Origin of the sequence: Nostoc sp. (assembly GCF_036916985.1) — a bacterium.
Lineage (GTDB): Bacteria > Cyanobacteriota > Cyanobacteriia > Cyanobacteriales > Nostocaceae > Nostoc.
In genome coordinates this window covers 57,672-115,342 of sequence record NZ_JBALFD010000067.1, presented here as the reverse complement: position 1 = coordinate 115,342, position 57,671 = coordinate 57,672, and the positions used below count along the sequence as shown (strand labels likewise).

The following is a 57,671-nucleotide window of genomic DNA, read 5'->3' as shown; positions in this document are numbered from 1 at the left end:
TGTACCTCACGCGTTGTCGGGAAACAATTATCTATAATCTTGACTTTGAATACTCCCTAAACGAGCAGCATCACGAATGTTATACTCAGGTCGAGTAAAGCGATTTAACTGCATTTCAAAAAAATCTCGATTGGCTTGCAAATGTTTGGGATTTTGGTCATCTAAAGGATATAAAAGTGCCGTTCGCAAGGCTTGAATTACCGCAGAAGTGACACAGTACATCGACCGTTGAAAACTAACTCCCAACTGAATCAACATATCTTCTTCACCCCGGCAATGTTGGCTGTAGTAATCAACAAGATATGGTGGCAAAAAATGCAACATATCTTGCATTAATAATGTGGGAGGAATGCCAGCAGTACCTACTGGAAATACATCAGCGTAAAGAATACCATAGTGAAAGTCTTTCTGGTCTTCTGGTACTTGACGTGCTTGAGCATTATAAGATTTTGTCCCTCGGAAGGGTGCGGTGCGGTAGAAAACTGCTTCGACATAAGGTAATGCGGCTTCATATAGCCACATAAAACCCTTGGATTTAGGGACAATTTCGTAGCATTCGCCACGAATATAAACGTGATGGTAAATCGGACGACCTGCGATCGCAAATATACCATTAACTATGAAGCTCATCGCCTCTGGGACACTGCTAATCGTACCTTCGTCATAGCGGTCGGACATTTCAAAGAATACTGGGGCCATGATTTCCCAGAACAAGCCCAGATTAGCGTAGTATGACATCTGGCGGCACTGTTCCAAAAACATATCTGGGAACAGCTTGTAAAGTCCCAGCATGACAGGGTTCCCTTGGAAGTAAGCTTTAATTGCCCTGTCGGCGTTGGCTTTGTATTCGTCTGAATCTAGGTAAGGGTCAAATTGTCCACCCATCCCTCTGTGCCACAACATCGCCCGCATACAAGCTTCTGCAAATTCCATGTTAATGCGATCGTGGAACAAGTGATGCAACAACTTTGGCATTTTGAAAGTTTCACCCTTCTCAATAAATGCCAAAAGTTCGGGATGTGCAGTAGCTTCGCCGCGCCAAATTCGTAAATCGGCATCATCACCAGCGTAATGATTATGCAGTTCTAAATACTCTTTGGGCAAGAAGTATTTAAAGAATGGTAACGGGTTTAAAAATTCGCGTTCGGCAATATAAAGTAGGTCACGCCAGTAAAAATCCATCGGTACAGCATAAGCTTTATACAAACCGATGATTTGCATTAAATTTTCTGGGGTATCGGGTAACATTGCGCCGCCTGCTTCTAAACGGTGAATTACTTCGGCAAATTCGTGATTAGAAGGAGGTAATTTAATTGCTGTTTTAATTGCTGTCATGTTATTTGGTAATTGGTGTTAGTAATTATTGACGAATATTCCGGGCATGAAAAATGCTCAAAACATCATGTGTCCAAACTGGTAATATTAGCGTCATGGCAATTTCTTCGATGCTGTGAATTGTGCCAGCAATACAAGTCAGCCATAAGGTAACTCCAGCGTAATCAAAGCCAAAAAGGGCAATAATGGCAATAAAAAGAGTGATTCCCCAAAATTTTGCTGAGTAGGTGTGGTAGCTAGCGGGTTTACCATATTTCACTAAATTCACCACCCACCACAACAATTGAGCAAAAACAATCATTAGCAAAGGTACGCTATAAGTAACGAGAATATCTTGATAAACTATCCACGCACTTACGAAAATACAACTAAAAAAGCAGACATCAGCCCAACTGTCAGCTTGGCGCAGTTGGGCACTGCTGACATTTAGTCGTCGCGCAATTATGCCATCAAAAATATCTGAGAGGAAGGCTGCAACAAAACCGACGATGAACCAAACACTAGTTTTGCCATCCAAAGCATCTAACAGGAGGAATGGAGATATCAAAAAGCGAAATAGAACAAGACCACTGGGAATTAATGTCACATTCATCCTTCCTCCTTTATCGATGCGTAACTCTCTTATTTATTACTTCAGCGCTACTTCAGAGATTACGGTTTTTTCTAAGGAGGGAATTGCAGCCACCATTGTTGTAGTTGTAGATTCACTCCAACGGACTAACCATGTGGGTTGTACTCCTAAAAAGATGATAAAAGATGCCAAAATTAAAGCTGGAATTTTCTCAGACCAAAGGACTTTGGGATAGTAGGCTAAGTTATCGAGTCTGCCAAAACAGGTGCGGTTAAGAAGGATGACAAAATAAACTGCTGTTAATCCACTAGCAACTACACACAAAATTGTCGGGATGGGAAAGATAGAGAAACTACCTTGAAAGACGATAAATTCAGCAATGAATCCTGTTAAACCGGGAATACCTGCGCTAGCCATCCCACTTAAAACTAGTAAAGCGCTAATTAGAGGTAAACCGCGTATGGGACTCATTAAACCATTGAGTTTATCTAACTCGCGTGTACCAACTTTGGCTTCTACAACTCCTACTAAGTGGAAGAGGATGGCTAAAATGATGCCGTGGCTAAACATTTGGGCGACTGCACCAACCAGTGCTAAGGGAGTACTAGCAGCACCAGCTAGCAAGATATAGCCCATGTGACCAACAGAACTGTATGCTACCATGCGCTTGATGTCTTTTTGAGCGATCGCAATTACTGCCCCATAGATGGCGCTAATTGCTCCCCAAATTGCGAGAGTCGGTGCAATAATACTCCAAGCATGGGGAAACATACCCAACCCAAATCGCAGCAATCCATAAGTTCCCAGTTTTGCTAACACGCCACCGAGAAGAATGGCAATTGGTGCTGAAGCTTCAACGTAAGCATCAGGTAGCCAAGTATGGAAGGGAATTAAGGGAATTTTAATGCCAAAACCTAATACTATTCCCGCGAGTAAAAGTATTTGTTTTGCTGTTGAAAGATTTTCTGTAGAAACTGCATCAAAAGCAAAATTGGTAGAACCACTCAGCCACACCATACCTAAGAATGTCGCCAGAATTAATGCTCCCGAAACAGCAGTGTAAATCAGGAATTTCATCCCAGCATAACTCCGTTTCGTTCCTCCCCAAATGGAAATTAGTAAGTAGAAGGGGATTAATTCTAGTTCGTAGAATAGGAAGAATAGCAGCAGGTTTTCAGCCAGGAAAGCACCTGCAACTCCTCCACTAACTAATAAAATCATCGAGTAGAACAGCCGGGGGCGTTCAGTTTCTTTACTACTGCTGTAAATAGCAATCCAGGTGAGGAGGCTATTTAACACCAACATCAAGATCGAGAGTCCATCAACACCTAATTGATAGCTCAATCCAAGGGTTTCATTCCAGGGCAAATACTCTTTAAATTGCATTCCTGGATTGCTGATATCAAATTTTAGCAGAATTAAAAGGTTCCAGAAGAGAACTATGCCTGAAAAAATTAATGCTGTTAAACGAATGCGTTTTTTCGGGATACTTACGGGTAATATTGCTATCAGGGCGGCAGCTAAAATTGGGAGCCAAATCAAAACACTTAACATGGTAATTTTGTCCTTTGTTCTTTGTTTTTTGTCCTTTATGACTCAATACGTTTGGGTTAAGGGTTGTTGGTCTTTGAAGAAGACGCGATAAATCGCCGTCTCTACATGAGGGTTTTGGGTTGATATGAATACTCTTAGGCAATGATCAAAGACAAAAGACAAAAATGCTAGGCTACTATACTGATTTTGCCAGTGTCTAAATCGTAATAAGCACCTGCTATCTTCAGTTTTTCTTCCTCTACTAACTTAGATAAAACTGGCGATGATTTCAATTTTTGAACTTGTGCCAAAATATTTGCTTTACAAGCATTTTCTAACTTATCTCCTGATTGTCCTTTTGAGCTTTCTACACTGGGTTTAATTGCCTCAAGTAAACTTCCAATTTGCCCTGGGACTTCAGCACCTTTGAGGGCAGCATCTACAGCACCACATCTTTCATGTCCCACTACCACTATGACTTTAGATCCTAATACTAAGCTGCCAAATTCTAGGCTACCTATTTCTTCTGTTGTGGCAATATTACCAGCTACACGACAGACAAATAAATCTCCAAGTCCTTGGTCAAAGACAATCTCGGAAGGGACTCGTGAATCTGCACAACCGAGAATAGAAGCAAAGGGTTTTTGACCTTTAGCAACTTCGACTAAACGCGAATGGGTTTGGTGAGGGTTTTTACGTTTTGTTTTGACAAATCTTTCGTTACCATCTAATAACTCTTGCAATGCTTTATCGGGGGTAATATCATCTTCTGCTGAGGCTTTTTCGGGTGCAAGTAAGTTTGAGCTAAGTCCTGCTGTCAATACACCTGTGCTGATCGCGCCTGCACCAAATTTGAATAAACTTCTTCTAGAAAGGTTTGTTTGGGGATGTTGTATGCTCATGGAATTATTCTCACAATATTAAACTGTTAACTTTGAGTAAGATAGTTAGTGCTACCCAATTGTCGAAATTTGAAAAACCAAATTTAAAAAGTGTATTCCCCAAAATGGCCAAGTTACCCACATTCCTAAAACGCTCACTCCTAGAAGAACGGTGAGTGCATAAAATTGGGTTTGTCCAGAGGTGCTGTATTTAAGACCCTCGCCACCTAATAGCGAAAATAAACCAACGAAATTAACGATGCCATCGACTACGAAGCGGTCAATCATATCGGCAAGTTGGGAAATTTTGGCAACGCTGAAAATAATCGTCATTCGATAGATATTGGGGGTATAAAAATCGTATGCGATTAAGTCTTGTAAACCTTTCCAAGGCAGGCGAATTGGTTTGGGAATATTGCTGAAATAAATTACACCAGTGATACTGCAACCGAAAATACTTGACCAATTTAAAAGTAGTGCGACATCTTTATTTAGGCTTGCCCAATCTGGTAAAAGTGATAAATTTTGCAAGATGAAAGGAAGATGTAGATTAAAGCCAAGTAGAATCATCATCGGCAGAATCATCGGCCAGTGAGCTTCAGGCGATCGCTGACTCATTTGTGTAGCTTTACCGCCAAAAAGTAAAGCGAATTCTCTGGTCAAACTCACGGCTGTCAAAGCATTTACCGCGATTATTACTCCCACTAACCAAGGTTGAGTTTCCCACAGCCCATCTGCTAATTCCATCAGTGCCCAAAAGCTACCCAGTGGTGGACAACCAATTAATCCCAAACTGCCGACAATAAAGGCGATCGCAGAAATTGGGCGACGTGTCCACAATCCGCCTAATTGGGTAACATCTTGGGTGATACTATTCCAGATAATTCCCCCAGTACTCATCACCAGTAGGGCTGCGGATATGGCATGGGTGAGTACTAACAATAGCGCTGCTTCATATTGTTGCACTCCCACGGCGATGAATACTAAACCCATGTATGCACTGACAGAATAGGATTGGCAGCGTTTCAGATCGATTTGAGCGATCGCTATTAGTGAAGCACCCAACGCTGTCACGACTCCAATTCCCACCATCGCCGAAGAAACTACGGGCGAAATGGTTAACACAGGTTGCAATTTAATCAGCACCCATGCACCACTGGCGACTACTACCGAATTCCGCAAAATTGTACTGGGAACCGGGCCTTCCATCGCTTCATCTAACCACAGATGCAGGGGGAACTGGGCACACTTACCCATCGGCCCAGCAATTAAGGCTAAACCTACCAGTGTCATTGTTGTCGGGTTGACGTTAGCAGTAGCCGCCCACTGGGCTAGTTCTGGATAATTCCAAGTGCCGGCGAGGGGCCACAATGCCAACACGCCGATCAGCAAGAATAAGTCTCCCACCCGCTTGGTTAAGAAAGCATCTCTCGCACCTGAGACTACCAACGGCTGGCTAAACCATAAGCCAACTAGTAGATAGGTTCCTAGCGTCAGGATTTCCAAAATTACATAGCTGAAGAACAAGTTATTACACAAAGCAAGGGCGCAAAGTCCCGCTTCAAATAATCCTAATAAAGAATAGAAGCGTCCCCAACCCCAATCCATCTCCATGTAACCGATGGCATAAATCTGCGCCAACAAATTCAAGCCTGTAATTACAACCAAAGCCCCAACACTCACTGAGGATATTTCCAAAGCAATTGTCAGGTTTAAACCAGCCGTAGATAACCAAGGAATAAATACTTCTTGGGCTGGGTGATTCCAAGTTGCTTGTAAGGCGATGCCACTATGCACAAACGCCAAAAATGTCATCACCAAGTTTAGATACCCCGCCGGTCTTGGCCCCGTTTTCCGAATGATTCCCGGCGACCAAGGCACGGCTAATAAGCCACCGATTAAGGCATAGCACGGAACTAGCCAAACAGTCTCTAGTAGAAACTGAGCCATTAACTCACCTCTATTATTGTCATCAAAAGTTAGGGGTTTTAAATCAACTAGCGTTGATCCCTGTTAAACCAGCGATTGCAGATAATGCAAATTTATCTTTATTTAATTTTGTTAGGAACAGCTTACCGTTATATCTGTCAAAATGGAATTACTTGATCTAATTAAATTTGAGATAATTACTCTAATTAATTCTTATATAATCAACCATTTGATTAATTAATAATAGCTATTAATATTTATCTATGTATTGAGTAAGGGATGAATCAATAGTTATCATTAGTTTTATAGATTGAGATTAAGCGGTTATAAACCGCGTCTACACGAGACAAAACCCACCTCCGTGGGTTTCAAATACTCCATTTTTCCTTAGTCCGCGGAGGCAGACTACCCTGCGGGAAGCCGCAAAGCGTCTATGTTTGTGTAGCCGTGAATTCTATTTGCCCTGGCTTTCATTTGACACTAAATGTAATTTGACACTTTTACACTTCGATAACTTTGTCAATCTGCCAACAAACAGAAATAATCGCAGGCGTTTGGTCAACTTGACTAATGGGGGCGGGTTTCATGTCGCGGTAGTCCAAGAGTTGGACTACGATGAGGTAAGCGATCGCTAAAATCACCGAAATCGCACCTGTAAGAATAGCAATTAATTTTGAACGTTCCATCATTAATTTCCTGTAATACAAGTAGAATAACTGTATTGAGTCATCGATGAGAACTGCGATGGCTACGCCCACGGAAGGCATCGCTATGACTGCAACCACAAAAAAATTTACTTTTGCAGAGTATCTTCAGTATAACGATGGCACGGATACCCAATATGAATTGGTAGATGGAGAATTGATTCCCATGAGCCTTGGCACTGGCAAGCACGGTGGCATCTCTAAGTTTTTAGAACGAAGCTTTGATGATGAAAGTGCCAAAATGGGCCAGAATTGGACAGCACAAAAGTTTTCTGTGGGAGTGCGATCGCCACGAGGGGGACGCTGGGACACCTCACGAATTCCAGATGTAGTAGTATTACCAACACAGCAATGGGAAGCACTTTCTAATCGAGAGGCTGTAATCGAACTCAACGAAACTCCCCCTATATTAGTGGTAGAAGTCGTCAGCGAATCTACACAAACTACAGACTATCGCAGCAAACGTTCTGAGTATGCTGTTTTGGAAATTCCCGAATATTGGATTGTTGACCCGATTCAAGAGATAAGTAGGTGGGTGGGAAAATTTATAAGTATGTAACAAAAATTTAACCTGAAGAATTGGAGTTAAATTTGACACGCTCTGTACTGTAGTTTCCTTTTTTTCCCCTAGCTTGAATACCATCAATTACAGCGTAAGCAATGGTGGTGCTCATCATCGAATATTTGCCCACATAGTTCATTTTTCTTAAGGTGTTGCCACTCCAATCATAAGGTGTTGCCCATTACGATACAGGTAGTATGAGCCGACTAATCCACCTAACGAGAGCAACATTCCTACGAAAGAAGTAGTGAAGATACTGAATAACAGTCCTGTCCCCATGAGAACAACCACTGCCAAAACATAACTTAGCATTGCATACTGGCGACGCTCCTTAAGCAATTTACGGATTTGCTCTCCTGGCTGTTTTGTTCGTGGTGGCAACTTTCTGGGGTTAATGGTGTTCTATAAAGACTGGAACTCTCAAAAGAGAGGATACCATGAGCTGATCGCAATTTGCAGAAATCACAAGCAGTTCTACATCGCAAATGCTTGTATATTGTGGAAGTATGTGAGAAACTGCCAAAAAGTGTAAAAACAAAATTTACCGACACATACATCAAAACTATTGTTAAAATCCAAATAATTTTAAGTTAATATTCATACCCAACTCCTATGAGAGAAACTGTCCTAGAGGTTCGCAATTTACAAGTTGAATTTCCCGGTGATGGCAACATTAACAGAGCTTTGGATGGTATTTCCTTTAGCCTACATCGAGGTGAAACTCTAGGAATAGTAGGAGAATCGGGGAGTGGTAAATCGGTGACAGCCCTAGCTGTAATGGGTTTGTTGCAAACTCCCGGTATCGTTACTGGCGGTGAAATCTGGTTTCGTCCGCAGGAGAATGGCAAAGCAATCGATTTGGTAAAATTGCCTCCTGAACAAATGCAGTTACACCGGGGTGGCGATATCGCCATGATTTTTCAAGAACCGATGAGTTCGCTTAATCCGGTTTATAATATTGGGTTTCAGCTAATAGAAGCGATTGTGCGACATCAAAATGTGTCAGCAGCCCAAGCAAGACAAATTGCGATCGCAGGTCTACAAGAGGTAAAACTTTTACCTAGCGATGAGGAGATCCAACAACAGTATACCGAAACTTCATGGAAACTAGAACCATCAAAGTTGGCACAGTTGGTTAAAGAACACAAAGAAGCCATGCTGGAACGCTACCCTCATGAACTTTCTGGGGGTCAGTTGCAACGGGTGATGATTGCAATGGCAATTTCTTGCAACCCATTAATCTTAATCGCTGATGAACCAACCACAGCCTTGGATGTGACGGTGCAAGCCACAATTTTGGACTTGTTGCAAGAATTACAGCAAAGCCGTGACATGGCAATGATTTTCATCACCCACGACTTGGGACTAATTTCAGAAATTGCTGACGAAGTAGCGGTGATGTATAGAGGCAAAGTCATCGAATCTGGTACTTCTCGGCAAATTTTCAGCAGTCCCCAGCATCCATATACTAAAGGTTTGATCGCTTGTCGCCCCTCACTCAACCGCCGTCCCCAAAAATTACTCACTGTTTCTGATTACATGAGTGCAGAAGAGACATCAACGGGACAAGTAGTAATTCAGGCGAAAGAACCCGCACAACCCATAGAAGTCACTACTGAAGAGATTGCTGCAAGATTAGCAAGCTTTAATCAAAAGGAACCTCTGCTGCAAATCCGCAACCTGAAAGTTGGTTTTCCAGTGCGCGGGGTGTTTGGTGGGACAAAACGCTACAATATGGCAGTTAATGGCGTTTCCTTTGATGTCAAACCAGGGGAAACACTAGGTTTGGTGGGAGAATCTGGTTGTGGTAAAACCACCCTTGGCAGAACCTTGCTGCGATTAATTGAGCCGATGAGTGGTCAGATTATCTTTGAGAACCAAGATATTACCAGCCTTAAAGGAGAACCGTTGCAAAAACTGCGGCGGGAAATGCAAATAGTCTTCCAAAATCCTTTTAGTTCCCTCGATCCCCGGATGAGGGTTGGCGATGCGGTGATGGAACCTTTGGTAATTCACGCCGTTGGGAAGACCAAGCAACAACGACGCCAGCGAGTAGTGGAACTTTTAGAACGGGTGGGATTGAGTGCAGATGCAGGTAACCGCTATCCGCATCAGTTTTCTGGCGGTCAACGCCAACGGATTTGCATAGCCCGTTCTTTGGCGTTAAAGCCTAAGTTTATCATCTGCGATGAATCAGTTTCAGCGCTGGATGTTTCTGTACAGGCGCAGGTATTAAATCTCCTCAAAGAGTTACAGTCAGACTTTCAGCTGACTTATATCTTTATTTCTCACGATTTAAGTGTAGTGAAATTTATGAGCGATCGCATTTTAGTGATGAATCGCGGTCAAATTGTTGAAGAAGGGACAGCCGAAAGCATTTACCAAGAACCCAAAGAGGAATACACGCAAAAATTAATTGCTGCGATTCCTACTGGTAGTGCTGAACGCGTGCGAAGTCGGCATCTGAGGGCTTTATAGAATCCCCAGAAAGTTAGAAACCGCGTCTACATGAGACTTTACCCACCTCCGTGGGTTTCAAACACTCAATTTTTCTTTAGTCCGCGCAGGCGGACTTGGTTTGTATAGCCGCGAATTCTATTTGCCCTGGTTCTAAATTCTCATTTGTTTAACAGATATTTGTGCAAACAAAGTTAATTACATCTGCAAGTCCAGACTGAGTTTTCAAATTAGTAAAAATAAAAGGTTTATCACCGCGCATTTTTTTAGCATCTCGTTCCATCACATTTAAATCTGCACCAACATAAGGCGCTAAATCAGTTTTATTAATCACCAACAAATCAGACTTAGTAATGCCAGGGCCACCTTTGCGGGGGATTTTATCACCTGCTGCAACATCAATGACGTAAATCGTTAAATCCACCAATTCGGGACTAAAAGTAGCAGCCAAATTATCACCGCCACTTTCCAAAAACACCAAATCTAAATTGAGAAAACGTTCTTCTAACTGTTCAATTGCCGCCAAATTCATCGAAGCATCTTCGCGGATAGCGGTGTGAGGACAACCACCAGTTTCTACACCCAAAATGCGATCGCTTGCCAACGCCTGAGAACGCACTAAAAACTGAGCATCCTCCTGAGTATAAATGTCATTTGTCACCACCGCAATCTGATACTGCTCACGCAATCCCTTACACAAACCATCAACTAAAGCCGTCTTCCCCGAACCCACCGGGCCAGCAACTCCCACTCTAAATGCATTCATAAGTCATACCATTTTGGATCTTAGATTTTAGATTTTAGATTGTTCAATCCAAAATCCAAAATCTAAAATTCTTCTGCCCTAACTCCTAAACAACCTTGTATACTGCGTTTCATGCTGCATACTTGCCAGCGACAAACCCCAACTACAACAGGCGAGTTGATCGTCCTCCAACGCGAGAATTTCCAATGCCGCAGCACCGAGTAATGGTTGCAAATCTAGCAATAACCGCTGTCCTGCTGTTTGTCCCAGGGGAATCAGTTTCACGCCAGCAGTAATCAAATTACTTGCCCAACTATGTAGATATCCCAGTAATGCGGCTTTGATATTAATCTGCCAATGGGCAACGGCAATGCCAAAAGCGATCGCATAATTGCAAGGATTACCGACAGTATTGGCAATAGGTATAATCTGCGGTTCTAGTTTACCAAGTAATTGGATTAGCGATCGCCCCATCTGCCAACTAGAGGCGCGTAATTCTTCTGTTTCTCTAGCGGCGGATAACCACAGATTCCAACGGCATAGGGACTCAACATCAGCAATTTTTGCGGCTTGCTGCGATCGTACCATCACCGCCGCCTCTAACCGAATTGCCCCGTAGAGCAACTCTGCTTTTAACCAATCTTTGAGATGTGTGTGGTTAGCGATCATACCATTCTCCACCAGCATTTCCAAACCTTCAGAATAACTATATGCTCCCACAGGTAAAGCGGGGCTAGCCAGTTGTAAAATACTCAAAAGATGACTATCAGCGAGCATGATGGTGTTGTCCATAAGCTCCTAATTCTGGCTGAAACGGTAAGATTTCTTCTTTAACTTCTAACCCCAGTTGTTCCAACATAGTGCGTAAAACCGAATCTGAAGACAAGCGTAAATAAGTCGGAGTAATTTCTACAGGTACATGGCGATTTCCCAGATGGTATGCTGCCCGTAATAATAAAAGTGGTGTTTGGGCAAAGGCAGTTAAAACTAGTTCTGGTTTGGCAGTAATTCTGATTAAATTGCTATGGGTTTCTTCTTGCAGAATATCACCATCGTGTAAGACAGTTCCTCTGGGTAAATGTAAAAACACAACCTTACCATCTTCAGTTTCAAAGCGATGACGACTGCGGGTGCGTTCTTCTGCTGTCAGCGCCAGAGTAAAAGTAACTGCGGTATCGCTATTAGGTGGTTTAAGTTGGGTAAATGTCACGTCGCTTCGCTCCGAATTCAAAATTCAAAATTCAAAATTCAAAATTAATGATCCCCATAAATAAATTTAGGGGCTTGTATCCTTTTCATTTTATGAGAAAAAGTATATGTATGAATGCAATAATACTTATAAGTATATTGACAACTTTTTCTACCATTCCTGCACTACTCAATATTAATGACCGGATACCTTTGCCTTTTCTAACTTATAGATGTAAGCTGTCTTTGTATCAGAATCTAAATCTACCCAATATGTTAGTATCTCTTGCAATATATGGAATATATCATAAGCCCTTTGAGCCACTTTTCTACTATAAACTTCGTTTTCATTCCCATACTTAAAGCTGAACTCAACCGCTACTGGTTTTTTTGGATCATCATTGCTATCATACCAAATAATCAAAGCACACTTAGAGTCTAGCCTGGGTTGATTTTTAATCTGGAATTTCGCTCCTTTAATTACTATTTCACGGATAATTAATCCTATTGTTCTGATCTTTTCGTCTGCTTTCAAAAGACTTACTTTATCTAGCAAATCTGGATATAATTGTGTAACATCTTGTATTTGGTTCAGTTTATTCTCTTTAGAGATTATTTGCGTATCTGAGAAGCTATACAATACTTCAAAAGGAGTCTTAATATCTTCCTCAAATTTCGCTTCTCCTCTATTCATATTGCGATCTTGAGCAATATACCGATCTCGATTGCGAAATTTTAGAGTAATTTCCCTCTCATTATTATTAACATCAAGCCTCTCACGAAGAATGTAATTGTTTTTGTAGATAATATAATCATCAGTATCATAAAATCTGATAGTTCGCTGGTCTGTAATCTGGTTTAAATCGCCATTGATCTCAATTACAAGATTATTAATAGCTTGTGAAAAGGCATGCCAAAAGTTTTTGGCAGATTCTAAAAGTTCTTGCTCACTACCAATAAACAATTCCTTTTTAAGCAGAACCTTATATTCTCTAGAAGTAACTTTCTCGCTCATTATTCTTCCAATATTTAAATCGTTTACATGTTAATTGCAATATCATCGAACAAGGCAAAAGGTAAAAGAAAGAAAAATAAAAATGGTTTGAATACCCTACATTCATCGTAAATTAAAGGGTTTAAGAACCTACATCTACATGTAGCACCCATTTCAGTCGGGGTTTGTCTTGAGAAATCGCTCCACTTGGGCAAAGCCCAAGACCGCGTTTCTCGCTAAATCCCCCGAAGTTGCCACAACGCGGGGAACCCGCGCAAGGCACTTCTCTTCTCTACGAGACGCTACGCGAACGTCTGAAATTTCTTTAATTTTGAATTTTGTTAGCGCAGCGTAAAGCCTGCGGCATGGCTTCTCTACGAGAGGCTGCGCCAACGCTTAGAGCGAGTCATCGAGCGTCACGAGCGTCATTTTGAATTTTGAATTGTTAATTATGGGGATTATCTTTTTACTTCTTACTGTGGTTTAATTCCAAACAGACCTTAGCAACTTTTGCTTTGCCTTAACTTAATCAAAACCCAAGTGCGATCACTCTGTCGGTGAGAAAAGGTAAGTAAAAGTAAGTAGCTAATGTAAATTTACGTAAACTTGCTTGTGTAAAGAGTTGTAAATTTCGCCATAATTTTTCCACGAAGAACAGACAAGTTTAAATACTTAAACGATACCTGGGTCTTGTTGAGCTATGACAGGAGAAGAGGCACTCAAAATAGTCGATGCTGTTCTACGCTCTACTATGTTGGATCAAGGGCTAAATGATGTTCACTCTGTAGTCTTTCTCGAAAGTTGGCTCGGACGCACTTATGGGGAAATTGCGGATAAGATAGGTTATGATTACGACTATGTGAAACAGGTCGGTTCGCAATTGTGGCGATCGCTTTCCCAAGTTATCGGTGAAGAAGTCTCTAAAAAAAATATCCAAGCTATTCTGCATCGCTATCAGCAATCCCAAAGCAGTATCCAAGATTGGGGAGAAGCTACCGATGTTTCCCGATTTTACGGCCGCCAAGCAGAACTGCAAACTTTAGCAACATGGATTGGCAAGGAGCATTGTCGTTTTGTTGGGATTTTTGGACTCGGTGGGATTGGCAAAACTACTCTCTCGGTGAAGCTTGCAGAGCAAATCCAGTCTCAGTTTCAATATGTGATTTGGCGTAGTTTACAGCAAGCACTACCGTTAAATACTCTACTGGGTGAGATTTTGCCGATTTTAATGGGTTCAGAGGCAACAATCGATAGTTCAATTAATCTTTTGATGGAACAATTGCAGCAAAAGCGTTGTTTATTAGTTCTTGATAATGTCGAGTCAATTTTACAAAGTGGCAACCGGGGAGGACAATACCAACAAGGGTTTGAAGCATATCAACAGCTATTTGAGCGAATCTGCGATGAACTCCACCAAAGTTGTTTGATAGTCACCGGACGAGAAAAACCGGCTAAAATTGCGGTGCGATCAGGTGAAAATTTACCAGTGCAATCGCTCTGTTTGTCAGGACTTTCAGCAATAGAGGGTCAGCAAATACTGACCGCCAAAGGGTTAGATAAGACACCTAAACATCAAACGTTGATCAATTATTTTGGTGGTAATCCACTCGCCCTGAAAATTGCCGCAACCGCTATTCAAGATATATTTTGCGGTGACACACAAGCATTCTTGGCACAAGGTAATACCCTTTTTAGCGATTTGTGGGACTTACTCAAGCAACAGTTAGAGCGTTTATCGCCTCTGCAACAGCAGATTATGTACTGGCTAGCGATTAACCGAGAAGGGGTAACACCAACGAAGTTACAAACCGAATTATTACCGCAAGTATTTTGGCGAGAACTCTTGGAAGCCTTAGAATCACTTAAGGGGCGTTCTCTCGTGGAAACAAGAACCACTGGGTTAACGCAACAACCCGTAATTATGGAATATGTTACAGAACAATTTATCCAAACTATTGAGCGGGAGATTATTACAGGCGAACTTAAGTTATTCATAACTCATGCCTTAATTGAAGCCCAAACTCAAGATTACGTGCGCGAAGCCCAAATTCAATTTATTCTGCACCCCTTAGTAGAGAGACTTTTAACCCACTTCGACACCCAAGCCCGACTTGAGCAGCACCTTTGCCAAATTTTAGCTAAATTGCGACACCAAACAGCAGTACAAATAGGCTATGCAGGAGGCAATTTGCTAAATCTATTCTCAATATTGCAAACCGATCTGAGTGGCTTTGATTTTTCTCATCTAGCTATTCGCCAAGCTTACTTAGCCAACGCTACATTGCACAACACTAATTTCACTGGCGTTAATATTAGCGAAACCGTCTTCGCAGAAACTTTTGGCGGTGTACTCAGTGCTGCTTTTAGTCCAGATGGAGAGTATTTAGCTACCGGCGATACCAAAGGTGAAATTCAAATTTGGGATAGTAGCACAGGCAAACAACTAATTCGTTGTCGGGGACACCAACATTGGACATGGGCTGTAACTTTTAGTCCAGACGGACGGTATCTGGCCAGCGCTGCTGATGATTATCTCGTGAAGTTATGGGATGTGGAAACTGGGCAATGTCTACACACATACAAAGGACATACATACTCAGTTAATGCCGTTGCTTTTAGTCCTGATGGTAATATCCTGGCGAGTTGCGGTCAAGATTTAACTATTCGTTTGTGGCAGGTTGGATCAGAAAAGTTTAACCCAGAAGTTCAGACTTTAGTTGGTCATGCAGGTCGAGTTTGGGCGATCGCTTTTCATCCTTATGGTCAAATTCTGGCCAGTTGTGGAGAAGATTGTACAATTCGTCTGTGGGATATAACTACTGGCACGAATCTTTGTGTTTGGCAAGCACACGATCGCTGGGTGCGATCGGTGGCATTTAGTCCAAATGGTGAATTGCTTGCAAGCAGTAGCTATGACAACACCATCAAACTTTGGGATGTTAAAACCCAAAGATGTCTTCAAACCTTACGCGGACATCGACAAACAGTCACAGCGATCGCATTTAGTCGCAAGGGTCAACAGTTAGCCAGCAGCAGTTTTGACCGCACAGTAAAATTATGGGATGTCGTCACCGGAAATTGTCTGAAAACTTTTCTCGGTCATAACAGCCGCGTTTGGACAGTTGCTTATCATCCCAACGAGCAACGATTGGTCAGTGGTGGCGATGACCACGCTACCAAACTATGGAATATTCAAATAGGACGCTGCACAAAAACATTCAAAGGACATACCAATAGTGTATTGTCCCTGGCTTTGAATCCAGATGGCAACTATCTGGCAAGTGGACACGAAGACCAGACAATTAAGCTATGGGACATCGAAAATGGTACTTTAGTGCAAACATTACGGGAACATACTAACCGCGTATGGTCAGTAGCGTTTCAACCTAATAGCCAGTATCCTTTACTCGCCAGTGGTAGTGCAGACCATAGCATCAAATTATGGGACTGGAAGTTAGGAACCTGTTTACAAACTTTGCATGGTCATACTAGTTGGGTTTGGACAGTAGTTTTTAGTCCAGATGGCAAACAATTAGCCAGTAGCAGCTATGACCAAACCGTGAAACTTTGGGATATTAGCACAGGTGAATGTCTGAAAACCTTCAAAGGACATACCAGTTCAGTTGTTTCAGTTGCCTTTAGTCCAGATAGTCAACAGCTTGCTAGTAGCGAGTTTGACGGGATAATTAAGCTGTGGGATGTTAATACTGGCGAATGCAGCCAAACTTTAACAGGACATACCAACAGTGTATGGTCAGTTACCTTTAACCCTAACGGAGAGTGGTTACTAAGTACAAGCTTTGACCAAACCCTAAAACTGTGGTTAGTTTCCACAGGAGAATGTTTGCAAACTTTTACAGGACACGAAGGCCCGGTGATGGTGGCACAGTTTAGTCCAGATGCTCAGTTTATTGTGAGTGGTAGTTTAGATCGCAATCTGAAGCTTTGGCATATCTCTACAGGAGAATGCTATGAAACTTTTGTCGGTCACTCAGAGCTTATTTATAGTTTAGTGGTAGCTTCTGTCCCAATTGGAGATGCAACTTCTGCCAGACTGATTGCTTTTAGTGGTAGCTTAGACGAAACTCTCAAAGTCTGGGATTTGCAAACTGGTAAATGTCAGCAAACTTGGAGAGCGCCTCGTCCCTACGAAGGTATGAAGCTTGAAAAAATTCAAGGGTTAACAGAAGCTCAATTAGCAACTTTGCAGGCATTAGGTGCTGCTTCTTAGGAACTTCCAAATAAAAAAACATCCCAAATTTTCTTGTGGGGTGGGCAACATGAGCGCCCTAAATCTGGGGCGGGTGGCAATACGGTTCGGTTAACAAATTTATCTGTTGAGGCAAGCAGAGGAGGCAGGTGGGGACACCCATCCCACAAGATGGATTGTCTCGTTCCCAATCTCCGACTGGGAATGCCCGTCGTTGAGGCTCCGCCTCTCTTACTGGCGACAGAGCCGCTTTTGAGTTGAATTTCCAGCCGGAGGCTAGAAACGAGGTTTTAAGTTTTCACGAATGATTTAAGACTGCTATATTTACATCAATACAATATTTTTTATACGCCAATGGCAGCAATTGTACTGTTGCCTTCGGTAAAACTTACATCTATTAACGAATAATTAAGGATGAATTATAAAATGACTAAATGTGCATCCTAATATTCAGTTTTTGAAAAAGCTTTTACTTGCACACGATGAATTAGAATAAATCTGAATATATCAGAATATTAAGAAAATTCAGATAAAAATTTTGTTTTATTAACAAAAACAATGCAGTTGAATCAAAGTAATTTCCTCAAGTTTCTGATTCAGTCAGAGCCAGGAAAACCAGCAATATCCAATGGCTTACGAGCTGTGTTAGGGTTGGGGGTTCCCATGCTAATTGGGCAACTGATCAACCAAAGGGAAAGCGGATTATTGGTTGGTTTAATGGCTTACTTTGTTAACTTAGCAAATGTTGGTGGCCCTTACCAAATCAAAGCTAAGGCGATGGCACAGGCGACTGTGGGAATAGCTGTTTCAGTATTTGTGGGGACTCTAGTCGCTAAAGTTCCAGTACTCGCTGTGGTGCTGACGTTTATTTGGGGACTTGCTTCAGGTTTTGCGTCGCTGTATGGTAATGCTGGTGCAAATGTCGGTCTGGTGGTAGGGATATCATTTATTACCACGATCGCACAACCAGGAGACTTAGAAACTGCACTGATGCGATCGCTATTATGTCTAATTGCAGGTGGATGGGCGATGCTACTTTCCTTAGTAATGTGGCCGTTTAGACCTTACGATCCACTACGGGTAGCTTTAGCTGATTGCTTAAATGCGATTGCTAACTACGTTCAAAAATTTGTAGATCAAAAATTTGTAGATAAAGTAGCAACACCTGAAAGTATTCTCGAAATTAGAAAGGCATTAGAGACAGCACGCACTACCTTAGGTACATTACGGATTGGAGAGCCGGCTCGGTGTTGGATAAATGAGCAGTTTTTGGTGCTAATTCAAGATGGCGATCGCTTGCTTGGTTCAGTAATTGCGTTAACAGAGTTACTAGAAACTCACTTCCAAAATCAGCGATATCACGCAGTCCAGCAATTAGTAGACGATGCACTCCAAGAAATATCAGTTATTCTTAAAGCCATAGCGAAAGTCATATCTCGCAAGTCTGCTAGCATCGATCTCGGAAATCTTCAGCGCATCTATGAGGCGCTGAAGGAACAAGAAAGTCTGCAAAGAAAAGCAATTGCGGGGAGTGAGACAGACTACACAAATCTCGTTGCTCTCACTAACCTGGTGCTAACGATCGAAAAGCTGATCAAGCAATTGCAATATACGGCTCAGACAGCTAAATCTCTGGAAGATCGCAGAAAAATTAGTCGCAGAGATGTAGATAGACTTCTTTTAGTTGAAGAGGAACAGCGATCACTCTTAAGTTTACTCAAAGAAAACCTCACCTTAGACTCAGCAATCTTTCGTCATGCTCTCCGCATTGGTGTGAGTCTATCTGTAGGCGTAATATTATACAGCGTTACCAATTTACCAATGGGGTATTGGGTAACACTGACAATCATGCTAGTCCTCAAACCAAACTTGGGTGCAACTTTCCAGAGGTTTTTTCAGCGAGTTGGCGGCACTATCTTGGGAGCTGTCTTAGCTGCTGTCATACTTGCAACTATCACCAGTAAGGTTGTATTAGACATAATCATTCTGCTGACAGTATTTTTTGGCATTTCCCTGATCCGTTTCAACTATGGGTATTCAGTAGTTTTCTTGTCAATATTTGTCTTACTGATTATCGATATTGGTCATCCCATTAGTTGGCAATTTGCAGGCTTTCGGGTATTAAATACATTAATTGGGGCGGGACTGGCTTTTGCAAGTCATTATTTTATCTGGCCAAACTGGGAACGCGATCGCTTACCCAGTCAACTCGCCACGGCGCTACGAGAATGTCACAAATACTTTAGCGATGTGATGGCTGTTTACCAGGGTACAAAGGAGCGTGACTCTACCATTATCAGTCAACGGCGACAAACTGGACTGGCAATTGGCAATGCTCAAGCCTCCTTTCAAGGATTGCTGCGCGAACCGAAAATGCACAAAGAATTAGTAGAACCAGTAATGACGCTGCTGCTGTACATGGGACGTTTTACTAACGCTGTGACAGTTTTGGCAGTACATCTTGAACATTTTCGAGCAACAGTACCACTCCCAGAATTAGAAACCTTTGTTCGCCAAGTTTCGATAATGTTAGAGCAGTTAGCTGATTCAATACAGCAGGAAATTCCCCCACCGCCCTTACCTGACTTGGAAGAAACGTTGCAAAAAATCCAACCGCACCTGCAAGCACTCCGTACAGCTCGGATAGAAGAGTTAGCTGTGAATCTAGCACATACACCGATTCGTCAGGCAGTCATTGATTACAGCATATTAGATTTGGAGATTGATCAGATTGTTCGGCGGTTAACTGCGATTCACTCGGCAATGGTACGGTTGATATCAAGTAAATAAAGCACATTTAGCTTATATAGGAAAGTTAAAAAATTCGAGAGTATTCGTTCACCAGAATCTATCCGACTGAATTTATCAGTTTAAGTCAGAGCAATTTGCAAAACCAATAAGTATTTATTGGAAATAAATCATGGATTAGATTACTACTTTACAATGATTAAGTTTGAAGATATTTATAGAAAATTAAGTAAATATTTGCTATATTTGCAGTTGATAATTGCGACAAAAAACTGTGATGCTATTGCCTAAATATAGCAGTGAAAGTCCTGCTGATAGAGGTAAAGAGGAATAGTTTATAATAAGAATTCAGAACTCAAGAGCGGAGCTGGAGACGCTCCGCCTCCGGTCAGAATTCAGTATGAATTCTGTACGAGTGGGTAATGAATATTGGTTAAAACTGTACAACTCTTAGAGACGCTACCGCGTAGCAAGATCCCCGCAGAGGTACGTCCCGCTAACGCCCCTGGTGGGCGAAAAAAATTAAAATATTCTCGCCTGAAAACTCTATCCATAAAGGGATAGAGTTTTCTTAATTCTGAATTCTGACTCCTGTTTTATAAGAGCAATTATGTTTTAACAAGGTTTTAAATAGTGTGTGAATTGTATAACTTCTACTAAAACGTTCAAAAGGTAGAGGTTAAATTTGTCAGAGTTTGTAACTATTAAGTGTGTGGCCAAAAAACTCAATATGAGATTAAATCTCAACTTGAAACATAACAAAGCCAAATTTCAGAAATTCAACATACTAGAGCAATTATCATGAGTACTGCAATTGATAACTTCACCAAAAATCTTCATGACAATTTAGAAGCGGTTGAAGAACGGGTAAAATCGCTGAGAGAAAGTATTCAGTCTGCGCCGAAAAAAACTCAAACTGAGATTGAATCTCAAATTGATGAAGCAAAAGCAAAGCTAGACGCTAAAAAACAAGAATTCGATGAGTATCGGGCAAAGCTCAAAACTCAATTCGAGGAAAAAGAATCTGAAGTGAAGTCTCATGTCGAGGAATGGAAAACGGGTCGCAAAGCAAAAAAACTCGAACATCGGGCAGATAAAGCTGAAAACCATGCAGCTACGGCGACCTTCTTAGCGATCGCAACGCTCGAAGAGGCAGAAAAAGCAACCTTAGAAGCGATCGCCGCCAGACTAGATGCCGAAGCCGCAGCAGTAACTACAAAGAACTAATTCGTAATTCGCTTGACATGTATAAGGAGACAAACTCATGACATATACACATACGGTTGTTGCTCATTTTCCCTCCCATGCAGAAGCAGAAAGGGTTGTATTGGAGCTGCAAAAATCAGGCTTCGATCTGCAAAAGCTCTCGATCATTGGCAAAGACTACCAAACCACTGAACATGTGCGGGGATTTCTCACCTGGAAAGATACGGCCAAAGCTGGAGCCGCAGGAGGTGGTTATTGGGGTAGCTTTGTCGGAGGCTTATTTGGCATTTTAGCTGGCGCTGGAGTGTTGTTTATTCCCGGAATAGCTCCGATCATCATTGCTGGCCCCATTGCGGGAGTATTGGCGGGTTGGTTAGAAGGAACCCTTGTTGGCGCTGCTGGTGCTGCTGCTGTCGGAGGACTGGCGGGTGCTTTAGGAGGCTTAGGAATCCCCAAGCACGAGATACTGAAGTACGAAACTCAAATCCAAGCAGGTGAGTTCATAATCCTTGTGACAGGCAGCAACGAGGATGTCACTCAGGCGAGGCAGACGCTAGACAGAATCAGTCATGGAATGAGCATATCGATCCCTGTCTAAGGCTTTGAACTCTTAACCTGCCAATATTAGACATCTGGTGACAAAGAATTGTTTTGACGTAGCACTGCTACGTCAAAACAAGGTTTCTGGATAACGCATATTTAACTTCTGGAGATATTTAAAGGAATCATCATGGTAAGTAAAATTGACATAAACAAATCTGTGCCGCGTGAGCAATGGGGTGAATTTTTTGATCTGTTTTCAAGTGGTAATCGTGGACGGAATATTTCAATCGAAATCATCGATTCAGAACTTGGTGACGAAGAACTGATTCAGAACGCACCTTTGATGGCGATAATTTACGATCGCCCCGGAAAGGGTGATAATTTGGCGATCGAAGTCGGTAAAGATGAAATCACATACGGTCACACCATCGATTCACCAACTGAAGTTTTAACAGGACAGAACTCTAACGGTGTGATGATAGCGATTTGGATTACTGACGCTGCGGGGAGAAAAACGTTGATTAAGCTACAAGCTAGTTGATATGGTTGCATAATACTGAGTTCAGCTGAAATAGCACCCAATATTTCATAACCCACATTAATCAATATGTCTCTTATTCAAAATAAAGTGGTCATCATCACCGGAGCCAGCAGTGGTTTAGGTGAGGCGACTGCGAAGCGACTTGCTGCTAGTGGAGCCAAACTAATGCTAGCCGCCCGCCGCGAAGATCGGCTCAAAGATTTGGTTGCAGCGATCGCTAAATCAGGAGGAACTGCAACCTACCAAGTAACAGATGTAACAGATCGCTCAGAAGTGGAAGCCTTGGCGAAGGAAACTTTGAGTACATACAGCCGGATCGACGTGCTAATTAATAATGCCGGCTTGATGCCCCTCTCTCCCCTCGACCAAGTAAAGGTGGAGGAGTGGGATCGGATGATCGATGTCAACATCAAGGGCGTTCTTTATGGGATTGCTGCCGTGTTGCCAATTATGCGTCAGCAAAAGTCTGGTCACATCATTAACCTATCGTCCGTGGCCGGACATAAGGTGTTTCCGGGGTCAGCAGTCTATTGTGCTACTAAGTACGCAGTGCGAGCGATCTCTGAAGGGCTGCGACTAGAGTCAAACGGCGAAATCCGTTCGACTAATATATCACCAGGAGCAGTTGCTACTGAGTTGACTACCACCATTACCGATAAAGACACAGCAGCAGGAATTGATCAACTTTATGCGATCGCCATTAATGCAGATGCCATTGCTAGGGCGATCGCCTACGCCATTGAGCAGCCCAATGATGTTGATGTGAATGAAATCATCATTCGTCCCACACGTCAAGAACTTTAGATGAATGGCACTAAGTTAAGACACAGCCCTTGCCCTAACTGGTTCCCAGCCTAGAGGCTGGGAACGAGGCTACACAAGCTTTCGAGCTTTTCTTAGTGCCATTCAACTTTAGATTTAGGTTCACAAAAGACGTAAAACACAATTAAACCAAGCTTTCCAGGGACTTAGTTGATATGGGTAAAGAATCTAATGCCTATTTGTTAGGTGGTGGTATCGGCTCTTTGGCAGCCGCCGCCTTCATGATTCGCGACGGCGGACTTCCTGGCGGAAATATTTTTATCCTAGAAGCAAAACCCCTCCTGGGCGGAAGTATGGATGGAGCCGGGAACCCTACAGATGGCTATTCCCTGCGCGGGGGAAGGATGTTAACGACCGACAATTACGAATGTACTTGGGATCTTTTCAAGTCCATCCCCTCCCTGAGTTCGCCGGGTAAAACAGTATTTGACGAAACGATGGAGTTCAATGAGCAGCACAAGTCAAATTCTATGGCGCGTCTCGTTGACAGCCGACGGGCGAAAGTCCCTGTGAGTTCGATGGGCTTTTCTATGCAAAATCGTCAAGAGTTACTGAAGCTTACCCAAGCTGGTGAAACTGAGTTAGGTGCTAGTTGTATCACAGATTGGCTTTCCCCTGAATTCTTCGAGACTGAATTTTGGTATATGTGGGTTACTACGTTCGCCTTCCAGCCGTGGCATAGTGCTGTTGAATTCAAGCGTTACTTGCATCGCTTCATGCTGGAATTCTCTCGGATTGAAACCCTTGCAGGGGTTAAACGCACCATCTACAATCAGTACGATTCATTGATTCTGCCCTTACAGAGTTGGCTTGCTGCCCAAAATGTCCATTTCCTCGTTGATTGCAAGGTGACGGATATTGATCGCGCCACCGTAGAGGGGAAGTTGGTAGTGACAGGCATTCATTATCAACAGAGTGGTGAAAGCAAAACCATCGCAGTTAAAGATACCGACTTGGTTTTTCTGCAAAATGGCTCGATGACCGATGCCTCAAGTTTGGGGTCGATGACAAGTGCGCCCAAGAAGTTGACTAAAAAGGACTGCACCAGTTGGACTCTGTGGGAAAAGCTGGCAGCAGAAAGCCCAGATTTTGGGAATCCGGCTGTTTTTAATAGCAGCATTGCCGAGTCTCTCTGGGAGTCTTTCACGGTGACACTAAAAAACCCCGCATTCTTCGATAAAATCGCCAAATTTAGTGGCAATCAAGCGGGGACTGGTGGACTAATCACGTTTAAAGACTCAAATTGGTTGATGTCTATCGTCCTCGCCTATCAACCCCATTTTATAAATCAGCCTGCTGATGTACAAGTTTTCTGGGGATATGCCCTTTTTGGCGATCGCATCGGTAACTTCGTTCCCAAGCCAATGAGCGACTGTAACGGTGAAGAAATTCTGCGAGAACTCTGCGGTCATTTAAGATTCGATTTGGACACTGTGGAATCGGCAAACTGTATTCCTTGCCGAATGCCGTACATCACAAGTATGTTTATGCCTCGTTTACGTAGCGATCGACCGTTGCCGATCCCTCGTAGCTCAAAGAACCTCGCTTTTATCAGCCAGTTTGTGGAAATTCCTGATGATGTCGTCTTTACAGTTGAGTATTCGGTGCGAGCTGCTCAGATGGCAGTCTATCAATTCCTTAGTATTGATCGCCAAATCCCACCTATCTCCCCTCATGACAAGTCACTGCAAGTCGAGTTTAAGGCTTTAGTCAAAGCGTTTAGGTAAGTATTCTCCGTATCAGTCTTTCCCCCTGCTCCCTGCTCCCCTGCCTCTTTTGACTAACGGGTGTTTCAACGGGACAGAACTCAGATTTTTATTGTTCGAGGAACTCTTTTATGAAACCAGATTACCTGATTGTCGGTAGTGGTTTATCAGCATTAGTCTTTGGCGCTTTGATGGCAAACTCTGGCAAGACTGTGCAAATTCTCGAAGCCCATGAACATCCCGGAGGTTTTGGGCATACGTTTACGATGGCTAAAAAATATACGTTTAACGCTCAATTTCACTACGTCTGGGACTGCGGTGAAGGACAAACCGTCAATCGGGTACTCAAAAAACTAGGGTTAGAGCAAGAAGTAACTTTTGAACGTTATGACTCGGAAGGCTTTGATCACATGCGAATGCCAGGGCATAGTTTGGATATTCCCTCGGAGCCAGAAGAATTGATCCAGCGATTGTCTGATCTGTTTCCGGCTCATGGCGATCGCATTTGCCAATTCGTCAACGAAGTGGAAAAGACTGGTGCAGGCTTGAAAAGACTCTCTCCACCGATCAAGCCAATTGAACTGCTAAAACATCCAAATGAGATATTTTCTACCCTCCAGTATCTCAACAGCACACTTCAGGATGTCTTTGACAAGTTTCAGCTACCCCAAGCCGCTCAAACCCTATTAGCCCTGCAATGGCCTGATTTTTTGCTGCCTCCCAATCAACTCTCCTTCTATGCTTGGGTGATATTGTTCCGAGGTTATCAAGCAGGCGCATTTTACCCTACCCAGCATTTTGAGCATGTGATTAATTCGTTGGTCAATGTCATCGAATCATACGGAGGACAGGTATTGCTCAACCATGAAGTTACAAATTTTAGAGTCACAGACAGAACGGTTACGGGAGTTCAGGCGATGGATCTCACCACCCATCAAACCCATGAATTTACAAGCGACACCGTAATTTGCAATATTGACCCCAAAAAAGCCGCCAAGATGATCGGGGAATCGCAGTTTTCTAAAAGTGTGCGTCGAAAACTCAACTATGAATATTCGGCATCTAACTACATGGCTTATTGCGTCGTCAAAGATATCGACCTCCGAGAGTATGGATTTGGTAAGTGGAATCTCTTTCATACAGGGCATCACGATCTAAATGAAGCCTTCGCGCAGATGTACGATCGCAATGACTTTTCTAATCCTAGTTTTGCCATCACAACGCCCACTTTATTGACTAAAGCGAGTCGAGATTGTCCAGAAGACTGCCAAATTGTTGAATTCCTCACCGTTGCCAATTATAAATACTTCCAGGGATTACGAGATAATGACCGCAAAGCTTACAACCAGAAAAAACAAGAAATCTTAGATTCCATCCTCGATGTTGTGGAAGAACACTATGTACCGAACTTTAGAAAATATATGGTCTTCCACATCACAGGTAGCCCTACTACCAATGAGCGTTTTTGCTGGTGTCCCAATGGGAATTCCTACGGCTCCAGTCTGACACCGCGCAATATGGGTATGGGGCGACTGAATCACGAAACCTCACTCAACCATTTCTATTTCTGCAATGCCTCATCTGGCTATCCGGGCTTTGCTGCCACTTTTTGGACAGGCGCACTGCTGTATCAAAGGTTATCAGGTGACTCAATTTTGGATTTTGGATTTTAGATTTTAGATTGTTTAAATTCGTGGGCAACTAACTGTTGGAGACGCTCTCACGCTCAGACCTTTTTGAATTTTGGATTACTCTTATTCAATCCAAAATCCAAAATTTAAAATCTAAAATTCGGTGACGTGATTTTAGGCAACAGCTAAACAGGCAATATCTACGACGGGCTATTCGGCGTCGCACTTTATCTATTAATTGAGAGGTCAATCATGAGAATCGCGATCGTTGGGGGGGGAGCCAGTGGCATGGTGACAGCTTACCTGCTCGATAAACAAGGGCATCATGTCACTGTGTTTGAACGGCAATCTACTTTAGGTGGACATATTCGGACACTGAACAAGAACGTTCAGCCGAACCAATCTGATTGTAATGAAATTTTAGAAAATGGAGTACTCGAATTTCCGACTGTGTTTCACAACTTCATCGCTCTCATGGAAGAGTTAGGGGTGGAACTAGAACCTGTGAATATGGGTTCAGCGATGTTTTTCAGAAATGGCAGCCACTATCTATCGGGAGTCACGATCCAGAAGAACTTCACAGGTATTCGCCGCCTGCTCGAATATTTACGCCTCGATACCCTCTATGCCCGTTCTGCTGGATTATGGCTAAGAATACAATTTGCTCACCTGCAAGATTTCTATAATCAGCCTTTGTCGCAATACTTGAAACGTGCCTGTACTCGCAATACTTGGCTAAAATTGCTAGTTATGTATAGCTATTCAATGCCGTTGGAACTGATTGATGATTTTCCGGCAGAATTGGCAATGCCTGTCTTACGCAACGATGTTGCAGTCAACTGGCTCAGGATTAAAGGCGGTGTGTATTCTTACATTGAAAAAATTCTGGCGCGATTCCAGGGTGAGGTTTTGCTGAATGTAGAGATTGACCGGATTTCCAGAAGTTCGGATGCTATAAAAATTGTGCGATCGACAGGTGAAATTCAGGAGTTTGATAAAGTCGTGTTTGCTACGCCACCCGACCAAGTGATGGCGCTGTTAGCAGATGCAACTGATGCTGAAATCAAACGGTTTTCTGCTTGGAAAGCCAATTATGCGACTACCTTACTTCATACAGATAGTTCCATATACGCCCGCTATGGCATTAAACAACCCTCAGAATTTGATTTTTTTCAGGCAAAAAGCCGATGGGGTTATAACAGTTGCCTGAATCAGATTTGTGACATCTCATCGCCACCAAATTATTTTTTATCGTTCCAACTAGAAGAGTTGGTTGCTAGCGATCGCATTATTCACATTCAGGAACATCACACCCCGTTATATACCACTAAATCTTTTCAATACCGAGATGAAGTAGTTGCTACTAATGGCGAAAACAATACCTACCATACAGGAGCCTATCTTGGTGATGGCTTGCATGAAGGAGCTATAACTTCTGCCTTTCGAGTCGCTCAACTGGTTGGGTTAAGCCAAGGCTCGATTGATATCACAAATCCTAAATCTATACCACAATTTGTACAACATTGATCCATCAAATGTTTTATATAAATTTAAAAGGAGATGAACATGAGAGTTATTGAGCCTAAAATTGATGAGCAAGTTGTTAGTTCTGACTTTTCACGGTATCTGGAAAACCTCTCTCTAAATCTCTCTCCTTGTAGGAGAGAGACTTTGAATTTTCCCCCTTCCCGTTTCGGGAAGGGGGCTAGGGGGTTAGGTCAATCGTTAGCTTTTCCACATGACCTGAATTGTCAGGTTGTTAGTTCTGGATGGACAACCGCGATACCCTTGGTAGCCGTAGGCATCGCTATTCTCATGATTGTGTTGGGTATCATTGCGATTGCATTTCCTTTCTTTGCTAGTGTTGCTTCAACCTTAATGTTTGGTTGGATATTCATCTTTGCTGGAATTACTCAAATTGTTTATGCCTTTCAATCAAGAGGTACAGGTAGGTAGAGTTATCGGGAAGCTGATTCTAGGTCTGTTGTATCTCCTATCTGAAATTCTCGTGGTGGTAAATCCGTTTGAAGGTGTACTTGCCTTGACGTTTTAGCAGCAACCTTGGGGGATTTGTTACCAAGTTGGTAAGCTGTTGCGCCTACAAATTTCATCACTAGCATGATTAGGCAAAACCTGTAACTCCTCTCCCTTGCACCCTGCTCCCCTGCCGCCTCAATGTGCAAACTATAATCACAACAGCTTACACCACCCTCAGTGGAGACATTACAGATATTCGCGTGGTGATAATTCAACGTGAGTTCGACGAATCATAATAGTGTCCATCTAATTAGCCGTAAAAAAGACCTCTAAGAAGGTTTTACTATGCAAAACCGTCCCTCTCCGAATCGGAGAGGGACAGACTTGAACTAAAGTTCAAGGCAGGGAGAGGTTTATCGAACTCACGTTAATTCAACGTGGTAAAAAGATTCTTAAAGGTGAAAGCGATCGCCTGCGAGAGACGGCTGAAAACGATTAACTTTTTACCACAAGAGGGTAAAAAGCACTTTTGTAAAAGGTTTATTATCTACACCATGACATAGTGTTGTTTGATTTATAGGGTTATTTGTTTGATTAAAATATAAAAACGCATAAAATTTTCAGAGCTAAATTACTTTTTTGAAAAAGCAAATATTGAAAGTTTTACTATATCAAAAGAATGAGATTCTATATGATACTTTTTTAGGAAAATATAGCTGTTATGATGAAAGTATAAAAACAGCGAAAATGCTGTACTTTGTGAGGCAAACAATATGAATGCCAATGAAATTTTGAAAGAATATGCCGCCGGAAAAAGGAATTTTAGGCAGGCAGATTTAAAAGGAATAAGCCTAATTAAAGCAAATTTGAGAGAAGCAGATTTTACTGGAGCAAATTTGGCAAACTCAGACTTGAGCGACTCAGATTTAAGCAATGCTAATCTAAATTGGGTAAACCTGAGAGGAGCAAAAATAAATGGGGCTAACATGAGACAGACAAAAATGCCTGATGGCAGTATACACAACGATCACCTAACTTCTGCACGTTATGCTCTGAAATTCTGCCAACTACTTTAACGTGAGTTCGACAAGTCTTATTTGACCTCTCCCCCAGCCCCTCTCCGACACGGAGAGGGGAGCAAAAAGCTTAATTTTTCGTTGCTCCTCCGTTTCGGAGAGGGAGGTTGGGAGGGAGAGGTTCATCGAACTCACGTTACTTTAGGGACTTGCAAAAAAGAAATTATCCCAAATTATTTCTAGATTTTTAGGGGCGCAACGACTTGCGCCCCTATGTTCGCTGAGCGTCCCGCAGGGATGTGATATTTTTTTAACTGGAAGTCCCTTAGTTAACAAGTAACCAAATAATTCGTGATGCTCCTCGTTCTGACGCTGGATAGCATTCGCGCAGTGTCTCATAGAGAGCGTCATTATCAATTATGAATTCTCTTGACGTATTATTTATGATTTGAAGCTGCCAGGTTTTTAATTATGATGGTCATTTTCGGTGGATTGCTGTATTTTTCACAAGAATTTCAGTCGATAATCCTGGGTTTAGGAATATTCACAACTCCCTGTGCAGTTGCAGCAATTCGCCAAATCTCCAAATAACCCTCAAAAGAATGTATTAACAATTTGCAATTCGTAATTATTTGTTGAGCCAACGATGCCAGCTAGTGGTCTATCGTAAAAGTTTGGTAACTTCAAATCTTTGAGCAATAACCCGCCGTTTGCATGAGGATTTACACCCATACGGCGATCGCCTTTCGGAGCTAATTCTGCCAACTCTTCGATCAATCTCCCGTTTTCATCAAACAGTTCTTCTGGCTTGTAACTCTTCATCCACTCTTCTAGCAGTTTGATGTATTCAGGCTCGGTTGCTAGTTCTGCCAAGGGAACCTGATCAGAGCGAAACGTCCCTTCAACGGGGATAGCATCGACAACTTTAGGGCCTGTCCAACCTTTAGGAGTTTTCAGGACAATCATCGGATATTGAGGACGCTTAGAGAAGCCATTTATCCGGGCATCATATTGAATGGCTTTAATCTCATACACGATCGCATCTAAAGTTTCTGCCATTTGTTGGTGCAGAATTTCCGGGTCGTCTCCCTCAACGAAATAAGGCTTGTAACCGTAGCCAATCAATAGGCTTTTCAGTTCTTCTTCACTAATTCTGGCTAATACTGTTGGATTTGCAATCTTATAGCTATTCAAATGCAAGATGGGCAGAACAACACCATCACAAAAGGGATTGAGAAACTTGTTTGAATGCCAACTGGTTGCCAAAGCGCCTGTTTCAGCTTCGCCATCTCCAATTACACAGCAAACAAATAGGTCAGGATTGTCAAAAACAGCACCGTGGGCATGAAGCAGCGAGTAGCCTAATTCTCCTCCTTCATGGATGGAACCGCGAGTTTCAGGAGCAACATGGCTCGGAATCCCACCAGGAAACGAGAACTGTTTGAAAAGCTGCTTCATACCCTCAACATCCTGGGAGATGTTGGGATAAAACTCGCTGTAAGTCCCCTCTAGATAAGTGTTGGCAACGATACCTGGGTCTCTATGACCTGGCCCTCCAACATAGATGACATTCAGATCGTGTATTTTGATCGCACGGTTAAGATGAGCGTAAATAAAGTTAAGACCTGGAGTTGTACCCCAATGTCCAAGCAGCCGAGGTTTGATGTCTTCTAGTTTTAACGGTTCACGCAGCAGGGGATTATCCAGAAGGTAAATCTGTCCCACTGAAAGGTAGTTTGCAGCACACCAGTAGGCATGAATCTTATGGAGTTCGTCTGCTGTCAGGGTTTTTGGTGCGATCGCAGTAGTCAGTATCATGTTAGGTAGTTAGGATTTACGAATTATGAATTAGTAATTTGGAGAGTGCTAAAGGTGAACCGATGAGTTCAGCAATTTGAAAGGCAGATGCGATCGCTCCTTCATGCAATCCATCTCCTAAATAATCTCCCGCTAAGACTCCTAATGTTATTTTCCAATCTCGCCAGTTAGATTAGGCAATACTTGACCGAAGAGGCAGAGGGAATTATCTTCAACAGTCTTCTCTAATCTTCTTCAACTAGTTTCACCTGATTATGTGGACTGTAATCTAAACAATTAATGGCTTGATCGGTTAGCACTGTTGATGGATGCACAGTGCATTTGAGATATGAATTATGGCTAAAATATTGACAGTGAAGACACTTGGCTTTGTGAGACAATTTGAGGCTAAATAAATACTGCTGCACCCGCTTAGGAATGAAGGCATAAATTAAAGTAGCGATCTGCCTCTGGCGGCAGCGCTTCCCTATCGCCGAAATAATCATAGCGCTGACTACTATCAGGAAACCCATATCTAGCACAGAAAGAGTTTCAACTCCCCGATGATCTAGAGAGAGTGAATTAGCTGGTAGAGTTGTGATCGATTTTTCTTCCATGACTCCATTACGCTCCTATATTCTGTTCTAAATAGGTTCAAAATGAAGATATTTAACATCACAGTCATTAAATCATCTCGTTTTTTATACTGTTCTCTGTCCAGCATAGATAAATCTAACTACCCATACACCGAGCCAGCCTAAGAGAGAATACACGATGATTGCAATTAGGACATTGACATCAAAAATGTTTACTCCGCCACCAAAAACGGGACTGATAAATAAGGTGGAAAAAGGCCTAATGAATGGATCAGAAAGATTGTAAATAAACTGAGCAAAGGCATTTTTTGTATTGGCTCCGAAAAAACGCAATAAAAAGCGTAACATCAGTAGAATTTCCAGCGTTCCAACTAGAAAGTAAATACTATTGATAATCCAGGTAAAGGTAGCACTGCGTTTGCTAGTTTCCAGCCGTCTCTCTTCCTGTTGAAGTCGGAAAGATTCTTCATCATTCCGAAGTTCTTGCCTCCGCTCAGAATTGCTCTCTTCATGAGGATTTTTATTCATTGATCTATCTCCAAATTGATAAGTGATACTTCAATCAGAATGGACGATAATATAATTCTCCCTCGCTACTACAGATTTGTTCTGTAACACAACTTTATATCTACAGGTTATACCCTGAGAGCTTTTTTTAATCAGCTGTCAACTTTTCAAACAACCTCTAAGCAAGACTAAGACTTTTTTGCAAGTTCTAAATTTTGTCTTGAGAAAAACTCGTTCTAATTAGCTTTCCTCCAAAACGATTAAATTCTGCAATTATTTCCTCTAGATTAGCGGAGTAAATTAGAACAAATAATGATGAAGAATTTGGTTTTAAAGATTCTTCAACTTCGGTTAAAAAACTACTATCAAATGTGCCCTCTTTAATAGTAAGAGTGCGATGAAAGAAAACTGCGCTAATGATGCCACCCCAGAGTTCATTGCTCAGGTCTCCAGGTTCAACCAAATCGTGATATGGTTTAACCCTAATCTTACCATCTGCATTTTTGGTAATCACAACTGCATCTTTCAAATCTGCTAAGTTTTCTTGCTCAAGTTTGAGTATTTCTAAAAGTACTTCATCTGCTTTATATTTGTCATCGAAGTTGACTACAACTAATTCACTCATACTCTCTTTAGATTGTAATTGTTTAAAGGAAAAATGACTTTTTACTGTATCTGCATTTTACCTGATAAACTACTAATTTTTAGTTTACGATACCTGCGATCGCTGCTACTGCATTTACTGATTTTGCGAATAAACTTGGCGTAAATGGGAAAGCGATCGCCTACCTAAAGTAGATATTATCGCTCGGTTGTCGCGTAGAACGTCCGCGCCTGTGCTAGTAACTGGTCTTCGCTCATGTGTTGTTCATTGACGACGACTGTACCGATAACTCGCTGGGCGATATCTGGATGATGTTCTTTGAGATCCGCCAGCAAATAATCCATCGCGCTGCTCGATCCGGTTGAACTGCCAAAGATCAGAATCTTCTTTGCGCCACTTAGCGTAGGCGTAGCCCGTCGTAGACATCGCGCTATTGCCTCATAGAAAGGTTTTAGTTCCGGCTGGCGCTGACCGTTGGCATCGTCATCCACATTGTGCAGATGCCGATGAGAGCCGTCCGGGTCATAAGGAACGATCCTTTCTGGTACTGAGCCGTGCAGTTCAGTTTTATAGATACGCGCCTCACGGTGATCGATAACGACCAGTAGGTGGACACCCTCGGCAATGATTGGCTGGGCGGGCACAGTAGAGCGCTCAAGAAAGTGGCGAATCTGCATTAATTCATGGATATCAGATAAATCTTTGTGCTTTGAGGGGTGAACTGTCAGCGTCTCACCATTCCGCGTAAATCTCAGATTGCCGTTATGTTCCTGAGTCTCGTCGGTCAGTGCATTTAGCATCGATCGGACATCGTGCCACTGAAGGTTTCGCGCTACCGGGTGCTGAAAAATAGCGTTGTAAGTGGTTTGATGAATCCGGGACATCTGCGTTTCCATTAATTTCTCCTTGGTCTTGTTAGACCAGTTATTAACTTATAAACAACTCTGCTCATTTACTACTCTGGGCGACTACCGTTTGAGTGAATGGATGAATTGATTGATTACAATACGAGCGATGCCTGCGGCGGGCTACACCTACGCTACTCGCTGTTGTTGTCCTCCTGAAAGCTGGTTAGGGCGGTTTGTTAAGCGATCGCCCAATCCAATCTTTCAAGCACATGATGCTAAACGCGACGGTTTACCCAGTGTCCTGGCACCCATCGCCGATGACCGCGAGAGGTCGGTTGGTAATGTCCTGCCACCCAGACCCGGCGATAACGAACACGGCTTGTAGTATTGCGCCGAGTTTGTTCGCGCTGGTTTTGAGCCAATCGATCTGGTGCAACCCGGCCCGCCTCGACGACACCAGGACGAGTTGAATTCTGCCCATCATTATTGAACTGTGCGGCTGAGGCAGATTTTGCCAAGACTCCAAGGGGAAGAGCAAGAATCAGGATAGCGATTATGCGTTTCATTAGATGTTCCTTTCGATAAGTTGAGAGTAGCTACAATTAAAGCGGTTGAACTGGAATTTCCTGCCTGCTTGACACCCTGACAAGTTCATTGCTGATACTCATCGATTAATTGCGCTCTTTTTGGAGGAAGTTAGTCAATCAGGCAATATTGTTGCTCCTCATTAACTACTCTGAGGGGCTATGGCTTGATTTCTTGAGTGAATTGATTCATTACGATATAAATCGTTACCAAATTCATTTTGAAGGTTAGAGAGACGCGATAAATCGCCGTCTCTACAGGGAATTTATCCATCAATTATTTATGTTCTCAAAGCTTGTGCTGCAAGCTGTTGGGGCTTTTATTTCTTTCTGCTTCTTGCCTGATCAAGCGTGCCATTCGATTCAGTCTCTTTCTTCCTGGTTGGGAGAATCATCGGGTGGTTGATCTCTTGCCATGCGTTGTTGCTCCTGCGATACCCATTCCCAAGCAATCAGACAACCAATGCTTAAACCTGCCAGCATCAGTGCCAATGTCCATGAGAAGCGACTGGGAAATTGGAAATCGATCCAGATGCCTAGTGCCATTCCTAATAAAGTTGGTACGACCACTGACCAACCGACCAAACCAACAAAACCTAAGCCAAACAAAACGCCACCATAAGGTTTCGCTTGGCGAGCATAAAGTTTGCGGCGTGCTTGATTAGCGATCGCTTTGGCGTTAAGATGCTTTTGGGAACGAGAGGGTGGGGTTTTCATACATATTCACCTAACTCGATAAAGTGCCGAATTGTGTTGATCTCTAGGTTTTCTAAAACGGAACGTGCTGTTTTTTCGCGTTCATCGATTAAGTGAAACTCCTCCTCAACAGTTTTTCTCAATATTTCCAAATCGCCACCTGGAACTGCATTTTGGGTAGCAACTGTTATCTCATCCCCATGCTTGATCAAAATTCCTTGATCGATGGCGAGGAATTGTTCTTGTCCTTGGGGTGAGACGAAGGATAACAAACTTGGTATCAGCGTCGCCACAAAATCTATATGGTGAGGTAGCAAGCAAAATATCCCATTCTCCGCTTCTGCAATCACTTTGATTGCGGCTGTTTCCATCAGAATTTTAGTTGGTAAGACAACTTTGAGTCGCATTTCTGAGGATGGCTCGGTCATGATTTTTTGCCCTCTTTTGGAGCTTGTACGACTTCATCAATTGAGCCAATCATGTAGAGCGATCGCTCTGGTGTATCAGCAAACTCATCATTGAGAATGCGTTCACATCCTTCTAGAGCATCGTCTAATTCGACTAATTTCCCTGTCAAACCTGTAAACTGGGCGGTGGAAAAGAAGGGTTGAGTGAGAAAACGTTCTAAACGTCGCGCCTGGGATACCACTTGGCGATCGCCTGGCGATAATTCTTCTAAGCCCAACATGGCAATGATATCTTTTAGTTCTTCATAGGTGCTGATGGTTTTGCGGACTGCTTGAGCGATCTGATAATGGCGATCGCCAACAATATGAGGCATCAGCATTTTGGAATTCGATTCCATCAAATCCACGGCGGGATAAAGCCCTTCACTCGCCCGTTTACGTGACAACACAATTGCGGCTGACAGATGGGAAAACACCGCGACAGCAGAGGGATCGGTGAAATCATCCGCAGGTACATAAACCGCTTGAATGGAAGTAATCGCCCCTGCTGATGTATTGCAGATCCGCTCCTCTAGTTGAGCGAGTTCAGTGGCGAGGGTTGGTTCATAACCCACCCGCGAAGGTATTATCCCCATCAGTCCCGATACTTCTGAACCTGCTTGGATAAAGCGAAAGATATTATCGATTAAAAGCAATACATCTTTTTGGGAGCGATCGCGAAAATATTCTGCCATTGTTAGCGCCGCGTGTCCTACCCAAAATCTGACTCCCGGTGGTTCATTCATCTGTCCGAAGACTAAGACTGCATTTGGGAGAACCCCTGTTGCTGCCATTTCTTGATATAGATCAAGACCTTCTCGACAGCGTTCACCAATCCCACAAAATAAACTTACACCTTGGTGCTGCTTAACCATATTGTGGATCATTTCTGTAATTAGCACCGTTTTGCCAACGCCTGCACCGCCAAGCAAACCTGTTTTACCGCCTCGCTCTAAAGGTGTGAGTAGATCGATGGCTTTGATCCCAGTTTTGAGGATTTCGGCTTTGGTAACTCGTTCTGACATCGCAATTGGCGTGGCATGAATTGATCGCCATTCGCCACCTGCGATCGCCTCTTTCTCATCGATCGCTTCGCCAAATAGGTTTAACATTCTCCCTAAAAGGCGATCGCCCACTGGAACTTGTAACGGGTGCTGAGTATCAATCACAATCTCACCGCGTGTCAAACCTGCGGTTGGGGCAAGTGCTACACCTCGCACCACCTGAGCGCCCAGATGTGAAACCACCGCGATGGACAGATTACCTCCTTTCCCTGTTTGTAACTGGCTATTTATATATGGCAAGCGTTTGGGAAAATGGATATCGATAATGCTGCTCCGCACGGAGAGGATAGAACCAAGATTTTGCTCTTGGGAATGATTTGATTGGGAAGATGATTTAATATCTGGTTCCATATAATTCGTAATTCGTAATTAAAGTTTCGACTCCGCTCAACTTAAAAAAACGGATCAGAGTCCCCGACTTATACACGTGGTCACTGAGCTTGTCGTTGGCGCAACCTCTTGCAGATAAGTTTCGCTCATTATGCTTCAATACAGTTCAGTTAAGCTTCTCTTCCTTTGCGGTTCGTTAAAAAAAGGATTTTAGCCTTAACTGAACCATATTGCATTATGCTTGAGGTCTGTCTTGAAAAATTGATCCTCTTAGGGTTTTCTCTTGACGCTAGCCTCTGCCAAAAGGATAGAACTGCAATTTTCGCTAAATCGAATTCGTAATTACGAATTACGAATTATTAATGGCTTAACTCAAAGGCGGAAATAATTTCTAGTAATTCATCTGTAATTGCAGTTTGGCGTTTTTGCTGAAATTGACCAGTAAATTCTGTCAGCCGCTCCTCAATGTTTTTCTCGGCAACTTGCATAGAAGCGAGACGGCTAGCATTTTCACCTGCGAGGGACTCACCAAAAGCCCGATAGAGCAAGATAAAAAAATATTGTCGTAATAAAGACGCAACCAAAACATCGCTCGGCATCGTAAAAGTTGGTAGAGTCCGCGATCGCCATTCTTGGCTTTCGATATGTTGTAGCCATTCGCCATCAAGTGGCAATAGTTGCAGCTTATATGGCTCCCATAATGTATTGGAATGTAAGTGGTTGTAAAATAATGTAATTTGGCCAATTTGTTCGCGATCGCGCCATCTGGCAATGTGCGGCAAGATTTCTTGAACCATTGATGTGATCCCAGCTAGCGAACCTGGCATGGCGAAAGTTTGCTCAATTCCATAGCCTGCGCTTTCTAAATGGGAAATCAATCTCGATCCGACGGCAAAAATCGCCAGATGTTCGGGTGAGAGCTTCAACTTCTCTAATTCCGCGATCGCATAGTGGCTAATCTGTTCGTTGAATTGACCGCACATCCCTTGTTCAGAGCCAAAGATAATTACGCCGCAACGACCAAGGTCAGTCGAAAGGGATTGTGAGTAAGTTTTGAAGCCATCGCCGTTATCATGTTGGAGGGAAGCATCATGTGTATGTGCTGCCTTCAATACTACGTGCAAACCCATTTCGATTGTGCGGTTATACTCAGCGAGGGAGGCAACCGCCTGTTGGTATTGGTGGATGTTTAAGGCCGCTAGTACTTTCATCATTTTCACCACGGCTTGCAGGTCTTGGGCAGTGTGGATTTGGCGTTGCAAAAGCTCAATGGATGACATGGCTACTCCTTCGCATCCTTGGGATCTGTTGTATCCTTCGCATCCTTGGGATCTGTTGTATCCTTCGCATCCTTGGGATCTGTTGTATCCTTCGCATCCTTGGGATCTTTTGTATCCTTCACAACTGTAGCGATAGCGAAGCGCTGCTGCGAAGTGCAGATCGCAGTTGTGGCAACCTTTAGTAAGGCATCGCGATCGGCATCCTTCAATGCGGCTCCACTTTCGATTTGCAGGCAAAGATCGGCTAACTCGGTGGATATGGCTTGGGCGATCGCAAGCTCTGCAATGGCAATTTTAGTTATGGGGACAGAATCGAGCAAGCCTGCCGTCACCGAGAGCATTACAGCTATTTGCACAGCAGCCGGCATTGGCGCATATTGCTTTTGTTTGAGAATCTCACGTACCCGTCGTCCGCGTTCTAAAGTGAGGCGAGTCGATTCTTCTAAACGTGTACCAAAGCGAGAGAAAGCCTCTAATTCTTCAAATTGAGAATAGGAAAGACGTAAATCTCCTGAAACAGTGCGATAAGCAGGAAGTTGGGTTTTACCACCCACCCGCGAAACCGACTTTCCGATATCGATCGCAGGTAATACTCCCTTTTGAAAGAGGATTGGTGAAAGATAAATCTGTCCATCGGTAATCGAAATTAGATTAGTCGGGATATACGCAGCAATGTTTTGTGCTTCTGTTTCAATAATTGGCAGCGCAGTTAAGGAACCACCACCTCGTTTGTCGTTGAAATGTGTAGAGCGTTCCAGTAAGCGCGAGTGAATATAAAAAATATCCCCTGGATAAGCTTCGCGTCCAGGTGGGCGGCGCATTAAGAGGGATATTTCTCGATAGGTGCGGGCATGGTTGGTGAGGTCATCGTAAATAATAAGCACATCGCGCCCTTGATCGGCAAAATATTCCGCCATCGCAGTAGCAGCATAAGGAGCGATATATTGTAACCCCGGTGGCTTTTCTGCTGCTGCCATAACGACGGTTGTGTAGGCAAACGCCTGATGCTCATTGAGGTCGGCAATTACCTTGGCAACAGCAGCACTACGCTGTCCGATCGCGCAATAGATACAGAGAATATTTTTGCCTTTTTGATTGATGATCGTATCGAGGGCAAGACCGCTTTTACCCGTTTGGCGATCGCCTAAAATCAATTCTCTCTGTCCCCGTCCAATGGGAATCAGGGCATCAATCGCTTTAATTCCAGTTTGCAAAGGCACATTCACAGGCGCACGATCCATGATACTAGGGGCATCGCGTTCGGCGGGACGGCGTTGGGAAGTTCGCACCACACCTTTACCATCAAGGGGGCGACCAAGAGGATCGATCACTCTTCCTAACAGCGCGTCACCCACAGGGACATCAAGTACTTTGCCAGTACGCCGCACTTGAGTACCTGATTGGAGTTGCTCACTAGAATCAAGCAAAACTACCCCAACTTCTTCGGGATCGAGGTTAAACACCAACCCCAGACTACCGCCAGTAAAACAGACAATTTCCTCTGACTGCACATTCGGTAAACCGGCGATTTTGGCAATTCCTTGACCAATCGATTGCACAATGCCGATTTCCTGCGATCGCAATTTTGCTTCATGCCGATCGAGAACTTGAGTATAAAGTGCAAAAGTATCTTGCAAAACTGTCTGTAAAGTTTCTTCCTTCTTCACATTATGCTTCCTCTGAATAGGGGGGACTGGAGATTAGTGATCTGTCACAGCAACTTTGCGGGGTAAACCAAGTTTTAGAATCTCTGTTTTGCTCCTCCTCTGCGTTCTCTGCGCCTCTGTGGTTCGTTCCCTTACCCCGAAAACCAGTGATTGGGGACTGAGAAATGGTTATTAGGATGTAATTGTATTGCCCAATCCCCTTTACGCTTCTTCTGCAAAAACCGTAACCAAATTTTCGGTGATGCTATCTAAGTAAGTATCCATGCTCCATGCTAGTTTGTAGCCTGTGCCGCGTAGTTCGATCCCACAAATCAGACTAGATTCAATTTCATAAGTCGGTTCGATTTTCCCTGCAATTTCATAACTCGATTCGATTTTGCCTGAACCCACTGCCTTAAAATAATCTTGTAAAACCGTAGCGATCGCTGCACAAATATCCGGTGGTAGGGTGAAGGTACTCACCAACGTCAACGGAATGCTATCTTTTGTCGAAGTAGTTAAAGTCTTCACCAGTTCGGCACGTTCTGTTTCGGTGAGATCGCGCAATTTCTGCAAAAACACCCTCGCAATCTGCGTTTCTAGTTCCGACTCTGCCAAGTCTGTCAACACCCGCCGCACAGTTGCTTGTAATTGCTGCATAGTGCGATCGCCCACCTCATGTAAAAAAGAGTCTTTCTGACGTTGTAAATTGCTTTGCCATTGCGATCGCTCCTTCGCCACTGACTCACGCATTTCCTTCAACAAGCGTTGGTGGGTTTCTTCCACTTCTGATTTTGCTTGAGTCAGCAATTCTGTCTTTTGGTCTGTGAATTGCTGTTGCATTTCCTGATAATGCTTAACCTCCTGTTCTGCTTCTTCTTTTTGTTCAGATGCCGACGACAAGCGATCGGAGATTGTCTTCTCGCGGCGTGCCATTGCCTTGGTAATCGGTTTATATAAAAAGCGTTGCAGCACAAATATCAAGACAAAAAAGTTGAGGATTTGTGCCCCAAAGGTAAACCAGTTAATCTCCACTTGATCAGGCTCCTGCTTTGGCGATCGCACCAATCACATAGTTCCAGAATGGATTAGCAAATAGGAGAATGAGCGCAATTACAAAGCAATAAATTGCCACGGATTCGATAAATGCTAATCCTACAAATAATGTGCGAGTAATTGTATTTGCTGCGTCAGGTTGTTGGGCGATGGAACTGAGTGCTTGAGCAACAGATTTACCTTCGCCGAGGGCTGGGCCGATGGAGCCGATGGCCATAGTCAGCCCTGCCGTTAAGATTGACACAGTGCCAACAATTCCCAGTACAAGTGATAGCGATTCATTTTGAGCCATAGTCTTCATTACTCGCAGAACCAATATAAACAACTGCTAAAACCGCGAAAATATATGCCTGAATTAAGCCTGTCAACAATCCTAAAGCCTGCATAATGGCTGGAAAGAAGAATGGTGCGATCGATATTAAAATCGCCCCAATCATGCCGTCACTCATCACATTGCCAAACAAACGCACTGCTAAAGCTAAAGTCCGTGAGAGTTCACTAATTATATAAAAGGGAAATAGGATGGGAATTGGCTCTATGTAGTGGTGGAGGTATTTCCAGATTCCTGACTGACTGATACCAAAAACTGGAACGGAAAAAAATACACATATCGCCAGGGCCGCAGTGGTAGACAGTGAGGCAGTGGGCGGGTGATAACCAGGAACGATCGCTAATAAATTGGCGGTGGCAATAAAAACAAACAGGGTGCCGATAAAGGGCAAATAGCGATCGGGATTTTGTCCACTGGTTTGCTCAATTTGATCGCGTAAATTCACAACTAAGACTTCCAGCAGGTTTTGCCAGTGGGATAGCTGCGTGTCAGTGGATAGTTTGCGCGTTACCAACCAAGCACCAATGCCCAACAGTAGCATGATCATCCATGTAAATACCAACGTGGCATTGATCGTCACAAATCCCCAATTCCAAAACACGATTTCATCTGGACTAATCTGCATTGAGTCTCCTTGACCCGATAAGATATCACCATTAATGTTTAATAATGTGGCCAGTTTTTTGTAAGATTTGTTGAAGTATTAAAATATGACGTTTTGAAGTGTAAAATATGAGTTTCAATAATGCGATTCCTTACCCAAATAAACGCGCCTAAGCAAACGCTCAGATGCCAAAGTGCGTTCTCTTGGGCGATCGCTAGTACAAAAGCAAATCCGATGAGTGCGATCGCTAACCGCCCAAAAAAGCTGCCTAACGTTAATAGAATTGGGTTTTGGGTTGTAGATAATTTCTGTACCGTTGTCCACAAGCCACGAAAATAGAGATTTCCCAGCAAAATTCCTAACAATAAAGTAACAGGTAAAAAGAAGAGGCTGTTCATATTAAATCTCCAGGCTGTTTGAAGAGTTATGCGGGGGTAAATTTTATGCCATGTTGGACAAGGTTTCATATAACTCTCCTTGTTAACTACTCTGAGGAGCTATGGCTTGATTTATTGATTGAATTGATTCATTACGATATAAATCGTTACAAAATTCAACGTGCGATTCGGCTATGGACGGGCTTGGATCTCTTTCCGCAATGCGACAATTTCGGCTTGGAGTGCTTTAATAGATTTCTCGCTGGCAATTTCAGCGTCATCATCGTTTGCGTCTTGACCCACAAAAAACGTGGCAATGGTTGCAGTCACATATCCAAATACCGCAAAGCCATATACAGCTAATAAAAAACACAACACTCGACCAAATGACGTTTTGGGAAAATAATCTGATCCCATTGTCGTCATAACCATTGCCGTCCACCACAGTGCATTACCATAATTCGTGAGTGTGCTTCCGGGGATGTTTCGCTCAAACACATACATTCCTGCGGCTCCAGTAAAGACAACGAGCAGCGTTAACGTCACTACATAACCAAATCCGCGACGGCTAACACTTTTAGAAAGCGTCTTCATCCCCCGATTGATCCGAATCAGAACGCGTAGCAGTTGTACTCCTTGTACCCCAGGTGCGGTTCCTAACACCCGAATGATTCGCGTCACGCGAAATATCCGCACTGCTGGGAGAAGAAGCGCAAACGCGGTTAACCAGTTGTGCTTTAAATAATTGAGTTTCTGGGGTGCAAGCAGCAATTGAAGCATGAAGTCTAGGATAAATGCAATCCAGATCGTTGTACTGACTGCATTTAATAGTGAACTGAGTCCCCAAACAAATTCAACTATCAGCAGCACTGTCCACACGAAACTCAATACGAGCATGGGTATTTCTAGCCATTCCTCGATCTGTTGTAAGATTTCATGTCGTTCTTGATCGATAGATTGTTTATTAGCTCGATTTGAATCGCTGATCGAATATTTGTTACTCAAGATAGGTAGAAAATAGTATTGACAGAGCAAAATTTCCAATAAAGTTTAAAGTAGACCAGTTTGTATCCTGAGTTTGATGTGCTTCAGGAATAATTTCTTCGGCGATCGCTGTTATCAAAGTACCTGTTGTAAATGCTAGCACCACTAGCTTAGGAAGATCAGATTGTCCATGCAATCCCCAATAGCCTAGAGTTGCACCCAGCCAAACTGGGATAATAAACGCAGCAAGCATCAAAAATCGCTGAACAAGCAGCATATTTTGACTCTTAAGTAGTAGTGCAAAATTAAATATACATTTGTCATTGCGAATGAAGCAAAGCGAAATGAAGCAATCGCAAGGGTTTGGGATTGCTTTGCTACATTTCATTTCGTACCCTTCTCTACGAGAGGCTACGCCAACGGGAACGCCAAGGGCGAACGCAATGACATAAATAATTTTGCGTAACCACTTAAACTCGGCGTTGATTTAACGGCTCTAAATGACAAATAGTATTGAGGTATCATTAAGTTTGTTAAAGATTTATAACTAAATCAAACACTATGAACTCATTTTATACTTCTCTAACCTTTGCCAAGACTTAATCTCAACCACCCATTTGTCATGCTGGAGAAGTAGAAGATTCAGAGCTTCTCTATAAACACTTACTAGCTGTTTAGAACAACGACAGTAGATACAGCAGTTTTCTTTTGCATGAGGTACAAATTTACGGGTTTTGAGTTACGAGTTTTGAGGCAGGATAGCGCAGCATAAAGCCTTCTCTACGAGACGCAACGCGTTCGGCATGGCAACTCTTAGAGAGGCTATGCCAAAGCTTAGAGCGAGTCTGCGTACCCTTACAGAGGATCTTGCTACGCTTTTAGTGTCTGTCTGCGACACGCGCAAGGGACGTAGAGAGCGTCGGCAGTTTGCAATATCAAAGCTTTGAAAAATACTAAGTACTGTATTCAGGGATTATCGCAATGAATCTAAGCGATCGGCAAGATAGGGATTTTCTAAAATTTATAGGAAAACTGCCACCCCAAGATAATTACATCCCAGTTCAATCTTTTAATCAGGGAGCATGGTATTGGGTCGATAAAAACACCCCTTGCCTACAAATTATTTCGCCCGTTCCAGATCCGTGGAGTCAGGAGTGGGTAATTGCACCCGTAGTAGATCGGGGGATTAAAAACCTCGTTGAGGAGCCTCCATTAAGTGTGAGCTTGAAACTTTTCCCCCTTCCCGCTTTAGACAAGGCTGCCTCTGTGGAAATAACTCGGCAGATCGAATACGGTAAGTTTGTCCACACGCAAGAGAAATTATACTACTTTGTGACATTTAGTTGTCAAAATGATGATTCTTTAGCAGAACGTGAAAACCCACTGAGTGAGTGGGTGACATATTTTTTCTATCCGAAGGCGAAACAATCAGAGGTTACAAGATGCGATGGCAACGAGAACACCGCAGGCATCGCAAAGAGTCAATTTATGATGTCACAGTGCATTCTGAGTTAAAATAAATGTATTCAGTATGAAATTATTGATCCTTAGAAGGGCGATGTTTGGGTAACAGGATCTTTTTCTGTTTTTCTTGGAGACTGCTGGCTTGTTTCAGGACTGGGATACACTGGTTAATCATCCAGTTTAAAACCTCGATTGGTGAGTCTCCTTGCTGAAGGCGGTTTTCGGCATTTACGCCAATTAATATTGTTTGCAGAATTAGCAAGAAAGCGTAGGCGTAGCCCGTCGTAGACATCGCTCTTTGACTTGCATTTTTACCAGATTTTTTAGCTGACATCTGAATTCACCTTGTTTTTTGGTTTACAAGGTCAATTATTTTTTTGGGTATTTCCCCATACAAATCCCCCACGCAACGTCTATAATGCTTGTATCGTCAGCTTTTGCGGCTTGGGGAAGCTTGTTTGTTTGGGTAATTTAAAATTATTTCAGACTGATGTCAAGAAATATTCGGGGAGATGAATCAGTTTTAGAAAATGTACTCACTCTGGTAGAAGCATTGTTGCAACTTTCAGAAGAGCAAGACTGTGAATCAAAACTTCCGCTTTGCGTTGTCTGGGAAGCTGATAAGCTGCAAATTACCGGATATGAAATCAAAAAGACAACAGGAAACAGAAGCAAAACAACTGAAGTTGGTACAAAGAAGGAATATTTACTCAACCAGATTAAAGATGCTGGTAAAACTTTAAAATTTCCCCGGCAAAAAGCAGAATCTAACGTTTCTCACAAAGAAAGAGAATTAGACGAGCTTCAAACTGCACTGGAGTGGCTATGGAAGTTAAGAGTGCGAGAACCGCAAAAAGCTGCGAATAATCAAGGTTATTGGAAATTTACCCTGACGCTAAAACATCAGACAGCGACGAGAAAAGATAATCTGGAGGTGGTTAAGCAGAAGTGGAAAGAATACCAAAAGGCGAATTTAAAAGAAACCTTGGCAAGGTTCCGATCAAGGTTTACCGGAAACTAAAGCCGGACTTTATCAGCAGTTTGTGGAAGAGGTTTACAAGTGGAAAGAAAACCGCTTTCCTACCACCGAACAGCAGCAAAAGGAATTAAACGCAGCGTTGGGACGTTTGGCAAAACAGGCAATTGATCAAGAAGCTTCACGGTTTCGGCTACGACATAAGTTTGTCCGTGAGGAATTAGGCGATCCAAAACAGCAAAATTCTTTATTTTCGTTAGCGTTAAAGTTGGGATGGCTAAATGAAGTTGGACTGGCTGCGGAATCAGCAACGAAAGAGAAAGTTTACGCTTTCTACCATCCCACATTTGAGGAATATTTTGCAGCGTTGGCGATCGCTGAATCGCGTCTCGTAAGCGTCTCGTAAATCTATCGCGTCCGATCTTTCCGCAATCCAGGGAATGCGATCGCACCTAATAAAACAGATATTGTGAACAGAATGGGAATGCGTAGGCGTAGCCCGCCGCAGGCATCGTTTTTGCGATCGCCCCTTGTAGAGACGCGATTCATCGCGTCTTCTTCCTGATTCATCATCGCATTCCCTATTTACGCGTATAACGATGTTTCACGCCAATCGGAAAATATTCTGCATCCCCCATTGGCGCTAATGTAACCTGTGGTGTTTGATATTCTACAGGAACATAATTAGCAAACTCGCTATTTAGACGTAGCAGTTGTGAAAGAATAGAAGATGCGATCGCAACTCTTCGCTCTTCACTACCCTCTACCCCTGCTCCTAACTCCACAACTACTGATAAAAATCGATTCTTATCTGCATCTTCCTTCACCTGCAAGACAAATTTACCCGTCACCCATTCTTGAATTCCTGGTTGTTCTAATCCCACCGTCACATTTTCGGGATAGATATTTGCACCAAAGTAGGAAACCGTAAAATTAGAACGGCCGAAGACATAAACAAAAGGTAGCCGATGAATACCTCTAACTGATTGTTGACTCTCAGAACGGAGATTTTCAAGCGGGTTAAATCCCCATTCAGCTAAAAATTGCAGCATGGCATCATAACTAATTATTCCGCCAGTATCTAAAATGTCATAACGCACTAAGGGAATACCGTTATCTCCCGAAAACAGCAATCCGCCGTCTTGAACTTCAAAAAAGCGATTGCAAGGATCGTATTGTACTAGTGTGGGTAAACGCGATTCCCCAAATAAAGCTCTAGCGGCATCGGGATTTATTGCCAAAAAACGGCGAATACAGATACTTAACGGGGTTTCATTACCCAAAACTCCGGCATCCGCAGTGCCGTAGAGTGATGCAAAATCATAGCAAGGATTTTGCGAACCAATTCTCTCGCCAACTAAACTCCGCCATTCTTCGCTAAATACTTCTCCCGCCATCACTAATTTAATCTGATATTGCTGCCACTCCACACCACGAGCGATACCAGTATCTATCACATCTTTTAAAAATGGCGGGTATCCCAATAACACCACTTGTTCAAATTCTGAACCAAGTTCTTGGACAACTCGCAATATTTCTTCTTTATTGTTACCAGGAGTAATTACAGTGATGAGATAACCTTTGCTAGCAAGATAACGACAGCAATTAGTGGTAAACATCCCACCTACCCAAGTGCCTAAAGTGAAACAAATCACTGCTAGGGTACGTCTAGTATCTGAATAAAAACTATCGTGAAAAATCTGTTCAAAGCGTGTGGCGATTTGGAGTTCATCTGTGAAAAAACGAGGCCAAAATGTCGGTTTACCACTAGAACCTGATGAAGCAGCTATCATGTCGCACGCTTCTAGTTGTCCGTTGTGGCACAAGTCAGCTAAGGGATAACGCAGGATATAATTTTGTTTAGCGATCGCTGGGAGTTTTTGAAACTCCTCCAAGGTTTGAATAGTCGCGGGATTAATTTCTCTTTCTGCTAAAAACACCTTGTAGGCCGGTACATTAGCCGCTACATCGTGAAATAAACTCAAAGCTGCCGAAGTTTGAGTGTTGAGATGCCTTTGCAGTAATGTTTCTAGGGGGGTAGATAAAAAATCTTCAAATGCTTTGATTACTTGCTGCTGTCTTGATTTCCGGTTCATGACCCTTGTTGTTTATCCTGGAGTAAAATCAACATCGTTAAACAGTGCTGTTAGCGGTAGCGGGGCGTTTAGCCCGTGCTGAGTAGCGAGTGCTGAGTCAGAAAACAATAATCGCATAGGCTAAACCCTACCTCTACGCTAACAGTATCAAATTCTCCTAACCTTGGTAGAATATCCGAAAATGGGGATAGGCGCGTTGTAGTTATTCAATAAAACCTTAATTTATCCTTCAGCACCATGCAGCTCTATTGCAGTAAACAACACACAAATAATGGTAGTAACCGCTTTTGTACCCATTGCGGTGAACCATTACCTCTGGCTGTGGGACAGGTTGTAGATAATCGCTATCAAATTATCCGTCAACTAGGACAAGGTGGCTTTGGACGTACCTATTTGGCGGAGGATAGAAATAAATCCCATCAAACCTGTGTGCTGAAGGAATTTGCACCCCAAGTACAAGAACACCAAGATTTACAAAAAGCTAAAGAGTTATTTGAACGAGAAGCGAATGTTCTGAAAAAACTCCAGCATCCACAGATTCCGCGTTTTCACGCCTCGCTACAAGTACAAATAGGCGCTAAAGATTTTTTCTTTCTCGTGCAAGATTATGTGGATGGGGATAATTACTACCAGTTGTTAGAACAGCGTGAAAGTCAAGGCAAAACCTTTAGTGAAGAGGAATTAATCACTCTCCTGCAACAAATTTTACCAGTCTTATCCTACATCCACTCGCAAGATGTCGTTCATCGTGATATCTCTCCTGATAACTTGATTTGGCGGCGTTCTGATAATTTGCCAGTACTGATTGATTTTGGCGGTGTCAAGCAGTTGCCGGCTTCTCAAGGTTTTTGGCGCACCAAGTTGGTTGGAAATAACACTATACTGGGTAAAAAAGGCTACGCTCCAGAAGAACAACTACGGCAAGGACAAGCCTTTTTTAGTAGCGATTTATATTCTTTAGCTGTGACTGCATTAGTGTTGCTCACAGGTAAAGAACCACAAAAATTATACGACAGCTATCAAGGAATTTGGGGATGGGGAAAGGAAATCCAAGTTAGCCCGCAACTAGAAGCGGTGTTAAAAAAGATGCTAGCTTATAAACCGAGCGATCGCTATCAACGAGCCGAGCAAATCCTCAAAGATTTACCATCGCCAACTGCAACTAAATCCCCAGGTAATTATATTACTAGCAAGATTAAGACGATGGTAGTTGCTCCGGGAAGACAACGCGCCAGTGCTATTGTGAGTAGATTTCAGAGCAAAACGCAAGCAATTGCTAAACCGATGTCTTGGCCTGTTTGGATTCGCCCTTTTGTGATGAGTTTAGGGGGGACGGCTTTAGTTGGATTAACTTTAGCGGCGGGAAATGCAGCCATTAGGGCTGTAACTTCAATCAGCATCCCGTCAATTTCATTACCTTCATTACCGCAAATCCCCCACTTTCCAGGTGGTAAGCCAGTCAGCGAGAAAGGAAAAAATAGTGATCTCCAAAAAATTATCAGTCGTCGTCAACAGCTAGAAATTCCTGAAGGATTTTTTATTCGCTTTGTAGATGATTTATTTTATACAAAAAAACCTGAATTAAAAGGACGTAGCCTGACATCTAAACCTGAAGATGCTGGTTTACGAGATGAATGGTCTGGTGTCGCTGACGATTTATTGAATAAAATAGAACAGGCTGATATCAGTACAGCATCTCGTCGAAAACTGGGTAAATATACGGCACAAGATTACGAAACATGGAGACGACAAGCGCGATCGGGGCAGTTTGGGAATTATACAATCGATCAGCTGACCAAAGATACAAATGAAAAATTTGATCGGTTGTTTCCGGGTCAGCAGCGTGGGAAACTGAATCAACAGACTTTTGGTCAAGTTTGGTATGCGATCGCAGCCGATCAAGTCAGTAAAGTACAATCTGGCAAGTAAGGGGATTGGGGACTGGGGACTGGGGAAGAGTCACAAATAACTAATAACTAATGACAAATGACTAATGACTAATGACCAATAACTAATGACTAAAATATTTTGTTCTAAAGGACATGAAAATTCCCCAGGTAGTCGCTTTTGTCTCCAGTGTGGTGAAAAATTGTCGGGTGCGTCCATGAGTTATAGTATCCAACCGGGGTTAACTTTAGGCGATCGCTATGTGATTGTGCGTCAAATTGGCCAAGGTGGCTTTGGACGCACTTATTTAGCTGAAGATGTCAACCGTTTCCGCGAACTTTGTGTTTTAAAAGAATTTTCCCCACAAGTTCAAACAGCTTACGTTGTCCAAAAAGCTGAAGAACTGTTTGAAAGAGAGGCGAGTGTTCTTTATAAATTGCAACATCCCCAAATTCCCCGCTTTCGGGAACTGTTGCGGTTAAATTTAGGCGGCAAAGAATATCTGTTTTTGGTGCAAGATTATGTCGAAGGGGAAACCTACAACTCGTTGTTAAATGCCCGAATACAACAGGGTTTGCGCTTTACCGAGGCGGAAGTACGCCAATTGTTGCAGCAAATTTTGCCAGTGTTGGAATATATTCACTCCATTGGCGTTATTCATCGAGATATTTCTCCAGATAACTTAATGCTTCGCACTGTTGACAAACTGCCAGTGTTAATTGATTTTGGCGGTGTCAAACAAGTAGTAGCAACCGTTGCTTCCGAATATTACCAACCCGGTATAGTTGCATCTTCTCCATCACCAACCCTATTAGGTAAAATAGGTTTTGCTCCCCCAGAACAGATGCAAACTGGGTTAGTATCTCCCCACAGCGACTTGTATGCCTTGGCCGCATCAATGTTGGTTTTACTGACAGGAAAACAACCCCAAGAATTAATTGATACTTATACTCTCAGTTGGCAGTGGCGGCGTGAAGTTAACCTGAGTCAAATTTTGGCACAAGTATTAGATAAAATGCTATCTGCTAGACCAGGCGATCGCTATCAATCAGCCCGTCAAGTACTCCAAGCTATCAACTCACCCCCAGCAAACTATCCCCCAACTCAATACCCCACTCCACCACAACCCACATCCGCCACCGTCGCTATTTCTCCACCTCCCCCAACTCCCTCATATTCCCCGCCTCCCTCATCTCCTCCCCCTTGGTGGACACCAACAAAAACCTTTCTAATAACGGTGCTAGCGGCTGGTAGTATTGGATTAATTTGGTGGGGAGTGACTGGCCGCCGCGATATCGGGGAAGTCAAACCTAATCCCACAGCCAGCCCAATTCCAACCAGTCAACAACCAACCGATCCCTTAGCGCAATATTCACCAGCAGAACGGCAGCGTAAAGAAAAATTAAGCGATCGCCGTCAACAATTGGGTATTGGCTCTAACTTCTATGTAAACTTGGTGAATCAAGTTTTTTGGGATAAAAACCCCAGTTTACGGGGACGCACTCTCAGCAATGGTTCTGAAGATGAGAGTTTGCGCGCAGAATGGGATACAACCGCTTCAGAATTACTAGAAAAACTTGCACCACTGAGTTCCAATGCCCGCCGACAACTGGGAAGCTACACAACTGCTGAACGCGATCGGTGGAAAGTGGAAGTCAATAAAATCAACGTTGGTAGTCGTTCCTTATATGATTTGGGAGATGCTGCTTTTTTCAGTGTATTTCCTGAACAGCGGGGTAAAAATTTCCAAGGTCAGCCCATTGGACAAGTTTGGTATGGTTTTGTTAGCGATCAACTTAGCGCTATCCTTGTCGGTAGCACTTTCCAGAAACTTGTCTTTGATCCAGGTGCGATCGGCAAAACGGTTGACGGTACTCTTCAACCTGGTGGTGGTAAGGTATTTATTGCTGGACTTGCCAAAGACCAATCTCTAGAATTGAAACTACAAGGAAATTCCCAAGTTTTATTATCAGTTTATTCACCCTCTGGTAAAATTCAATTTCTAGAAGATTCTACCAAGCGTAGTTTGTCAACTAAATTACCAGAAAGCGGATTTTACGAGTTTGTCGTGGTTTCCACAGCAACAAAACCAGTAGATTATCAACTCACCATCACAGCAGAAACTCCCACTCCAACGCCAACTTCCACCCCATCGCCTACACCAACGCCTACAGAAACTCCCAGACCAACGCCAACTGAAACTCCGACACCAACTCCCATAGAAACTGCCACTCCGACACCGACACCAACGCCGGAGACAAAACTCTAGTGGTGTATCACATTAAATTTGAGGGATAAGAGAACGAACCGCATACTCCTGCGGAGAAGCAAGCTACGCGTAGCGTCTCGTTAGAGAAGGACGCAAAGAGCGCAAAGGAAGAAGGAAAGAAGAGAAATTGAAATTTGATTTACCTATCAGAATTAATCAATCTTTTGTAGAGACGGCGATTCATCGCGTCTCTTGCCTTAACCGAACTGTATTGCCTCCACTCCCCTCAGCCAGACATGAGATGAAAAGCTTAACTCTTACCTCGATTTCAGATATAAACTAACGGGGGAGGGATCGATAAGAACTAGGGGTATTTTTGTGCGCCTGCTGACAACAGTGGCAGCTTTACGCTGCTATTTAACTAAACGCTGCTTAGAAAACAAACAGATAGCGGTTACTGAGGATCTGAAACTAGATGACATTACTGGCTGGTATCAGACGGCAGTCGGCCTGGTGCCAACTATGGGGAATTTGCATCAAGGTCATTTAAGCTTGATCCAACGGGCGCGACAAGAAAATTCTACGGTGATTGTGAGTATTTTCGTTAATCCCCTGCAATTTGCTCCCAATGAGGATTATCAACGCTACCCCCGTACTTTAGAGCAAGACCAACAACTTTGCGAACAAGCTGGGGTAGATGCCATTTTTGCACCGACTCCGGAAGAGATGGCCGTTCCCCAGAAGAGTATACAAGAATCAAAAGTTACACAAGTTATCCCCCCATCTGCTATGATAACAGGCTTGTGTGGTCGTTCTCGCCAGGGTCACTTTCAGGGTGTAGCTACGATTGTTACCAAACTTTTCAATTTGGTGCAGCCTAATCGTGCCTACTTTGGTCAAAAAGATGGTCAGCAACTAGCAATTATTAAACGCTTAGTAGCTGATTTAAATTTGCCAGTAGAAATTGTTGCTTGTCCAACAGTGCGGGAAGGATCGGGTCTTGCCTTCAGTTCTCGTAATCAATATTTGACTGCAACGGCAAAAGAGGAAGCAGCGGTATTATATCGCGGCTTGCGACGGGCTGAAGCCGCGTTTCGGGCAGGCGATCGCAATAGCAACAAGTTAATAGCAGTGGTACAGCAAGAAGTGGCAATGGTCAGCACGGTCTCAGTGGAATATATTGAATTGGTTGAACCGACTACGTTGATGTCTTTAGAAAAAGTTGAGGAGGAAGGAATGTTGGCGATCGCAGCTCGTCTTGGTGCTACACGTTTGATTGACAATACGATATTGCGCGATCGTCAACCTATTATCGCCATTGATGGCCCAGCCGGTGCTGGAAAATCCACAGTGGCGAGGCAAGTGGCAGCAAACCTGAGTTTAGTGTATTTAGATACAGGAGCAATGTACCGTGCTGTCACTTGGTTAGTACTACAACAAGGGATTGCTATTGATGATGAGTGTGCGATCGCAGAATTAACTAATCAGTGCAAAATTGAACTTACTCCTACCCAAGACTTACAAACGTCTGTGCAGGTTTGGATTGACGGTCTTGATGTTACCCAGGCAATTCGCACCATTGAGGTAACTTCTCAAGTATCGGCGATCGCTGCCCAAAGCGCTGTACGTCAAGCACTAGTTAAACAACAGCAAAATTGGGGTAAAAGAGGTGGTTTAGTCGCTGAAGGTCGGGATATCGGTACTCACGTGTTCCCCGATGCCGAAGTGAAAATCTTTTTAACCGCTTCAGTCAGCGAACGTGCCCGTCGTCGTCAGCAAGACTTTAACAAACAAGGTCAACCCGAAGTAAGTTTAGAGCAGCTAGAACACGACATCGCCGAACGTGACTGGAAAGATAGCACTCGCAAAGTTTCTCCTTTGCAAAAAGCAGCAGATGCGATCGAAGTTCAAACCGATGGTTTGGACGTGTCTGAAGTCACAGCACAAATCGTTAGCTATTACCAGCAGCGTTTATCTGGGTGGTAATCACCACTGTTAGTTGTTTAATTTCAAAGGGTGGTGGGTGAATGATTATTCACTTACCATCCTCAAAACTGCATTTAAAAACAAAATAGCTAATTTGAGAATTGGCTATCTTAGTTGAAAATCAAGCCTTGAGCCTTGTACTAAAAATATTAGATTAATTAAGAATTAAATCATCTAGCTTTAGACTGATTTTTCACATCGCAATAATCGTACTCAAGATGGAAGTATGAAAGCCGGAATTGCTAAATGCTAATTATTTATTAGTCTCTGGAATTTGTGAAATATTAGCCATTTTTATTTATAGTCAGCAATTACTAGCGATTTAACTTATCACAAAACTACTTTGTTTTCATCTTCACTTTGGTAGTAGAATAACGATGTTAAGTTTTATGTTTCACCATAAAAAGCATAAAACTGTCAAAAACAAAAGCTGCTAATTTCCTGAGCTTCTGCAATAGCTTTCAACTGGAAACCGGTAAAGAGAGGATTTCATAAAATGACATTTACACTACCCGCCCTACCCTACGAATTGAATGCTTTAGAGTCTTTTGGTATATCAGGCGAAACCTTAGAGTATCACTATGGCAAGCATCACAAAGCTTACGTAGACAAGCTCAACGAGCTGGTTGAAGGTACAGAACTTGCCAATAAGTCTTTGGAAGAGGTAATCCAAATTTCCTTCAAAGACTCCTCTAAAGCGGGAATCTTCAACAACAGCGCCCAAGTTTGGAACCACACCTTCTTCTGGAATTCCTTAAAGCCAGGCGGTGGCGGCGCACCCACTGGTGAACTTGCAGCCAAGATTGATAAAGACTTCGGTAGCTTTGACAAATTCAAAGAAGAGTTCTCTAACGCTGCTGCAACTCAGTTCGGAAGCGGATGGTCTTGGTTAATTGATGATGGTGGTACGCTGAAAGTTATCAAAACACCAAATGCAGAAAATCCACTAGCTCATGGACAAAAAGCACTCCTAACCTTGGATGTTTGGGAACACGCCTACTACATTGATTACAGAAATGCCCGTCCAGCGTTCATCAAGAATTTCCTAGACAAAGTGGCTAACTGGGACTTTGCTGCTGAAAACTTTGCTAAAGCTTAATCATCTGTCAGTCTTAAATTGGTTGTGACAGTAGCTTTTAATAAATATGTAAAGCGGAGACAACCAGTTAATTTATCAATAATTACCAGCAGTCATGACTAGTGTCGTGGCTGCTTTTAATTATCTGGGCAAATGAGATATTTCAATAATTTTTAAAACCCTTACCAGATGTATAGTTTGTAATTTATAATTTATCTCCAACCTCTTTCCATAAGCATTTGAGGTTCGACATTCTCAACATTAGCGATCGCTTCTAACTGCGAAATCCCAGCGATCGCATCAACAATATTACCTGATTTGGCACGCAACCAAGCGGTATGAGGTGCATAAGAAAGGCTTTGTGCTACTTCATAACCTGCTTGATTAATGACCTCGCGCTGCGACTCCACGTCAACGCCTTCAGCAAAGCGAATAAAAACCAGTCCAGTTGGTACTGCTAAGGAAGCATTTGCTTCTAGTGTATAAATTGGACTTAATATATCCTTTTCTGATTGATTGGGTTCGCCTGAAAAAACTGCGATTTCACCGTTATTAAGTTGTAAAATAGCTCCTGCTGGCACGGTGCTGGGTTGATTGTAATGTATTGCATAGTATCCAGACTTACGAGTGTAGGATACAGCAGTGCGACCGCTACCAACGCGAATTTGTTGGGGATACTCAGAAAAAGAGTCTTTTTGCAATCTCACTTCAGCACTCAGGGGTAAAGAGTAAACCTGTAGAAAATACTCGGCTGGAAAATAAAACATTTTTCTCAAGTTCTAATGATGTTATAGCGTTTTTCAGTGGTATGGAATACATTTTTTTTTCATCGTGATGCACAGTTCGCGCCTACAGGTAGTGAAGATTCTTAAAGCAACCTGATTTTGAATCTCCTCTTTTCTGGAAAGATGAATCGAAAGCTTGTATGAACTTAGATAGATTAAATTCTGTATTGTAATACACATATAACACATGAAATAAAAAATATCCATAAACTAAACGGCAGATCACTATGTATGTAGCAAGCCTTCAAATTAAGGCATAATACGGTTTCCCATGCCCCTTAGGAGTGCTGAGTGCTAAGTAATGAGTGAAATTCCCCACTCAGGGCTGGGAAATGTTTTGCCCAATACCCAATGCCCAATTCCCAATTTTCAAAACATTTAGGAGATTAAACAATGGTTCAGGTTCGCTATGGTGGACAGAACGGCCAACAGTATGAATTTGCGATCAGCAACGAACATGTTGTAGTACGTACTGAAAGCCGCAGCACTATTGTGGGTGCAAGATCCTTTGAAGTCGCACCTGTATCACCCATAGCTCGTAGTATCCTCAATCAATTTGAGTTAACAACACGGTTTCGGCAAGCGGGTGTAGAAATTTTGCAAGCGAAAGTTCCGAATCAGGGTATTGCTTTGCGCGATCGCGCCCGTGAAATTCTCAACAATGAGTCTGAAGTCCAATTTGCCGGACGTGTCTTAATTGATCCCATATCCCAACAGCCTGTAGTTTACACCGAAAACCTTTTTGTTAAATTTGACAGCGAGGAAGAGTCAAGGGTCTGCCAAGAGGTTTTAAGACGTTACAGCTTAACAATTAAACGCCAACTTGAATACGCACGAAATGCTTATTTTGTCAGCGCGCCTGCAAATACTGGTATGGCCGTCTTTGACATTGCCGAGAGACTTCTGAATGAGGAATCAGTGGAACTGTGCCATCCTGAACTAGCGCGTGAATCACGCCAACGTCAGGTTTTCCCGCAGCAGTGGCACTTAAAGCAAACAACAATTAATGGTAAGATAATCAACGCCCACGCCAACGTTGAAGCAGCTTGGAAGTTGAGCGATGGTACAGGGACAATTATTGCAATTATCGACGACGGTGTGGATCTCGATCATGAAGAGTTCCGTTCCTCTGGCAAGATTGTTGCCCCACGTGATGTCACACGTAAAACGAATAATCCCAGACCGGGAAACGATAATAACCACGGCACATCCTGTGCGGGCGTAGCTTGTGGAAACGGCAACTTTGGGGCATCTGGTGTCGCACCAGGCGCAAAACTCATGCCGATTCGTTTAGCTTCGGCGTTGGGGTCACAAGATGAAGCAGATGCTTTTATTTGGGCGGCTCAAAATGGTGCTGATGTGATTTCTTGTAGCTGGGGGCCAGCGGACGGTACTTGGTTTGAGCCAGACGATCCTGTACACAAGCAAAAAGTACCTCTGCCTGATTCCACACGACTTGCTATAGACTTTGCAATCACTAAGGGGCGCAACGGCAAGGGTTGTGTAGTTTTATTCGCCGCTGGTAATGGTAATGAAAGCGTGGATAATGATGGTTACGCCAGCTACCAAAAGGTGATTGCGGTGGCAGCTTGTAATGACTACGGTAAGAGAAGCGCTTACAGTGACTTTGGTCAAGCTGTCTGGTGCGCCTTCCCCAGCAACAATGGTGACAGTTCTCAAACCTCTGGAATTTGGACGACCGATCGCTCTGGTGTACTTGGTTATAATTCAGGCAATCAGAATCTAGGTGACGCCGCAGGCAACTACACAAACGAATTTGGTGGAACTTCCAGCGCTTGTCCGGGTGCTGCGGGTGTTGCAGCCTTAATTCTTGCCAGAAACCCAAATCTGCGTTGGGATGAAGTGCGAGATATTTTTAAACGTTCTAGCGATCGCATTGACCCCACTGGAGGTAAATATGATGCCAATGGTCGCAGCCCTTTCTACGGTTACGGTCGAATCAATGCTCTCAAAGCTGTAGAATTAGCCAAGCCTGCTCAAACATCACCCATTAGCATATTTAAAGCAGTCCAAGATATTCCAATTAATGACTTGCAAGTATCAACATTATCGTTGGCGATCGCTAATACCACCCTTTTGAAATCCATCAAAGTTCTAGTAGACATCGAGCATACTTATAT

The 57,671-nt window shown here is 43.0% G+C and carries 54 protein-coding genes and 1 pseudogene (1 of these 55 only partly in view); 22 read left to right on the top strand and 33 right to left on the bottom strand.

The genetic code is table 11. The features are described from left to right. Positions 1-27: 27 nt before the first annotated feature. The 6 genes from V7L07_RS23050 to V7L07_RS23025 form a co-directional block, all read right to left on the bottom strand. The gene (locus tag V7L07_RS23050; protein WP_335061186.1) at positions 28-1,335 is read right to left on the bottom strand and encodes a CO2 hydration protein; all 1,308 of its coding nucleotides are present in this window, start codon (positions 1,333-1,335) and stop codon (positions 28-30) included. A gap of 25 nt (positions 1,336-1,360) precedes the next feature. Continuing rightward, a complete protein-coding gene (locus V7L07_RS23045) occupies positions 1,361-1,927 on the bottom strand; it encodes a CDP-alcohol phosphatidyltransferase family protein (RefSeq protein ID WP_335061185.1) in 567 nt (188 codons plus the stop codon). Between the two features lie 36 nt (positions 1,928-1,963). Further along, entirely contained in the window at positions 1,964-3,460 is a 1,497-nt protein-coding gene (locus V7L07_RS23040; RefSeq protein ID WP_335061184.1) for an NADH-quinone oxidoreductase subunit M, read from the bottom strand. A 167-nt stretch (positions 3,461-3,627) separates the two neighbouring features. Further along, on the bottom strand, positions 3,628-4,341 hold the full coding sequence (locus tag V7L07_RS23035; protein WP_335061183.1) for a carbonic anhydrase: 714 nt from the start codon (positions 4,339-4,341) through the stop codon (positions 3,628-3,630). Positions 4,342-4,392: 51 nt separating this feature from the next. Further along, positions 4,393-6,270, bottom strand: coding sequence for an NAD(P)H-quinone oxidoreductase subunit F (locus V7L07_RS23030; protein ID WP_335061182.1), 1,878 nt, complete (start codon positions 6,268-6,270; stop codon positions 4,393-4,395). A 479-nt stretch (positions 6,271-6,749) separates the two neighbouring features. Continuing rightward, positions 6,750-6,935 (bottom strand): hypothetical protein, encoded by a 186-nt coding sequence (locus V7L07_RS23025; RefSeq protein WP_335061192.1) that lies wholly within the window; start codon positions 6,933-6,935, stop codon positions 6,750-6,752. An 85-nt stretch (positions 6,936-7,020) separates the two neighbouring features. Here V7L07_RS23025 and V7L07_RS23020 point away from each other — a divergent pair, with 85 nt between their 5' ends. After that, positions 7,021-7,512 (top strand): Uma2 family endonuclease, encoded by a 492-nt coding sequence (locus V7L07_RS23020; protein ID WP_335061181.1) that lies wholly within the window; start codon positions 7,021-7,023, stop codon positions 7,510-7,512. Between the two features lie 147 nt (positions 7,513-7,659). Here V7L07_RS23020 and V7L07_RS23015 read toward each other — a convergent pair whose 3' ends face one another. After that, positions 7,660-7,896, bottom strand: coding sequence for a hypothetical protein (locus tag V7L07_RS23015; RefSeq protein WP_335061180.1), 237 nt, complete (start codon positions 7,894-7,896; stop codon positions 7,660-7,662). Positions 7,897-8,127: 231 nt separating this feature from the next. Here V7L07_RS23015 and V7L07_RS23010 point away from each other — a divergent pair, with 231 nt between their 5' ends. Continuing rightward, positions 8,128-9,993 carry an ABC transporter ATP-binding protein gene (locus V7L07_RS23010; RefSeq protein ID WP_335061179.1) on the top strand — a complete coding sequence of 622 codons (1,866 nt, stop codon included), beginning with the start codon at positions 8,128-8,130 and terminating at the stop codon, positions 9,991-9,993. Between the two features lie 148 nt (positions 9,994-10,141). Here V7L07_RS23010 and ureG read toward each other — a convergent pair whose 3' ends face one another. The 4 genes from ureG to V7L07_RS22990 all read right to left on the bottom strand — a co-directional run bounded on the left by ureG (position 10,142) and on the right by V7L07_RS22990 (position 12,920). Beyond that, positions 10,142-10,738 (bottom strand): urease accessory protein UreG, encoded by a 597-nt coding sequence (gene ureG / locus V7L07_RS23005; protein ID WP_334705728.1) that lies wholly within the window; start codon positions 10,736-10,738, stop codon positions 10,142-10,144. A gap of 78 nt (positions 10,739-10,816) precedes the next feature. Then, positions 10,817-11,509, bottom strand: coding sequence for an urease accessory protein UreF (locus V7L07_RS23000; protein ID WP_335061178.1), 693 nt, complete (start codon positions 11,507-11,509; stop codon positions 10,817-10,819). Beyond that, a complete protein-coding gene (gene ureE / locus V7L07_RS22995; RefSeq protein WP_335061177.1) occupies positions 11,484-11,927 on the bottom strand; it encodes an urease accessory protein UreE in 444 nt (147 codons plus the stop codon). Before ureE ends, V7L07_RS23000 begins: the two co-directional genes overlap by 26 nt. 174 nt (positions 11,928-12,101) lie before the next feature. Beyond that, a complete protein-coding gene (locus tag V7L07_RS22990; RefSeq protein WP_335061176.1) occupies positions 12,102-12,920 on the bottom strand; it encodes a hypothetical protein in 819 nt (272 codons plus the stop codon). Between the two features lie 679 nt (positions 12,921-13,599). Here V7L07_RS22990 and V7L07_RS22985 point away from each other — a divergent pair. From V7L07_RS22985 to V7L07_RS22940, 10 genes are all read left to right on the top strand, one after another. Further along, positions 13,600-17,130, top strand: coding sequence for an NB-ARC domain-containing protein (locus V7L07_RS22985; protein WP_335061175.1), 3,531 nt, complete (start codon positions 13,600-13,602; stop codon positions 17,128-17,130). 537 nt (positions 17,131-17,667) lie between these two features. Next, the gene (locus V7L07_RS22980; protein ID WP_335061174.1) at positions 17,668-19,899 is read left to right on the top strand and encodes an FUSC family protein; all 2,232 of its coding nucleotides are present in this window, start codon (positions 17,668-17,670) and stop codon (positions 19,897-19,899) included. Positions 19,900-20,658: 759 nt separating this feature from the next. Beyond that, positions 20,659-21,084, top strand: coding sequence for a hypothetical protein (locus tag V7L07_RS22975; RefSeq protein WP_335061173.1), 426 nt, complete (start codon positions 20,659-20,661; stop codon positions 21,082-21,084). Between the two features lie 37 nt (positions 21,085-21,121). Further along, positions 21,122-21,661 (top strand): general stress protein, encoded by a 540-nt coding sequence (locus tag V7L07_RS22970; protein WP_335061172.1) that lies wholly within the window; start codon positions 21,122-21,124, stop codon positions 21,659-21,661. A gap of 132 nt (positions 21,662-21,793) precedes the next feature. Further along, entirely contained in the window at positions 21,794-22,147 is a 354-nt protein-coding gene (locus tag V7L07_RS22965; RefSeq protein ID WP_335061171.1) for a DUF5335 family protein, read from the top strand. A 66-nt stretch (positions 22,148-22,213) separates the two neighbouring features. Then, positions 22,214-22,951, top strand: coding sequence for an SDR family oxidoreductase (locus V7L07_RS22960; RefSeq protein WP_335061170.1), 738 nt, complete (start codon positions 22,214-22,216; stop codon positions 22,949-22,951). Between the two features lie 173 nt (positions 22,952-23,124). Further along, a complete protein-coding gene (locus V7L07_RS22955; RefSeq protein ID WP_335061169.1) occupies positions 23,125-24,696 on the top strand; it encodes an oleate hydratase in 1,572 nt (523 codons plus the stop codon). Between the two features lie 110 nt (positions 24,697-24,806). Further along, positions 24,807-26,348, top strand: coding sequence for a phytoene desaturase family protein (locus V7L07_RS22950; protein ID WP_335061168.1), 1,542 nt, complete (start codon positions 24,807-24,809; stop codon positions 26,346-26,348). Between the two features lie 210 nt (positions 26,349-26,558). Next, a complete protein-coding gene (locus V7L07_RS22945; RefSeq protein ID WP_335061167.1) occupies positions 26,559-27,833 on the top strand; it encodes an FAD-dependent oxidoreductase in 1,275 nt (424 codons plus the stop codon). A gap of 39 nt (positions 27,834-27,872) precedes the next feature. Next, positions 27,873-28,262 carry an HdeD family acid-resistance protein gene (locus tag V7L07_RS22940; protein WP_335061166.1) on the top strand — a complete coding sequence of 130 codons (390 nt, stop codon included), beginning with the start codon at positions 27,873-27,875 and terminating at the stop codon, positions 28,260-28,262. Positions 28,263-28,264: 2 nt separating this feature from the next. Here V7L07_RS22940 and V7L07_RS22935 read toward each other — a convergent pair whose 3' ends face one another. Next, positions 28,265-28,417, bottom strand: coding sequence for a hypothetical protein (locus tag V7L07_RS22935; RefSeq protein ID WP_335061165.1), 153 nt, complete (start codon positions 28,415-28,417; stop codon positions 28,265-28,267). 303 nt (positions 28,418-28,720) lie between these two features. Between V7L07_RS22935 and V7L07_RS22930 the strand changes: the two genes are divergently transcribed. Together V7L07_RS22930 and V7L07_RS22925 are read left to right on the top strand one after the other, a co-directional pair. After that, entirely contained in the window at positions 28,721-28,846 is a 126-nt protein-coding gene (locus V7L07_RS22930; protein WP_335061164.1) for a hypothetical protein, read from the top strand. Positions 28,847-29,056: 210 nt separating this feature from the next. Continuing rightward, positions 29,057-29,359: a pentapeptide repeat-containing protein gene (locus tag V7L07_RS22925; protein ID WP_335061163.1), complete on the top strand. Its 303-nt coding sequence runs from the start codon at positions 29,057-29,059 to the stop codon at positions 29,357-29,359. 609 nt (positions 29,360-29,968) lie between these two features. Here V7L07_RS22925 and V7L07_RS22920 read toward each other — a convergent pair. From V7L07_RS22920 to V7L07_RS22840, 17 genes and pseudogenes are all read right to left on the bottom strand, one after another. Continuing rightward, positions 29,969-31,117: pseudogene (locus V7L07_RS22920) on the bottom strand (phosphoketolase); the annotation flags it as partial. 224 nt (positions 31,118-31,341) lie between these two features. Further along, positions 31,342-31,713: a hypothetical protein gene (locus V7L07_RS22915; RefSeq protein WP_335061162.1), complete on the bottom strand. Its 372-nt coding sequence runs from the start codon at positions 31,711-31,713 to the stop codon at positions 31,342-31,344. Positions 31,714-31,797: 84 nt separating this feature from the next. After that, positions 31,798-32,220: a YggT family protein gene (locus tag V7L07_RS22910; RefSeq protein WP_335061161.1), complete on the bottom strand. Its 423-nt coding sequence runs from the start codon at positions 32,218-32,220 to the stop codon at positions 31,798-31,800. Between the two features lie 187 nt (positions 32,221-32,407). Continuing rightward, a complete protein-coding gene (locus V7L07_RS22905) occupies positions 32,408-32,824 on the bottom strand; it encodes a DUF1269 domain-containing protein (RefSeq protein WP_335061160.1) in 417 nt (138 codons plus the stop codon). 176 nt (positions 32,825-33,000) lie between these two features. Continuing rightward, complete coding sequence (locus V7L07_RS22900; protein ID WP_335061159.1) at positions 33,001-33,699, bottom strand: hypothetical protein; 699 nt, start codon at positions 33,697-33,699, stop codon at positions 33,001-33,003. Between the two features lie 227 nt (positions 33,700-33,926). Then, positions 33,927-34,217: a hypothetical protein gene (locus V7L07_RS22895; RefSeq protein WP_335061158.1), complete on the bottom strand. Its 291-nt coding sequence runs from the start codon at positions 34,215-34,217 to the stop codon at positions 33,927-33,929. A gap of 381 nt (positions 34,218-34,598) precedes the next feature. Further along, a complete protein-coding gene (locus V7L07_RS22890; RefSeq protein ID WP_335061157.1) occupies positions 34,599-34,952 on the bottom strand; it encodes an AtpZ/AtpI family protein in 354 nt (117 codons plus the stop codon). After that, positions 34,949-35,359, bottom strand: a complete 411-nt coding sequence (locus tag V7L07_RS22885) for a F0F1 ATP synthase subunit epsilon (RefSeq protein ID WP_335061156.1) — start codon at positions 35,357-35,359, stop codon at positions 34,949-34,951. Before V7L07_RS22885 ends, V7L07_RS22890 begins: the two co-directional genes overlap by 4 nt. Continuing rightward, on the bottom strand, positions 35,356-36,792 hold the full coding sequence (gene atpD, locus V7L07_RS22880; protein ID WP_334715151.1) for a F0F1 ATP synthase subunit beta: 1,437 nt from the start codon (positions 36,790-36,792) through the stop codon (positions 35,356-35,358). The genes V7L07_RS22885 and atpD overlap by 4 nt, the downstream gene beginning before the upstream one ends. Before the next feature lie 338 nt (positions 36,793-37,130). After that, positions 37,131-38,051, bottom strand: a complete 921-nt coding sequence (locus tag V7L07_RS22875) for a F0F1 ATP synthase subunit gamma (RefSeq protein WP_335061155.1) — start codon at positions 38,049-38,051, stop codon at positions 37,131-37,133. 2 nt (positions 38,052-38,053) lie between these two features. Beyond that, positions 38,054-39,718, bottom strand: coding sequence for an alternate F1F0 ATPase, F1 subunit alpha (locus tag V7L07_RS22870; protein ID WP_335061154.1), 1,665 nt, complete (start codon positions 39,716-39,718; stop codon positions 38,054-38,056). A gap of 201 nt (positions 39,719-39,919) precedes the next feature. Further along, complete coding sequence (locus V7L07_RS22865) at positions 39,920-40,732, bottom strand: F0F1 ATP synthase subunit B family protein (protein WP_335061153.1); 813 nt, start codon at positions 40,730-40,732, stop codon at positions 39,920-39,922. Positions 40,733-40,736: 4 nt separating this feature from the next. Next, entirely contained in the window at positions 40,737-41,045 is a 309-nt protein-coding gene (locus tag V7L07_RS22860; RefSeq protein ID WP_094346123.1) for a F0F1 ATP synthase subunit C, read from the bottom strand. Further along, positions 41,032-41,709, bottom strand: a complete 678-nt coding sequence (locus V7L07_RS22855) for a F0F1 ATP synthase subunit A (RefSeq protein ID WP_335061152.1) — start codon at positions 41,707-41,709, stop codon at positions 41,032-41,034. The genes V7L07_RS22860 and V7L07_RS22855 overlap by 14 nt, the downstream gene beginning before the upstream one ends. 38 nt (positions 41,710-41,747) lie before the next feature. Then, positions 41,748-42,086, bottom strand: a complete 339-nt coding sequence (locus V7L07_RS22850) for an ATP synthase subunit I (RefSeq protein WP_335061151.1) — start codon at positions 42,084-42,086, stop codon at positions 41,748-41,750. Between the two features lie 171 nt (positions 42,087-42,257). After that, positions 42,258-43,070 carry a potassium channel family protein gene (locus V7L07_RS22845; RefSeq protein WP_335061150.1) on the bottom strand — a complete coding sequence of 271 codons (813 nt, stop codon included), beginning with the start codon at positions 43,068-43,070 and terminating at the stop codon, positions 42,258-42,260. Then, positions 43,063-43,326: a hypothetical protein gene (locus V7L07_RS22840; RefSeq protein WP_335061149.1), complete on the bottom strand. Its 264-nt coding sequence runs from the start codon at positions 43,324-43,326 to the stop codon at positions 43,063-43,065. Before V7L07_RS22840 ends, V7L07_RS22845 begins: the two co-directional genes overlap by 8 nt. Before the next feature lie 704 nt (positions 43,327-44,030). On the opposite strand from V7L07_RS22840, the gene V7L07_RS22835 reads away from it, so the two are divergent. Further along, a complete protein-coding gene (locus V7L07_RS22835; RefSeq protein ID WP_335061148.1) occupies positions 44,031-44,564 on the top strand; it encodes a hypothetical protein in 534 nt (177 codons plus the stop codon). A 22-nt stretch (positions 44,565-44,586) separates the two neighbouring features. Here V7L07_RS22835 and V7L07_RS22830 read toward each other — a convergent pair whose 3' ends face one another. After that, a complete protein-coding gene (locus V7L07_RS22830) occupies positions 44,587-44,847 on the bottom strand; it encodes a hypothetical protein (RefSeq protein ID WP_335061147.1) in 261 nt (86 codons plus the stop codon). 156 nt (positions 44,848-45,003) lie between these two features. Between V7L07_RS22830 and V7L07_RS22825 the strand changes: the two genes are divergently transcribed. Together V7L07_RS22825 and V7L07_RS22820 are read left to right on the top strand one after the other, a co-directional pair. Then, a complete protein-coding gene (locus V7L07_RS22825) occupies positions 45,004-45,534 on the top strand; it encodes a hypothetical protein (RefSeq protein WP_335061146.1) in 531 nt (176 codons plus the stop codon). Positions 45,535-45,556: 22 nt separating this feature from the next. Then, complete coding sequence (locus tag V7L07_RS22820; RefSeq protein WP_442936076.1) at positions 45,557-45,895, top strand: hypothetical protein; 339 nt, start codon at positions 45,557-45,559, stop codon at positions 45,893-45,895. 2 nt (positions 45,896-45,897) lie between these two features. Here the strand turns inward: V7L07_RS22820 and V7L07_RS22815 are convergent, their stop codons facing one another. Continuing rightward, positions 45,898-46,062, bottom strand: a complete 165-nt coding sequence (locus tag V7L07_RS22815) for a hypothetical protein (RefSeq protein WP_335061145.1) — start codon at positions 46,060-46,062, stop codon at positions 45,898-45,900. Positions 46,063-46,070: 8 nt separating this feature from the next. Then, on the bottom strand, positions 46,071-47,585 hold the full coding sequence (locus V7L07_RS22810; protein WP_335061144.1) for a phenylacetate--CoA ligase family protein: 1,515 nt from the start codon (positions 47,583-47,585) through the stop codon (positions 46,071-46,073). 237 nt (positions 47,586-47,822) lie between these two features. Here V7L07_RS22810 and V7L07_RS22805 point away from each other — a divergent pair, with 237 nt between their 5' ends. The 4 genes from V7L07_RS22805 to V7L07_RS22790 all read left to right on the top strand — a co-directional run bounded on the left by V7L07_RS22805 (position 47,823) and on the right by V7L07_RS22790 (position 54,766). Continuing rightward, positions 47,823-49,514, top strand: coding sequence for a serine/threonine-protein kinase (locus V7L07_RS22805; RefSeq protein ID WP_335061143.1), 1,692 nt, complete (start codon positions 47,823-47,825; stop codon positions 49,512-49,514). A gap of 85 nt (positions 49,515-49,599) precedes the next feature. Next, the gene (locus tag V7L07_RS22800) at positions 49,600-51,741 is read left to right on the top strand and encodes a serine/threonine-protein kinase (protein ID WP_335061142.1); all 2,142 of its coding nucleotides are present in this window, start codon (positions 49,600-49,602) and stop codon (positions 51,739-51,741) included. Positions 51,742-52,059: 318 nt separating this feature from the next. Beyond that, on the top strand, positions 52,060-53,667 hold the full coding sequence (locus V7L07_RS22795) for a bifunctional pantoate--beta-alanine ligase/(d)CMP kinase (protein WP_335061141.1): 1,608 nt from the start codon (positions 52,060-52,062) through the stop codon (positions 53,665-53,667). Positions 53,668-54,163: 496 nt separating this feature from the next. After that, positions 54,164-54,766, top strand: coding sequence for a superoxide dismutase (locus V7L07_RS22790; RefSeq protein ID WP_335061140.1), 603 nt, complete (start codon positions 54,164-54,166; stop codon positions 54,764-54,766). 191 nt (positions 54,767-54,957) lie between these two features. Here the strand turns inward: V7L07_RS22790 and V7L07_RS22785 are convergent, their stop codons facing one another. Next, positions 54,958-55,512: a hypothetical protein gene (locus V7L07_RS22785; protein ID WP_335061139.1), complete on the bottom strand. Its 555-nt coding sequence runs from the start codon at positions 55,510-55,512 to the stop codon at positions 54,958-54,960. Between the two features lie 411 nt (positions 55,513-55,923). Between V7L07_RS22785 and V7L07_RS22780 the strand changes: the two genes are divergently transcribed. Beyond that, positions 55,924-57,671, top strand: partial view of a S8 family serine peptidase gene (locus V7L07_RS22780; protein ID WP_335061138.1) — the 5' portion only. Its footprint extends 241 nt past the window's final position; 1,748 of the gene's 1,989 nt are visible here — the first part of the coding sequence; it begins with the start codon at positions 55,924-55,926; its stop codon lies beyond the right edge, outside the window.

Bases quoted from the DNA above. Each gene is read 5' to 3' on its own strand.
- V7L07_RS22800 (WP_335061142.1), top strand. From the start codon at position 49,600: ATGACTAAAATATTTTGTTCTAAAGGACATGAAAATTCCCCAGGTAGT.
- V7L07_RS23030 (WP_335061182.1), bottom strand. From the start codon at position 6,270: ATGGCTCAGTTTCTACTAGAGACTGTTTGGCTAGTTCCGTGCTATGCC.
- V7L07_RS22985 (WP_335061175.1), top strand. From the start codon at position 13,600: ATGACAGGAGAAGAGGCACTCAAAATAGTCGATGCTGTTCTACGCTCT.
- V7L07_RS22975 (WP_335061173.1), top strand. From the start codon at position 20,659: ATGAGTACTGCAATTGATAACTTCACCAAAAATCTTCATGACAATTTA.
- V7L07_RS22910 (WP_335061161.1), bottom strand. From the start codon at position 32,220: ATGAATAAAAATCCTCATGAAGAGAGCAATTCTGAGCGGAGGCAAGAA.
- V7L07_RS22950 (WP_335061168.1), top strand. From the start codon at position 24,807: ATGAAACCAGATTACCTGATTGTCGGTAGTGGTTTATCAGCATTAGTC.
- V7L07_RS23025 (WP_335061192.1), bottom strand. From the start codon at position 6,935: ATGGAACGTTCAAAATTAATTGCTATTCTTACAGGTGCGATTTCGGTG.
- V7L07_RS22850 (WP_335061151.1), bottom strand. From the start codon at position 42,086: ATGAACAGCCTCTTCTTTTTACCTGTTACTTTATTGTTAGGAATTTTG.
- V7L07_RS22860 (WP_094346123.1), bottom strand. From the start codon at position 41,045: ATGGCTCAAAATGAATCGCTATCACTTGTACTGGGAATTGTTGGCACT.
- V7L07_RS22810 (WP_335061144.1), bottom strand. From the start codon at position 47,585: ATGAACCGGAAATCAAGACAGCAGCAAGTAATCAAAGCATTTGAAGAT.
- V7L07_RS22925 (WP_335061163.1), top strand. From the start codon at position 29,057: ATGAATGCCAATGAAATTTTGAAAGAATATGCCGCCGGAAAAAGGAAT.
- V7L07_RS22790 (WP_335061140.1), top strand. From the start codon at position 54,164: ATGACATTTACACTACCCGCCCTACCCTACGAATTGAATGCTTTAGAG.
- V7L07_RS22885 (WP_335061156.1), bottom strand. From the start codon at position 35,359: ATGACCGAGCCATCCTCAGAAATGCGACTCAAAGTTGTCTTACCAACT.
- V7L07_RS22935 (WP_335061165.1), bottom strand. From the start codon at position 28,417: ATGAAATTTGTAGGCGCAACAGCTTACCAACTTGGTAACAAATCCCCC.
- V7L07_RS23000 (WP_335061178.1), bottom strand. From the start codon at position 11,509: ATGGACAACACCATCATGCTCGCTGATAGTCATCTTTTGAGTATTTTA.
- V7L07_RS22960 (WP_335061170.1), top strand. From the start codon at position 22,214: ATGTCTCTTATTCAAAATAAAGTGGTCATCATCACCGGAGCCAGCAGT.
- V7L07_RS22825 (WP_335061146.1), top strand. From the start codon at position 45,004: ATGTCAAGAAATATTCGGGGAGATGAATCAGTTTTAGAAAATGTACTC.
- V7L07_RS22785 (WP_335061139.1), bottom strand. From the start codon at position 55,512: ATGTTTTATTTTCCAGCCGAGTATTTTCTACAGGTTTACTCTTTACCC.
- V7L07_RS22875 (WP_335061155.1), bottom strand. From the start codon at position 38,051: ATGTCATCCATTGAGCTTTTGCAACGCCAAATCCACACTGCCCAAGAC.
- V7L07_RS23010 (WP_335061179.1), top strand. From the start codon at position 8,128: ATGAGAGAAACTGTCCTAGAGGTTCGCAATTTACAAGTTGAATTTCCC.
- V7L07_RS22830 (WP_335061147.1), bottom strand. From the start codon at position 44,847: ATGTCAGCTAAAAAATCTGGTAAAAATGCAAGTCAAAGAGCGATGTCT.
- V7L07_RS22855 (WP_335061152.1), bottom strand. From the start codon at position 41,709: ATGCAGATTAGTCCAGATGAAATCGTGTTTTGGAATTGGGGATTTGTG.
- V7L07_RS23035 (WP_335061183.1), bottom strand. From the start codon at position 4,341: ATGAGCATACAACATCCCCAAACAAACCTTTCTAGAAGAAGTTTATTC.
- V7L07_RS22805 (WP_335061143.1), top strand. From the start codon at position 47,823: ATGCAGCTCTATTGCAGTAAACAACACACAAATAATGGTAGTAACCGC.
- V7L07_RS22915 (WP_335061162.1), bottom strand. From the start codon at position 31,713: ATGGAAGAAAAATCGATCACAACTCTACCAGCTAATTCACTCTCTCTA.
- ureG (WP_334705728.1), bottom strand. From the start codon at position 10,738: ATGAATGCATTTAGAGTGGGAGTTGCTGGCCCGGTGGGTTCGGGGAAG.
- V7L07_RS22990 (WP_335061176.1), bottom strand. From the start codon at position 12,920: ATGAGCGAGAAAGTTACTTCTAGAGAATATAAGGTTCTGCTTAAAAAG.
- V7L07_RS22840 (WP_335061149.1), bottom strand. From the start codon at position 43,326: ATGCTGCTTGTTCAGCGATTTTTGATGCTTGCTGCGTTTATTATCCCA.
- V7L07_RS23050 (WP_335061186.1), bottom strand. From the start codon at position 1,335: ATGACAGCAATTAAAACAGCAATTAAATTACCTCCTTCTAATCACGAA.
- V7L07_RS22890 (WP_335061157.1), bottom strand. From the start codon at position 34,952: ATGAAAACCCCACCCTCTCGTTCCCAAAAGCATCTTAACGCCAAAGCG.
- V7L07_RS22815 (WP_335061145.1), bottom strand. From the start codon at position 46,062: ATGATGAATCAGGAAGAAGACGCGATGAATCGCGTCTCTACAAGGGGC.
- V7L07_RS23045 (WP_335061185.1), bottom strand. From the start codon at position 1,927: ATGAATGTGACATTAATTCCCAGTGGTCTTGTTCTATTTCGCTTTTTG.
- V7L07_RS22940 (WP_335061166.1), top strand. From the start codon at position 27,873: ATGAGAGTTATTGAGCCTAAAATTGATGAGCAAGTTGTTAGTTCTGAC.
- V7L07_RS22980 (WP_335061174.1), top strand. From the start codon at position 17,668: ATGCAGTTGAATCAAAGTAATTTCCTCAAGTTTCTGATTCAGTCAGAG.
- V7L07_RS22900 (WP_335061159.1), bottom strand. From the start codon at position 33,699: ATGGAAACGCAGATGTCCCGGATTCATCAAACCACTTACAACGCTATT.
- V7L07_RS22945 (WP_335061167.1), top strand. From the start codon at position 26,559: ATGAGAATCGCGATCGTTGGGGGGGGAGCCAGTGGCATGGTGACAGCT.
- V7L07_RS22895 (WP_335061158.1), bottom strand. From the start codon at position 34,217: ATGAAACGCATAATCGCTATCCTGATTCTTGCTCTTCCCCTTGGAGTC.
- atpD (WP_334715151.1), bottom strand. From the start codon at position 36,792: ATGGAACCAGATATTAAATCATCTTCCCAATCAAATCATTCCCAAGAG.
- V7L07_RS22835 (WP_335061148.1), top strand. From the start codon at position 44,031: ATGAATCTAAGCGATCGGCAAGATAGGGATTTTCTAAAATTTATAGGA.
- V7L07_RS23040 (WP_335061184.1), bottom strand. From the start codon at position 3,460: ATGTTAAGTGTTTTGATTTGGCTCCCAATTTTAGCTGCCGCCCTGATA.
- V7L07_RS22905 (WP_335061160.1), bottom strand. From the start codon at position 32,824: ATGAGTGAATTAGTTGTAGTCAACTTCGATGACAAATATAAAGCAGAT.
- V7L07_RS22970 (WP_335061172.1), top strand. From the start codon at position 21,122: ATGACATATACACATACGGTTGTTGCTCATTTTCCCTCCCATGCAGAA.
- V7L07_RS22965 (WP_335061171.1), top strand. From the start codon at position 21,794: ATGGTAAGTAAAATTGACATAAACAAATCTGTGCCGCGTGAGCAATGG.
- V7L07_RS22955 (WP_335061169.1), top strand. From the start codon at position 23,125: ATGGGTAAAGAATCTAATGCCTATTTGTTAGGTGGTGGTATCGGCTCT.
- V7L07_RS23020 (WP_335061181.1), top strand. From the start codon at position 7,021: ATGACTGCAACCACAAAAAAATTTACTTTTGCAGAGTATCTTCAGTAT.